We start from the raw sequence: 57671 nt of genomic DNA, 5'->3' as shown, positions 1-57671 counted from the left end.
TGGAATCAAACCGAATGTTGCAGAGGAAATTACCCCATATATTAACCCTTTCAACCGATACATCATACTTTCATTATTTGGATAACTCACCGATTTTCATGCAAATGTATACAAAATTACAGCACAAAATCCGATTTTAACAAAAACTAAGAATAATTTTTCTTCCCGAATATTTGGATTATAAAAAATAAACACTACCTTTGCACTCGCAATACAGAAAGTATTGACCAAGATTGCGGGGTGGAGCAGTGGTAGCTCGTTGGGCTCATAACCCAAAGGTCGTTCGTTCGAGTCGGGCCCCCGCTACTAAGAAGAGATTAGCAAATGCTAATCTCTTTTTTTTCGGATTCAGGGACGGACCTTTCGTCCGGAAATGGGACGAAAGGTCCGTCCCGGAGTTCTTCTTTTAAGGCTCGACAATTTCAACCGTAATTATTTCTCCCCGGCTTTGAGCCCGTCCCATCCGTTCGTCAACCGGATTTCATATACCGTAAAATGAATTACTTGTCCCCTCGTCTCATTCTCCCCCACCCAAATGCATCCTGCCGTATTTCCCCGATGAATCAACCCGGGACATCCAGCAAACGGGGAAGCTTCGGAGTTCCAAAATATATAGTGAAAAATTTGTATGAAAGAAATAAAGAGCTATCTTTGCTCCCGCAATACAGAAAGTATTGACCGAGATTGCGGGGTGGAGCAGTGGTAGCTCGTTGGGCTCATAACCCAAAGGTCGTTCGTTCGAGTCGGGCCCCCGCTACTAAAAAGAGATTAGCAAATGCTAATCTCTTTTTTTCGGATTCAGGGACGGAATTTCAAATGAAAAGATTGATATTGGCTTGCTCGGCTCTTTCGAGATAGGTAGCCACACCTCCGATTTTCACTCCGTCCAATAATTCTTCGGCTTTTATTCCCATAACCTCCATCGACATCCGGCAGGCGATAAACTCTACCCCATTCGCTTTCGCTTGCTCCATCAGAGTCTCCAGAGAATCTATCTTTTTATTTTTCATCATTCCCCGCATCATCCGTGAACCGATCCCTCCCAAGTTCAGTTTGGACAAAGCCAGCTTACGACTCCCCGAAGGCAACATCATACCGAACAGCTTTCCAGCCATATCTTTCTTTACCGGTACAGTAGCTTTCCGCTTGATCACATTCAATCCCCAAAAGGTAAAAAACAACGTCACTTTACGTCCGGCAGAAGCTGCCCCATCGGCTATCACGAACGAAGCCAACGCCCTATCCAAGTCATCACTAAAAACGACAATGGTCTTTCCGTCAGCGGAAACACCATCCTTCCCGCCTCCCTGTCCTCCTTCTCCTTTTTCCAGGGTAGCCGTAATGATTCCTTTTTCCTGTACCACCTGCACCAACCGATTGCCGGTCATTTTAGCCCATGACCCGACATCCCTGACAAAACCGGGATCGGTAGCTGTAATCTCGAGCCTCTCCCCGATCTTCAAACCCTCCATTTCACTTTTCAGTTTCATCACAGGTCCCGGACACTGCAATCCGCAAGCATCCACGGTCAGGTGTCGGCCTCCTCCACCCGACCGACTCTGTTCTTTCTGTAAAGTCTCCGGTAAAATCTCATTGCTCTGCCGGACGGTAACCGCTTTATACGTCTTTAAACCACCGCTCAGATTGTAAACTTCATACCCTCTTTGCATCAGGATTCGGGCAGCTATATATCCTCTTAATCCTACGGCACAGAACACGACCACAGGACGCCCTTTCGGAAGTTCTCCCAGACGTTCACGTAATTCATTCAAAGGAATATTGACGGCCCCTTCGATCGTATTCAGCTCACATTCCTCTTCCGAACATACATTCACTAAAGTCAGGGTATTCTTATCCCACGCTTCCAACTCTTTCCAACCGATCATTTTCACTTTACCCCGCATCCTGTTATCGGCTACAAATCCCAACATATTCACCGGGTCTTTCGCCGAGGAAAAAGGTGGTGCATAAGCCTGATCCAATTCCATCAAGTCCTGAACCGAACCACCGGTACGAATGACTGCAGCCAACATTTCCAGGCGTTTATCCGCTCCGTCTATCCCAACCACCTGAGCTCCCAGTAATTTTCCATCTTCCGGGGAAAAATTAATCTTCAAAGTCATCGGAATACTTCCCGGATAATAACCGGCATGCGAACCGGCATGAACGATAGCTTCCTGCCAGGTTATTCCCAACCGTTCAAGTACCCGCGCCGACAATCCGGTTGCCCCGACCGTCAGATCAAACACTTTAGCGATCGCTGTCCCGATAGCTCCCTTGTAAGGCCGTATATTTCCATCCACGATATTTTCGGCACATATCCGTCCTTGTTTATTTGCCGGACCAGCCAAAAAAGAAAGCGACGGACGCCCACTTACAGGATGGGGGAATTCGATCGCATCTCCTACGGCATAGATATCCGGATGGGAAGTCTGCAAATATTCATTCACCCAAATACCACCGGTTTCCCCGATCTTCAATCCGGCCTCTTTAGCCAAACGGTTATCGGGACGCACGCCGATAGACAATATGACCAAATCGGCCTGTAAGGCTTTACCACTTTTCAATTCTACTTGCAATCCGTTCTCTGTTTTGCAGAAAGCAGCCACCGCTTCCTGAAGCAATAACCCCACTTTTCGATCTTTAAACTGCTGATGAACTACTGCGGCAATCTCGAAATCGACAGGTGTCATCACCTGATCCGCCATCTCGACAACAGTCACTTGTATACCCAGCTCATGAAGATTTTCCGCCATCTCCAGTCCGATAAAACCAGCTCCGACGACAACGGCTTTCTTCACTTCCTGACGGCCGGCCCACGCTTTGATCCGATCTGTATCAGCCACATTCCGGAGGGTAAAAATACCTTCGGTCCGAATCCCTTCCCAAGGTGGAAGTACCGGCTCGGCGCCCGGTGACAATACCAATTTATCGAACGACTCCCGATATGTCTTTCCTGTAGCCCAATCTTTTATAACGACCTGTTTATTTTCAGGCTCGATCGCTTTTACTTCCGATTTTATCCGAACTTCGATATTAAAACGGGCTTTGAAACTTTCGGGAGTCTGTACAAATAAACGCTCTCTTTCTTCGATCACCCCACCGATATAATAAGGTAATCCACAGTTCGCATATGAAATGTATTCTCCTTTTTCAAACAGTATTATTTCAGCCTGTTCATCCAATCTTCTCAAACGAGCCGCCGTAGACGCACCACCGGCAACTCCGCCGATAATCATATACTTCATGTCCGGTAATTTAAGAGGCTAAATAGGGTTTGATTATTTCTTCCAATCGAGGGACTCTGACTACCCCACTCTGGCGCCACAACATCCGTCCTTTTTTGAAAAGCATCAAAGTCGGTACAGACTGGATCTGATAAGCGTAAACACTTTGACGATTGGCAGGAACGTCTACATCTATCTTCAAAATTCGGACTTTATCCCCCAAACGCTCTTTCAATTCATCCAATATCGGATGCATCATTTTACACGGACCACACCAGGTCGCAAAATAGTCCACCAATACCGGTGTCTCACTATTTATAAACTCTTCAAATTTTTCCATAAGAACCTCCTTTTTATAATTAAATATTCAAACATACATTTATATAATAAATAAAAAAATAGCTTCCGGTTTCTCAACCTCCAGCCTTCATCATACAACGCATCACGTTAGTCACCCGATCGTCGGCCAGACGGTAATAGGCGTTACGTCCTTCACGCCGGATTTGAAGAATACCTTTTGCATACATATCCGTCAAATGATGGGAAATCAACGCCTGGCTACAAGCCATCTGTTCACAGATTTCCGAAACATTCAATTCCTCGTTCCTGGACAACAGACAAATGATAGCCAACCGATTCGGATGTGCTACCGCTTTCAAGGCATAAGCGATATGTTCAAGCTCTTCTTTCGTAAAACATTGTGTTCCCATAAAGCCGTCTAAAGTTTATAAAGTGTCCTATTCTCTGTCATTTCACAGTACAAATATATAAACATATATTTATATATAAATAGAAAAACCGAATATTAGTATTTTTTAACATTCTATCCGTAATCTCAAAAAAAGAACTGCCTCATAAAATCCTTTCAAAGGCAGTTCAAAAATTCCACCTTGTCTTGCCCATCCCCTTATAAACATCATGTTTCCCGCATGAATACAAGCCTGCTAAAATAACACAGGCAACCATTCCTCTTGTAACTATCGGCCTACCTTATACATGAACGTTTATATAAACGTAAGGCAAATAAAAAAGCGCTTTTTGATAAAGCGCTTTTCTTTTATATAAAAGAAACATCTTATTTCTTCAATACTTCTTTTACCTGATCGGTGGTAACCATTTGTTCTTTGAACATATAGGCACCAGTTTTCGGAGATTTAACCATTTTGATTACTTTTGCATAACCACGACCATCTCCGGTTTTCAATGTTGCAACGGTTTTCTTTGCCATAGTTCAATTATTTTATTTCACGGTGTAACGTTACTCTTTTCAAATACGGATTGTACTTTTTCAGTTCCAATCTTTCAGGAGTATTCTTTCTATTCTTGGTAGTGATGTACCGGGACATTCCTGGCACGCCGGATTCTTTTTGTTCAGTACATTCAAGAATCACCTGCACTCTGTTTCCTTTGCTTTTCTTTGCCATCGTCAGTGATTTTAAATAGTTTTAATTAATCCAGCAGCAGTAGCATCTTTTAAACATGCATTTAAACCTCTTTTATTAATCAAACGAAGACCATCGGCTGAAACATTCAGGCGAATCCATCTGTCTTCTTCTGGCCAATAAAAATTTCTCTTGAACAGGTTGATCGAGAATGTTCTCTTTACTCTTCTTTTAGAGTGAGATACATGGTTTCCACCCATTGCTCTTTTTCCGGTTATTTGACAAACTCTTGACATCTCTCAGTATTTTTTATAAACGCTTTCCAAACAGGATGCAAAGGAAATACATTTTTTTCAGATAAGCAAATGTCTTACAAAAAAAGTTCGAATAATTTCCCCGTCATGGATTTATACCTGCCTCAAACTGGGAACAATAACTGTCCGCAGTCCCCGTTTTTACTATATTTATCCGTTTATTTGCACTTTAGCCTATTAAATAGCTATCTTTGTGTGTAAAGATCAAAAACAATTTTACCTCACTTTTATGAAAAAAATTATGTATGTCATTTGTTTTGCAGGAATAGTGGTGCAATCCTGCAATCATCCCCAACCGGTTACGGACAATCCGTTTTTAATCCCATTCGATACTCCTTTCGAAGTGCCTCCTTTCGACAAAATTCAGAATCGTCATTACCTTCCGGCTTTCCGGGAAGGGATAAAAGAACAGGAAGCAGAAATTCAGGCCATCCTGAAAAATCCGGAAGCTCCCACTTTTGCCAATACCGTCGAGGCCATGGAAAAATCGGGGCAGTTGTTAAACAAGGTATCTTATGTGTTTTTCAATCTCCGGGAAGCCAATACGAACGATTCGATCAATGCCATTGCAGAGGAGATTATGCCCGAAATCACGGCTCATACGGACGGTATAAATCTGAACGCCGAGCTATTTGCCCGGATCAAAACGGTATACGATAACCAGGACAAAGAAAATCTGACTACGGAACAAAAAATGGTATTGAAAAAATATTACAACAACTTTGTTCGTGGTGGTGCCAATCTTTCGGCAGAAGACAAGGAAAAATTCAAAAAAATCAATAGTGAACTGGCTTTACTGAGTTTGAAATTCGGAGCCAACCAATTGCATGAAACGAATACCTACCGGTTGGTGATCGATAATGAAAAAGACCTGAGCGGGCTCCCGCAAGGTGTCATCGCTGCTGCTGCCGAGACAGCGAAAGAAAACGGTTTGGAAGGGAAATGGGTATTCACTTTGCAGAATCCCAGTATTATGCCTTTCCTGCAATATGCAGACAACCGTAATCTGCGCGAACAGATCTACAAAGCCTATATCGACCGGGGCAGTCAGGACAATGCATACAACAATTGGGCCAACATCAGCAAAATGGTTTCTTTACGGGTACAAAAAGCCCGGCTGTTAGGCTTCCCCGACTATGCCAGCTATGTCCTCGACGATAATATGGCTAAAAATTCGGAGAACGTATATCAATTATGTAATCGAATTTGGGAAGCGGCATTACCGATCTCCAGGCAAGAAGCCCGGGAACTACAGAAAATGATCGATAAAACCGGAGGACGGTTCAAACTAGCTCCCTGGGACTGGCGCTATTATGCTGAAAAATTGAAAAAAGAGAAATACGGGTTGAACGAAACCGAAATCAGCCAATATTTTCCGCTGGAAGAAGTCCGTAAAGGTGCTTTTTATGTAGCCAACAAGTTATATGGCCTGACTTTCGAACAACTCGACAACCTTCCTCTTCCCCACCCCGAAGCCCTGGCATTCGAAGTCAAAGATGCCGACGGTAAACACATCGGAATATATTATGCCGATTATTTTCCACGGGCCGGTAAAAGCAGCGGCGCCTGGATGGACGCTTTCCGCCCGCAATCTAAATTATTGAATTCCAGTCCGGTCATTACCAATGTCTGCAATTTCACCAAACCGGCCGGAGATATGCCCGCCTTGCTTACTTTCGATGAAGCCTGTACCCTATTCCATGAGTTCGGGCATGCTTTACACGGACTACTATCCGAATGTACTTACCCCAGTGTGGCAGGCACCTCGGTTGCCCGCGATTTTGTCGAATTGCCTTCCCAGGTGATGGAAAACTGGGCCGGAGATCCCGAAGTTTTAAAAATCTATACCCACCATTGGCAAACCGGTGAACCGATGCCCCAGGAGTTAATCGATAAAATTCAAAACAGCAGTCATTTCAATCAGGGTTTCGTTGTGACGGAATTTATGTCGGCCGCCCTATTGGATATGGCGTACCACACTATTCAAAACAGCGATCCGATCGATGCGGAAAAATTCGAAAAAGAAGTACTGGATAAGATCGGTTTAATACCTGAAATCACCGTCCGCTACCGCAGTCCTTATTTCGGACATATTTTCAACGGAGGTTATTCGGCAGGCTACTATGCCTACACCTGGGCAGAAGTGTTGGATGCAGATGCTTTTGCTGCATTCAAGGAAACCGGAGATATTTTCAATCCGGAGAAAGCCAAAGCTTTCCGGGAAAATATACTCTCCCGGGGAGGTTCGGACGATCCGATGAAACTTTATAAACAATTCCGGGGCAAAGAACCCGGCATCGAACCGCTATTGGAAAGAAAAGGACTGAAAAAATAATGTTCTTTCGTGACCGGCACTTTACTGATCGGCGGAACTTCGTTCGGGATAAACACTGACTCCCGACCCGAGTTCCGCCGATTCATTTCTAAAGGATTCCGATCGAAACCAAGCCGATCTACCTTATTTCATTTCCTCTATCGCTTTCGTAATAGCATTGAACACTTCCTCTACCGGACAATTTCCTTCGACATCGATATGCACTCCCTTCTTCTTATAATGATTAGCCACGTGGACGGTTTTATCATTATATTCCCGGAACCGTTTAGCAATCGCCTCTTCGTTATCGTCAGCCCGTCCTTCGATTTTAGCCCGTTCGAGCATCCGGCGTTTTAATTCTTCGAAAGGGACATGGATACAGATCAATCCTTTCAAAGGAGTACCTTCCTTTTCCAACATCCGGTCGAGAATCTCAGCCTGAGCCACAGTACGGGGAAAACCATCGAACAGGAATCCGTTCACTCCCCGATGCTGAACCATACTATTTTCGATCAGTCTCACCACAAATTCATCAGACAACAATTCGCCCCTTGCGATAATCTCTTCCGCTATTTTACCTAACTCGGTTCCTTCCGCAATTTCCTTGCGGATCATATCTCCTGTCGAAAGATGGGCCAGATTATATTTCTCTACAATCTTTTTTGCCTGAGTACCTTTTCCTGCTCCCGGAGGACCAAATAATGCAATGTTTAACATGTTCGTCAATTTTTGTCTGTGGACGGGTCCACTTTTGTTTTATATGTATCTGATTAAAAATAAGCAATCATCCTCCTCCGACCATACTCCCCGGAAGAAATACGATCGGAGTTCAAAGATAAAAAAAATATGTAAAGCTTAAAAGTAAAAGGTTAAAAATCATAAAAACTCACATTTTATTGACCCTATTTTGAAACGTCCTCCCCCCAAACTACGTTATTCCGGTAAGTTTTGACATTAAAATACAAGTTCATTGACACCTCTATTATTTTAAATCAAAAGATAATAACAACAAACGAAATGTAATGTCAATATTATAAGTTACTTAATTATAAAAATGTTATGAAAAAAGGATTAATGTTAATTGTTTTGGTTGCTGGTCTATGTGGAATAACAAAGGCCCAGGCGCAAGTCGAGGAAGTCATTATAGAACAACGTCTTCCGGGATACAAAACCTCATTTGAAGCCAACCCATTCTGGCATAACTGGTTTGTTTCTGCAAATTTTGGAGCGAATGCTTTCTTTGCCGAACATTCCTCACAGGCAAAATTTAAAAACACGATTACTTTTATGCCTGAGTTGGCTGTAGGTAAAATGTTCAACCCCTGGTGGGGATTACGGTTACAAGGCGGTGGCGGAGCATTACACGGTTTCACCGATAATGCCGGAAGTATGTTACACATGCATTATATGCACATGAACATCGACTTTATGATGGGATTGATAAATTTCTTCGCGAAATACAACCCCGACCGTAAATTCGATATCGTTCCTTTCTTCGGTGTCGGAGGTATGACCCGGAAACATCAGCAATCTTTCACCATCCATGGCGGTATTCAAGCCAAATACAAGATTTCTGAAAGATTCGATGCCAACATCGAATTCCAGGGCATGATCTTCAACGATAAGATGGTAGAAACCGGTGGTTTCCCGAACGATGGGCTGGGTGGACTTACTGCAGGGGTTACCTATTATTTCAAAGGCAGAGGTTTCCGTACCGCACCGAAACAAGCTGTCATCGACGAAATGGCTGCCGCCAACCTGGTATTAGCTAATCAAGTGACTCAGTTACAGAACCGTCCGCCAGAGATCAAAGTTATCGAGAAAGAAGTGGTTAGACCGGTTGAAACGAAAAATGTAGAAATCGTAGAATCTATCCCCTCTACCATCCCGTTCAAATTCAATAGCGCCGTGGTTCAGGATATTTATGACCCGTTGATCTACAATATCGGAACTTTCATGAAAAACAACCCGGATGTCAAAATCCGCATCGTAGGTTATGCCGATAAATTCGGTCCGATCAATGTAAATCTCCGGATTTCACAAGAAAGAGCCGAGGCTGTCGCCAATATGTTGAAAAAAGATTACGGCATCAATTCTAACCGGATGGTTATCGAATATGTAGGTAAAGAAAAACCTTACTACAAAAACAACAACAAATGGAATCGTTGTGCCATGGTTGAAATCATCAAATAACCCTTCTGTTTCCTTAGGTATAAAGTCCGGACTTTACATCCGGACTTTTCTTTTAAATATTTTCTTCACTTTCCCCCAGCATTTCAGGTTTCACTTCATCCTCGTACCCTTCAAACTGCCAGCGGGCATGTCGGTACTAGCCGAAGTCCGACCGATAAAAGAAATTATTTTGTATTTTTGTCCGGCTAAGTCGAATTATATGCTTAGCTTTTCAGCATATGGCCCAAAAACAATATCAGAAAAAACATAAAAAAGCGGTTTCTTCTCACCGGCACCACCACAAGTTCAAGCTATTGAAATACGGGGTGCTATTTATCCTGTTTCTCGCAATCGGTATCACTCTATTTGTCTACTCGGTATATGCCGGTCTTTGGGGTAAGCTACCGGATTATGCCGAATTGCGGGATATCCGTAATGACGAAGCTTCGGAATTGTATAGCGAAGACAACTTGCTGATCGGTAAATATTATGTCGAAAACCGTACCAATGTCAATTTCAATCATATTTCCCCTTATGCCGTCAAAGCCCTGATCGCGACCGAAGATGTCCGTTTTTACGAACATGAAGGCGTAGACAAAATCAGTATGCTGAGGGTATTTTTCAAAACTGTTCTGCTGGGACACCGTAGTTCAGGCGGCGGAAGTACGCTCAGTCAGCAATTGGCTAAAAATCTGTATCCCCGGGACGAACAGCAGGTGACCTTTATACCGGTTGTGAAACTCAAAGAAATGTTTACAGCCCATCGTTTGGAAAACATTTACAGCAAAGACGATATCCTCACCCTTTACCTGAACACGGTATCTTTCGGGGAAAATACATTCGGTATCGAGAGTGCCGCTCAAAAATATTTTTCAACCTCTGCTTCCGATCTGACTATCCCTCAGGCAGCCACGTTGATCGGTATGCTCAAAGGACCTTCGCGTTACAATCCGCGTCTGCATCCGGAAAGGGCGCTCAACCGTCGCAACACGGTAATCGACCAAATGATGAAATACGATTATCTGGATGAAGAGACCGGTGAAAAAATAAAGCAGGAAGAACTACAGCTGCATTACATTCCGGTCAACCATTTTTCCGGTCTGGCTCCTTATTTACGCGAAAAAATACGCCGGGATGCCGACCGGATCCTCAAAGAATACAACGAAAAATACGGTACGAACTACAACCTATATAAGGACGGTCTTATCCTGAAAACAACTCTGGACGCAGAGATGCAGCAATATGCAGAAAATGCCGTTCAAGAGCACATGAAAAAATTACAGCAATCCTATTACATCCACCTGGGTAAACAAGAACCCTGGGACAAAAATCCCGCGATACTGAAAAATGCTATTCAGAACAGTACGGTCTATCAACGATTGAAACATCAGGGATTGGCTGAAAAAGACATACTGAAAATTCTGAATGAAAAAAAAGCGATGCTGGTATACAGCCCGGAAGAGGGAGAAATGCGGGTAGATTATTCTTCGATCGATTCGATCAAGCATTATCTGAAGATTTTGCATCCGGCAATGATTGCTGTGGAACCACAATCCGGGAAAGTAAAAGCCTGGGTCGGTGATCTGAACTATAAATATTTCCAATACGACCAGGTTGAAGCCCCGCGCCAGGTAGGATCGGTCTTTAAACCGGTCGTATACAGTGCAGCTATACATCAGGGGACCCGTCTGGACGCTTATTACAAAAATGAACAGAAAACCTATCCGGAATATGACGACTGGTCCCCACGCAATTCGGACAACAATTACGAGGGATATTACACCTTGAAAGGAGCCCTTAGTAAATCGATCAATACCATCGCTGTCGAAGTATTGCTTCAGACGGGCATAGACACCGTTATCGATCATGCCCGCCGTTTGGGTATCACCTCCGAGCTTCCTCCCTATCCTTCTTTAGCCTTGGGAGTAGCCGATATCCCCTTGCAGGAAATGGTTCGTCCTTTTATGACTTTTGCCAATAACGGAAACCTCCGTCCGATTTATTACCTGGAAGAAATCAAGGACCGCCAGGGTAATCTGATATTCAAAGCTCAGCCCGAAATTCCCCGGCAAGTACTGCCTGAAAACGAAGCCCATTTAATGAGCAATATGCTTTCGGCAGTCATCGACGAAGGAACAGGGCAAAGATTGCGTTCGGTATACGGTCTGCATAATGAAATGGCCGGGAAAACCGGTACGACCCAAAATCAGGTAGACGGCTGGTTTATCGGATATAATCCCCAGATAGTCGTCGGAATCAGAGTCGGAGCCAACGATGTAAACATCCATTTCAACACCATCCGTTTAGGACAAGGCGCCAATATGGCTATGCCTATTTTCGGCCGGTTTATGAAAGATTGCCTGGAGAGCCCGAATTATCAGGTTTGGAACAGACTCTCCTTCCCTTTTGCCTTACCACCTCAGCAAAAAGAAACGGAAATACCGACCTTCAAAGAACATTTGAACCTGCTCGAAAAGATCTCGAACCGTAAACTGGAAAAAGTGAAACATCCCGGAACTACCGAAGAAAAAACCAAAGAAAAGAAAGGATTTTTCCGACGGTTATTTAAGAAGAAAGAGGCGAAATAATACAAACTCCGGTTCCGTCCGGCCACACCCGCAGGTCCATAGACTTTATGAACTTATTCAAACCTACCATAAATTTGGAGAAACGGAGAATGAAAGTTTATTCTTCTTTTCTCCATTGTCCCCAAGAAAAGGTATCTTTATTCCGTCTATTCTTTCAGTCCATAAGCCTGTTGTGCCAAACGTTTCACAATGACCACAAAACCACCGGTCAAAAGCAGGTTGAGTACCAAACTCAATACAGAAATAATCAGAGCGGGACCGCCCAGATTATAGCCCATAGCGATGACAATAATTCCGGCCCCAACTTCCCCCCGGGTGAACATACCGACAGAAAGGGCGAGTCTCTCTTCCAATTGCCGATCCCGATAGAAAAACAACGGAAACATCTTTCCCAAATTCGAAAGTAAAGTAACAACGATCACATGCACAATCAATACCTCCCAGGAAGGCATAGGCTGTGCAGCAATAATCCCCACAGCTTCTGTAATCCGGTGTCCATGATCGATACCGATAAACTGAGGTGTACTCAACCCCACCAGAAACATAAACAGATAAGAAATCATTCCGGTTATCTTTTCGTCCCGGTTCCCGTGTTGATGGACAGTCTTCATCACCATTCCCAAGACAAAGGCAGGCAACAATACTTCGATATGAATCGCTCCGTCAGCTCCCATCATCCACTTGGTCAAAAGATAAATACTTTCCGTTACAGCTACGATACATACAGCATAAAATAAAATAGATTTCCAGGTTTGGGACAACCGGATCGTTCCCAGTTTTTTCCAACCGATCACTAATAAAAAAGTGATCACAATCACCACGGCAAATAATTGCCACTTAAAACCGATCATAAATATTTGCAAGGGAATCATCAGTAAGATCGTATCGAGATCGTCGAAGATCGCCAGCACCTGGGTCTTCTTATAGATCCACTCGCGCCGTAACCCGGCAGCAGCCAGCATGGTAAACAATATACCGGCAGAAGTAGGGGCCGCAAACCGGCTCAATAATAAATTCTCTTTCCAGGCATCCCAATTCCCGAATAAATCGGCAGGCAATAAGAACATATAATAAAAAGCGACCATAATCCAGGGCACGGCAGCAGTAGCCATAGCTATAAAATAATCGGCAGCATAAGATCTCCATTTCGTTTTATCCAATTCGAATTCCCGCCCGACATTAATCATAATAAATGCCAGACAAACGAACATCAAAGTCTTCGCTACCTTTTCAGCTGTCAGGAATGCCTCCCCCAACCAAACCGGTAAACACTGTGAAAGAACTAACCCTAAAACCAAAAATAAAGAAAACAAGAAGACTTTTTTCATTTACAACCAATTAATTATTTATGAATCAACAAAATACCCTATCTTTATATTTTCAGCAAAGATAAACCGCAGAGGCACATCCTCCAAACCTCAGACCGGAGAAACGTTAAAAAATTCTGAAAATAATTACAATTGTTGTAAAATTTTAAAAAATCGAAGCACTGACCAAGACGACACCCATAATAAACATGCCTAAAATAATACTCTGTACCGACACCTTCCGGTTCCCTTTCAGTTGGGAATTGGGAATCAGTTCATTCAGTGCAGTGGCTACCAATAGTCCGGAAAGAAAAGCTTTCAGTATTCCGGTTAAAACCGGATTAGAATATTTCAGAATAAAAATATAAGCCATCAGGGCTCCGATCGGTTCGAATAAGGAAGCGATCACACTGTAGAATATAGCCCGGCGGCGATTCATCGAATCACTGATTTTATTAAACAGGGCTCCGATCGTCATCCCTTCGGGAAAGTTGTGGACAATAATAGAAAGAACCAGAGGAATAGCCACCAAAGGAGTAGCCAAAAACGACAGAAAAGTCGCCAGCCCTTCGACGAAACTATGGGCGGTAATCGTCAGAAGCACCAATATCGCTACCCGCCGGTAATATTGAAGTGAAGCGTCGTAGCGTTCCACCTCTTTTTTCTTCCACAACTTCACCAGATATCCTAAAGGATACAACAAAACGATACCGACAAAAAACCAGACCGTACTGGTGATTTTCGTCTGAGCATAAGACAATTGGGAGGATAGGATGCTGATCGAATCGGGCATCAGCTTCATAAAAGCGGTATAAATCATTATTCCGGCTGCAAATCCCAAAATGACCGAGAGGGTAACCTGGTTGACTTTTCTGAAATATAACGACGTCATCGCTCCCATAAAAGTAGAAATCGCTGCAACCAGAGTCATAATAAAAGCTAACCAAATATCAGATGACGCAAAACTTGTCATGATCTATCCGTATTTCCTATTCATACTGAATCACCTGTGGTTTTGTTACGTGATAATCATAAAAACTGCCTCTGTTCCCACTGGAAAGTATCGCTTGAAAACTCCTGCCATCCTCAGGAATAGTAGGATAAACGGCAAAACGAAAAGAAATATTTTTAATGACGACATTATCGTTTCTCAGGTTGACTCCTACCCCGAATCCCCAATATGTTTTGCTGTGTACCAATTTTTTATTGTCGGCGGCAATCACACCGAAATCACAGAAAGAAGAAATGGAAACCCGGAATCCTTTTTTAATATAGGGCAAGAAAAAAGTAGTCGCCAAAGAAGACGACAGTTTTTGATTTCCTCTTAGTGTATCGGATGAAAATCCGCGAATATTCCGATCTTCCATATACAAAAAATCGCCCGGATAACGCCGGATTCCTTTCACATAATGTACGTCGTTATAGAAACGGAATTTAAAACTGCCCCAGCTACACAAATTACTGATATGACTGGCTCCCAATTTCAGCGTTCCCCGGGTGAAACCGTCTTCGTTGACATAAGACCCCAAGGCTGCTTCCAGGGCGTAATAACGCTCGTCGTATTTATTAAAATGGGAATAGTGACACTCTCCGGCGATATAGCCATAATTATCGAATTCACTCTTTTCATACCCCGTGGTCAGACTAAGCATCAATCCCGTAGGAATATCTTCCGTACGCCCGAAATCATAGATCAGATTGGCCTTATAATACTTCATTTTGATGTAAGTAAAAGCGGCAAAATAATCCCTCCGGTTATAATACAAATGGTTGGTATCGTCTGTAACCAAAGGACGATTGTTGAAAAGGGTCGTGAAAAAACGACCCGTCAGAAACATATTCTGGTTATAGCTATACCGGTAAGGCAACAAAAAAGATTTACCTAACCATACGTCCTGATAATGATAATTGAACAACTCTTCCAACCGGTTTACATTCCGGTCCGGTAAATCATCCGAATAAAAAACACGTCCTACTCCCATCCCTCCGGCCCATTTCATCCGGTTGGTCAGGAATTGCCTTTCGACATCTACGAAAACTTCTTTTTCACGGTAATCATTGCGGTAATATCCCCGGATGTTGATATGAGTCCCCCAAAGACTGTTTACCTTATATTCCAACTCATTTCCCCATTTTTTGTCTTTGGTTCCCCGGTAACTGAACTCATAATTCAGGACATGTCCCAATTTCATAAAGTTTTTATTTTCGAGTCCGATATCGAAAGAATTCAAGAAATTCGATTCGACCGTCGCTCCCCACGAAAGCTGATCTTTACAAATGAGGGTAACATTCACCTGGGCAGGGTTGTCCGGATCTTCCGTAACGATCATATTCGCATCATCGATATAATCCAATCTTCTCAACAAAATTTCATTTTGCACCAACTCAAAAGGTACCAATAACATGCCGGGTTTTATCGTCAACTGCCTGCGGATCACTTTTTCGGCCGTTTTCATATGGGTTTTGTTGGCTAAAGTTTTCAGCCATCCCATATCTTCCTCGAAATAAGTGGTATCGTAAACACTAGTCCCATAAGGAGGCAGAACAACAATAGAAATATCATGAATCACTTTCCCGGAATAAGCTTTAAACCTTTCCTCACTGTTCTGGGTACGCATAACATTCAGATAGCCGCGGCGGGGATTGACGAAGACCATTTTATAAAGTTCTTTCGTCCATTTCGCCTTATAGGCAAAGTCTTTAATCTTGGTATATTCATACCGCAGGGTATCCCGGATCAGACTATCCGGTAAATAGACCGGAGACATCTTCATCTGTGCCTCAGAAACCGGTAAGGTCATCAGTGGCAAGGAATCCCGCTCCAAAAGATGTTGTAAAGACTGTGCCTGTAAACTTTTCTTAACGGTATCCAGGCGCACAGAATCTTGTACTGCCGGAATCCTATGGTCTATAGCCAGTACCCTTCCAACCCAAAAACAAATGATGAGTGTAAATACGATTCTCTTCATCATTTTCCTTCACTCCTCTCTATTTTTCTACAATCAATTTTTCGAAGCCAGGTGAAATCCAGTTTTTCATTTTTCCCTCTTCCAGATAAATAAAAGCGCCTTCCAGTTCAGGATCGGCCAAAACAATCTGCCGGGCTTTTTGCAATCCCAATACCATAAAAGCAGTGGCATAAGCATCGGCTTCCATACAGGTAGGAGCATAAACCGATGCACTGAGCACTTCGGTCTGAACAGGATAACCTGTCTTGGGATTTATCGTATGGGCATACTTTTTACCGTCGTGCACATAAAAATTCCGGTAGTTGCCCGAAGTAGCCAAAGCCCCCTGACTCAGTCCGGCAATCATTTGTAACCGGCGGTTCCGAGCGGTCACATCTTCCTCGGGACGGTCGATTCCTATCCGCCAGGGCCGTTTTTTACTGCTTTGTCCTTTGGCCCTGACCTCTCCTCCGATCTCTACCATATAATCGTTCAAGCCTTTACGCTCGAAGTATTCGGCCACCAAATCTACTCCAAGTCCTTTAGCAATAGAACTGGCATCCAGCGTAATTTCCGGGTATTTTTTCTGCAATTTCCCCTCCGTCAAAGTCAGTAAATCCATACCTACAAATTGCCGTAATGTATCTATACGGGCAGAATCCGGGAAAGAATTTTGTTTAAAACCGAATCCCCAGGCATTGACCAAAGGTCCGACCGTAATATCGAAAGCTCCTTCGGTTTTCCGGTTTACTTGCAAAGCCATCGCATACATTTTCTGAAACAGAGCATCTGTACTATCCGTCTCGTTGCGGTTCAGACGGGCAATAACCGATTCGGGATTAAACATGGAAAGAGAAGCGTTTACCGACTCCATTTGCCGGAGGATTTCCTCTTTCAAATCCTCGTCAGAAGCATAAGATATATGATAAAATGTACCGTAAATCTTTCCTTCGGTATACCGATATTGCTGTACCGGTGTACAACCTCCGATCCCTAACCCCCAGGCCAAACAGATGCAAATCCAATATTTTCCCATTTATTTCCGTTTTTATTACAATTACTCCAATTTAAAAATAATAGCCGAGATTGAAATACACCCCTAATTTCTGGTCCCAATTGGACATATCGAAGGTGACACTGATCGGTCCGATAATGGAATTATAAGCATAACCGGCACCTCCACCCCAAACATCGTCTCCTTTCAGAATATCGAAAAAGCTTTCCGACTGTTTGGCATAATTCCCGGTTAAAGTGATGTAATGCCTCATTCCCAAGCGATATCTCAACTGTAAACGCCCCACGACCACCGAATTATCGAACACCTGCAGATTATGGATACCGTAAAAAGGCAATTGCTGATTCATATACCTTCCGGCTACTTCTCCACCGACATAATTCAGATAAGGAATGGCTATATCGCGTCCGATCAATACCCTTCCGTACAAAGCCGGCAAAAGATATACCCTACGGGTCAGCCGGACGGTCGGTTCGAAATCGGCCGATAAGGCCGAAAAAGGAGCATGCCCGTCATAATTGACCATATTATCGGTGTAAAGTGAATAATCAGCCCGGAAACTCATCCCCTTGTCCGGAAAATATTTCTTATCGTAAGTATCGAAATGAGCTAAAGCATAGTAGCTGGCAAATCCTTGTGACTTCAGATTTTCCGCTATATAATCGGTATTGTACAGGACGGATTTATAATTGAAATATTCATACCGTAACCCCAATTGAAATTTGAAATTCCGGAAATAAATATCCGATAAATTCAGGTCTCCGCGATGATAAGAGAAAGTAATATTATCGACTTTGTCTTTTTTATCGTACAGATTGATATCGTTGTATTTGAACATATAGGATACGCCCAATTTTCTCAGCATATTACTGCCGAAAGAATAATCCACCAATACGTAAGGGTTTTTATTCAAACGTCCGGTAATCGACAGTCTGGACCCCCTCAACGCCCTATGGCTAAGGGTTGTATTCAACAGGATCGAAGCCATTTCTTCCGAGTCGAAACGGAATCCCAGATTCAGTGAACTGGCCGGTTTTTCTTTCAGCCGTAGCGTCAGGTCATAAATCTGATCCCCGTTGAGGGCATAGTTTACATTGGCAAAAGCCCCGGTACCGTATAAAAAAGAAATCGCTTTGTGTAAATCATCCATGGTGATGACAGAAAATTCTTTGATCCCGATTTGCCGTTGTATCCATTTTTCATCTTTTTCCTTCACTCCTTCGATAGAAATTTTTCCTATAATAAGAGTGTCTGTTTCCAAAAACCTGTTTTCGAGATGGGGAGCAGCATCTTCGTCCGGTTCAAGACCGATCTGTTTCTTCAAAGCCATAATTTTATCCCAATTGGCCCGGGCTACCCGTTCTCCTCTTTGAATCATCGTATCGATAGCCTCCGCAGTAAAACTGGCCGCAGTAAATCCTTTCAGATCCGGATTCATATACAAATCCACCATCGCTTTATTATTCTCATAACTCTTCATGCCCATAAAAGCCGTCAGCTGATCGACGATCCCCATGATATTATCCAGTCCTTTCTCATCTTTCAACCCTGTGCTGAGATCCACCCCGATGGTAATTTCGGCTCCCATATTTTTAGCCACATCCACGGGAAAATTATTCGAGATACCTCCGTCTACCAATACCATACTATCGATAGTTACGGGAGCGAAGACTCCCGGGATAGCCATACTCGCCCGCATCGCCAAAGGCAGTATCCCCTTGTCCATCACCACTTCTTTCCCATCGATCATATTGGCCGACACACAAGCGAACGGAATCGGTAAATCCCGGAACGGAATCGAATCGTGAAAACCGATGGTCAATTCGGAAAACAGGTTATAAATATTCTGTCCGCTCACGAAACCTGCCGGTACCGAAAGACCTTTTTCCTGGGAAAAAGAAAGGGAAATGAGGTATTTCTCATTGGATTCTTTCTCGGTAAAAGGCTGGTTGAAACGATATACCTTATCGCTCAGCAAGAAAGGCCAGTTCTGCATCCTGACCAAACTATCCAGCGCCTTGGCATTATATCCGACAGCATACAACCCTCCGACAATAGCCCCCATACTCGTCCCGGAAATATAATCGATCGGAATCCCCGCTTCCTCGAGCACTTTCAGCACACCGATATGAGCAACTCCTTTCGCCCCCCCACCACTCAGCACGACTCCTACTTTTTTACGCTGTCCCAGCGTATCGGGACAAATCAAACAAAAAACAATCAGAACAGATAAAATATATCTCATAAGCGTATTCCAAATAATTTGACAATCATCCTAGCTACAAAGCTATGAAAACATTTGAAGATTCGGAAATTTGAGGATTTCGAAATTATTCCTAATTTTGCTATCCGTGTAAAAAAAATGACCATGGCAAAAATACTTGTAATCGACGACGAACGTAGCATCCGTAATTCGATGAAAGACATTCTCTCTTTCGAAGGACACGAAGTCGTATTAGCTGAAAACGGCATGGAGGGATTGGTGTCGGTGAAAACTGAAAAACCGGAGGTGGTGTTCTGTGATATCAAAATGCCTAAAATGGAAGGAATCGAGGTACTGGAACGAATCAAAGAATTTACTTCCGATGTGCCGGTCATCATGATATCGGGACACGGCACCATAGATACAGCTATCGAAGCCATCAAAAAAGGAGCTTACGATTTCATCGAGAAACCGCTGGACCTGAACCGGATTCTGATTACGATCAAAAACGCAACGGACAAAAACCAGCTTATCGAGGAGACCCAAAAGCTAAAAACCAAAGTCAGTAAGAAATACGAGATGATCGGCCATTCGGATGCATTGAATCATATCCGTATCATGATCGATAAAGTGGCGGTTTCCGATGCCCGGGTACTCATCACTGGACCGAACGGTTGTGGTAAAGAATTGGTAGCCCATCAGTTGCACGAAAAAAGTCACCGTAACGACAGAGCTTTTATAGAAGTCAACTGTGCAGCTATTCCTTCGGAGCTGATCGAAAGCGAACTGTTCGGACACGAAAAAGGATCGTTCACTTCGGCGATCAAACAGAAGAAAGGGAAATTCGAACTAGCCTCGGGAGGGACTTTATTCCTCGACGAAATCGGGGATATGAGCCTGGAAGCACAGGCTAAAGTACTCCGGGCCTTACAGGAAAATAAAATCAGCCGGATCGGAAGCGACACGGATATTCAGATAGATGTGCGGGTCATCGCAGCAACCAATAAAAATCTGAAAGAAGAGATTGCCAAAGGACGGTTTCGGGAAGATTTATACCACCGTCTGAGTGTTATAATTATCGAAGTTCCCGCTTTGAAAGACCGTCCGGAAGATATCGACGAGTTAGTGACCTATTTTCTGGAAACCATTTGCAACGAAATGGGGATAGCACAAAAAAATATTACACCGGAAGCTTTACAAGCGCTGAAAAGTTACGAATGGACCGGAAATATCCGTGAACTCCGCAACGTCGTCGAACGTTTGATTATTCTCGGAAGCCCGACAATCACAGCAGAAGAAGTCAGCATGTATAAATAACCCCGACTCATGGATAAATTTCATCTCGTCATCACCGGCCGGAGAAATACCGGAAAAAGTTCTATCGTCAACACGATTTTACAACAGGACAAAGCCGTTGTCTCCCCCATTGCCGGCACGACAACAGACCCGGTAAAGAAAAGTTATGAAATCCCGGGGGTTGCATCGGTCGTTTTAATCGACACCGCCGGAACGGATGACGAAGGTGAACTCGGGGAATTAAGGGTAAAAAAAACGTTCGAAACTATCCGGCAAGCCGATGCAGCCTTACTGGTGATCACCGGCAACCGATTCGGTCATTTCGAAGAAATACTGACCGAAGAATTTCAAAAGTTAAAACTTCCTTTTTTGATCGTACACAATAAATCGGACCTGGAACCTTTACAGGAGCAACTTCGGGAAAAACTCTTGCAAAAATACGGTACCCCGGTTATCGGTTTCTCCACTTGCCAGGCTAAAAGAGAAATGCTGATTCAAAAAATCGGCACTTTGGTAAACCGGCAAAATTCTTCCTCTCTGTTAGGGGATCTGGTTTGTCCCGGCCAAGTGGTTATGCTGGTCACCCCCATCGATTCGGAAGCTCCGACAGGCCGGATGATCTTGCCTCAGGTACAAATGTTAAGAGAGATATTGGACCGGCATGGTATCGGTATTGTCGTCCAACCCGAAGAAATCACGACTTATTTTCAGCGGAATTCGTTACGACCGGACCTGGTAATCACAGATAGTCAGGTATTCGGCAAAATAGCCCCCTGGATTCCCCAGGATATTCCTTTCACCAGTTTCAGCATTATTCTGGCACACCATAAAGGCAATTTCGACCGATATCTGGCCGGGACCTCCCGCATCCCAGAACTGAAAGACGGCGACCGGATTCTTCTGCTCGAATCCTGTTCCCATCATGTTTCCTGTGAAGATATCGGCCGGGTCAAAATCCCCGCCCTTCTTCGTAAGTATACCGGAAAGCAGCTGGAATTCGACCATATCGCCGGCTTAGACCGGATCGAACGTCCGATAACGGATTATGCCCTGATCATTCAATGCGGAGGCTGTATGATCACAGCCACCCAATTGCGCCACCGTCTGCAACCGGCCATCGATGCCCGGATTCCGGTCAGCAACTACGGCATGACTATCGCCTGGCTCCAGGGCATTTTCGACCGTGCAACTCAGGTATTTACTTGTTATCGTCCCAATCCATCCGTTTAAATCCTTGCCCCATAATCTCCTGAGCATTCAGGATCATGGTAAAAGCATGAGGATCGATATGCTGGATGGCCCGTTGCAAAGTAGTCACCTCTTTACGGTTGACGACCGTCATAATCATTTCTTTCTCCGAACGGTTCCACATCCCGTTGACCGGTACGATAGAGCCGCCCCGGTGTAATTCCGAAAGTATAAACCGACGTAATTCTTCTGTTTTTTCGGATATGATGAAAAAAGTTTTATCGCTGGAATACCCACCGATGACAATATCGATTACTTTCCCCATAATAAAAATAGTGATCAGGGAATAAAACGGAGTTTTCCAATCCGGGAAAGCCACAAAACCCAATACCACGATAATCAGGTCGACAGTCATCTGCATCATCCCCAAAGGCCTGCGGGTTAATTTATGTAATACGGCAGCCAAAACATCCGTACCGGCACTCGAAGAACGGGTCTTGAAAATCAATCCGGCTCCGACTCCGATAACCACACCTCCGAAGATACTGGCCAACAATACCCCTTCCTTCGTTGCATCGGGATTGTCGATACCTCCTTTGACCAATTGCAGGGGATCATGTGCAAATTCTGCCGTATAGCCACACCAATGTTCCAGAGCCCACGGAAAACCGTCGGCAAACAAAGCTACCAACCAAAAGCAGATAAAAGTCCTCAAACCGAAATCACGGCCTAATATTTTAAAACCGATCAAACTCAACGGCAGGTTAAAACACAATGCCGCCATACCGATCGGGAATCCCAGTTTCCAGTTCAAAATGGTAGAAATACCATAAATTCCTCCCGGAACGATCTGGTAGGGAGTCATGAAAAAAGTGTAACCGGTCGCTATCACCATAGATCCCAATAAAAGAGTTCCCCAAGTTTGAAACCACCGGGCCGAAAAAATTTTTTCCTTGTAGAAGGAAACTTTTGTAACATTCATAATCAGACAATTAAATTACACGCTGTAAAAAACGATCGCCACCTCCACCACCTCTCCCAATTCGCGCGCAAAGATACCACCCGCTTCAACAATAAAACATGACATTTGTCATCCTTTTACACGAATCGGAGAGGGATAAAACATAAAATACCGGGGTTATGCAATCGTTGGAACACTTAACAATCCTCAAAACCTCATTTTCTTCCGTTAAAAAAACTATCTTTGCCCATAAATGTCATAGAAAATAGCTATAATTGCACAAAATTTTGTGTTTTGTGCAATTTAAAGTCACAACCGCAAGATTTATGAGAACAAAATTAAGTAAGACAAAGAATAAAATCATACATGTTGCCAAGTCTCTTTTCTCAGAAATGAGCGTTTATAAAGCAACGATGAATGATATTGCTCAGGCAGCAAACATGAGTCGGCGGACTTTATATATGCATTTTAAGAGTAAAGAAGAGATTTATCACTATGTAGTCGAGGATCATGTCAAAGACATTAATGAGAAATTGCAGAAGGCCGCAGACTCTGCACTTCCTCCCGACCGCAAATTAAAATTATATATTTTAGCGCGGTTCAATGTGATCGACAATCTGGTCCGTCAGAACAAATACATCCGTTATGATTTTATTTTCAACAATTTGCGAGTTGAACAGTTGCGTAAGGGTATCGATATGAAAGAACGGCAATTGCTAACCCGTATCTTGCAGAACGGTAAAGAGCAAGGCCTCTTCAATATCAATAATCCTTCCTCATTCGCAAAAACGCTGCTGATTATGTTCAAAAGTCTGGAGCAACCCTTTATTATTATCGGGCACCGGAAAAGGAATTATCAGTCGCTGCGTGAATATGTCGACTTACTATTTAATGGAATATTAAACAAAGGCTGAGGATATGGCATACTTCTTGTTAGCACGAAGGTTTGATGTCAAAATCACAGCTAACAGAAACATAATGCTAAATCTATGGAATTGTTTATCAACAAAATTTCCCACTATTTACCGGACTCTGTGGTTCCTAATTCTTACTTCAAGGAAGTAAACGGTCTGGACGACGAATGGATTTATTCCCGGACCGGTATCAAAAACCGCAGTAAAGCAGCTGCAAATGAAAACACCAATACGATGGGGATAAAAGCAGTGGATCTTGCCACTACCGATTTGCCTTATCCCATGGAGGAAATCGATTTAATCATCGCAGCAACCTATTCCCCCTACGATACCGTTGCTACCCCGGCCCATATGGTGCAACGCCGTTATCACATCGAGCACGCCAAATGTGTGAGTGTTTCCTCAGCCTGTTCTTCTTTTATCAATGCGATGGAAATTGCACAAGGCTATTTTGCTCTGGGGAAAGCGACCAAAGCCCTGATCATCGGAGCAGAACACAACACAGCTTATGCCAACGAAAACGATCCGCAAAGCGGCCACCTATGGGGAGACGGTGCTGTAGCGTTTTTTGTCTCTGCCGGGAATTATAGCGGGCATGATCCCCGAATTATCGATATCTATACCCAAGGTCTGGGACACATCGGCAAAGCAGCCGAAGCGGTGTATCTCCGCCCACAGAACGGTGGCATCGGAATGCCTGAAGGACGCGATGTATTTATCAATGCTTGCCATTATATGGTAGAAGCTTTAGAAAAGGTAACCCAAAGTTATGGTAAGACTGTCCAGGATTTGAATTGGATTTCTTCGCATCAGGCCAACCAGCGCATTATCAAAACGATAGCCAGGCAAACCGATATCCCGGAGGAACGTTTTCTGATGAATATCGAACAACGCGGAAACACCGGCAGCCCGAGTTGTGCCATTTCCCTCTCCGAAAACCTGCATAAAGTGAAACCCGGAGATCTGGTCGGCCTTACCGTTTTCGGCGGTGGCTACTCCTGCGGAGCAATGCTGTTACAGTTCTAAAAGCTGAGTGTATAATTAAAATGTCCTATAATCTGAAAAAGGGAGAAAAGAAGAGTAACCTTCAATTCTCCCTTTCTTTAATTTTATGGTAGGTATATTTTTTCTTTCTATTTTAATTCCGGTTTTTGTGCTGTCAGACCGGTTCGCCTGGAACGGTCCGGTAAGGCTTTCCTTCACTGACCGGCGGAACTCCTCATTACGCAAAAAACTTTACGTTACGTTTCCGTCAGACACCACCGGTCGGCCGTTCGGAAAACCTAACCGGACCCTCGTTCCTGCTCCAATGGTCTTCCGCCATAAAACCCTGCATCTTCCGTCAGCACTACAGGGCAAAGAAGGAAAGTTTTATTGAATGAAAGGGCAGGTCACCCTGACCGGAGTACGGATACCTGGGTTACCTGACCGGATTATTCCTATAAAATACCGATTACTGAATTAATCCCGAAGGTAAGGGTTCAGAAAAACAGTTGTTTGATAGAAGTTTATACCTTTCAGGTCACAGTTCGTTTTCCATGCTGTGATAACGTGAGTCGGAGGTGTTCGTGTTCGGGGACCATTGGAGCTCTGGCGAGTGTCGTCTTGCCTTTTCTGAACGACCGACCGGTGGTGTCTGACGGAAACGTAACGTAAAGTTTTTTGCGGAGTGAGGAGTTCCGCCGGTCAGTGATAGAAAAAGCCAGACGACCGACAGAAGCAACCGGGTCCCCGAACACGAACACTGAAGACGAATAAGTAACGACAGAATAATTCTACTTTTAAATTAGTTTATTCGATCCTTACATTTAGCTCCACCTTTCCCGGTGGCATGCAGATATAATCATTGCAACATTGATACTCCACCGTGCAGTGAACCTCTCCTTTGCCTTTTCCTTTGATTTCCTGACGGAAAACAACTTCTCCTTCATAATACCTGGTTCCCGCCTCATTCAGCTTTTTACTGACAGGCCACAGCAATTTTTCTGCTTCTCCCCATCCTTCCGGAAAAGTAAACTGCAAAGCAGTCGGCATATACGGATCTGTAGACGCCACCCGGGCGTACGTATGATACCCCGGATGAATATTCATCTTTACCACGACCCACTTATTACCGTTTTCCGCCTCTTCGGTTTTCATTTCCATATATACCGGATTTTTATCACTGGTCAGGGCAGCTTCTGTTTCCGGAACTCTTCGTTTCTCTCCCCGGTAATCTTCACCCGGAATCTTTTGTCCCCTCATCCGATAATCATTTCCCGGCACACTCAAATCCCTCGTATTTACCATAAAAAACCAACCGCCGGATTCGGTAAAAAATATCCGGTCTTTATTGGTTTCGTACCAATCGCGCCATTCCTGCGGTGTAGCGAAACGACACAGCGTATAACGGGTAAGTACCCGTTTGGCCTTATCCACTTCCTCTCCCCGTTCCCAACAACCGATAGCCTTGTCCAACAAACGGATATCATTATTGGGAATCCCCCAGCTTTTCACATCTTCATCTACCATCCAATAAATCACTTTATCGCCACCGTAAAAATAATCCCGGTTGTCATCGAAATAATCCTTGTAAGCCTGTTCATTGTCCCCGAACTTTTCAAACAAAACAGGTTCACGGGATTTCAGCCATTCTGCATAACTCTGTAGTTTTACGGTACTCCTTAAAGCTGCTTTTTCTTCACTTGTCAGCTTCTCCCCTTTGGCCTGCTTCGCCAGAGCCACTTTTTTGATTTCTTCCGTTTTTTCTATATACTGTTTCTCCACGACCATTCTTTCCTGCCATCTTTTATAGGAAATAAAATCTTTCTGCTGTACGGCATATTCACGGGTGGCTATATCACTTTTATATCTCCGGGCGATAGGTGTCTGGCCCGCGAATTTTGAAATATATGCCACGGCATTGGCAAAAACAGTCTGTGCTTCATCCGTCATATTCTCCGGGGAGGCAGAAAATCCCCAAAAGAAGAAATTACCATGCCTTCCCATCGCTACAGCATCGATATCTTTAGCACTGACACCCCCTGAGATATATTCGGCATCCGGCGAATCCGCAAATCCCCAGGGTCTGGCGATCATTCCCGGGCGGAAACCTTCTTCAGTTTTATATCCTTTTGTCTGTACCCGCCACATTTCCAGCGAATCCGGCAAAGGTTGCCCATCGGTCCGTACAAAACGGAATGCCTCCGAAGGAGTCGGTTTTAGTTCCACTGAAATATTCACCTCAAAAGGTCCGTGAAAAATAGGATGTTCTTTATTAAAATGATGCGCATCTGCATCCAGACACAAACAATACCAATCTGTTTTTACACCGATCCGTGTCCCAACGATATCGCCTGCTTCAGCGATAAATACCATCGGACGGTCGAAATCCTCCGGCAAATAAGCAGGATTCCGCCTACTGATAATCATCCCTTCTTCATTCACTATTTCCTGAGCAGGTTGCAATTCACGTGGGGTACCATCCATGATAGTCACATCATAACGGTCCGACATTTCCGGGAGATAATCCCGGGCACTAACCACCTCTACATTTCTGAAATACCGTCTCAGTAATTTTTCGAATGCAGCCGTACGTTTGCGGACACTTTTTTCCAAAACAGCAGGTTCCGGGTTATGAATCATGGTTTCTATTTCGGGAGAACCTCCTACATACAATACACTCAAATCACTTTTTACCTGTTTACCGCATACCTCTGCCGTCAACAACAAGAAAGCGATACAATATCCTATTATTCTTTTCATTTTTTCAAATTATGATAAATTTTAGCTTCCGACTTTTTTCAATACTCATTCTGTACCAGTTTCTTATTCAAACTGATCTCTTCCGATGGGATCAGACACATCGTTCTCCGTGAAGTCTGCGGATCGATTTCGTTATACTGCCGGGCCGTGTAGGAACTATATGCCACAGAAACCTCTTTCCTTTCCATTTTTCTACCATTCCGTACATAATCATAATAGGTCTGAGCCTCAAAAGCCAGTTCTCTCCGGCGTTCATCAAAAATTTCATCGAATAGTTCCATCCCCGATATTCCGCTCAACGGCGACAATCCTGCACGCTGACGAATGTAGTTCAAATCCGCCAGGGCCTTACCGCTTTCCCCCAACTTCATATACGCTTCCGCCCGGTTTAAAATCACTTCCCCGGCCCGGATAAACACAACCGGACAGGCAAAGCTGTAGTAACCGGAAAATGCCTCATACTTTCCGCCATTATATTTTTTAGTGTTATACCGACCGTTAAAGCGACCGGAAGGTTCTGTAAAATACGTCCAGCGCAAATCTTTTTCCTGATCCATAATCTCCTCATAATCCCGCGAAATGACACAGTTGTAACCGGAAGTACTTGCAGAAGATTCATAACCGTACCACGAATAATAATTATGCACCAGATTGTGGATTCTGCTGGGAAAATTAGCCGGAGTAAAAGCGAACAAAATCTCTTTATTGGTTTTGGGATTATCGTACAAGTCTTTTAACTCCTCCCCTTGCAACACCTCTACGACATCATTTTTCATACTGAAGGTCGAATCGGCATAACGGACGGCCATACGGTTATAGTCCTCGACAGGACTCTCAGGCATTCCTCCCATATAGAGGTAGATTCTCGACAACATGCCGAAAGAAGCCGCCTTATTGGCAAACGTACGATCGGAACGCTCGTCGGGCAGACAAGCGGCAGCAGTTTTAAAATCTGCAATCGCCTGCTCGAAACATTCCCTGACACTACTCCGCTCCAAAGCCTGGGCAGTCGCTTCCACATCCAGCGGGATCCCTAAATTCTTGTCCGGTTGATCCCAAAAAGGACGACCGAATACATTGGTTGCATTAAAAATCAGCAATCCCCGTAAGAAAGCATTTTCTCCTTTCAACCGGACTAAATTCAATTTTTCATCCGGATTCACAGTATTCGCATACAGTTTATCGATAGCGACGATGTTACGGGAAGCCCCTAAAATCAATTGATGGCTCTTCGCCCACACCGACCAGGCATAGGACTGTGATTTCTGATCGCTATTCAGAAAGAAATGCGCATCCGGTCCCCGTAAGTAATCCGTAGACCAAGACAGAAAGGCATCGTTGAAAATCACATTATTGGCCCTGAACTCACCCAAAACATGATAGGCCACATGGTACAAAGAGACTTCGGTATACCCTCCGGCAGCACTCTGAAACTGACCGTATAATCCCGATGTGGCATTCACTATATTATTGAAACTACTCAGGTAGTTATCCGCCTCTGCCATATTATGGGGGCGCATTTCGTCCAAACGTCCGTTACAAGCGGACAGAAACAAAATTCCTATCAGTAAATATTTGACTTTCATAACTCTAATCCCTTATTTAAAATGTAACATTCAAACCAAAGATAAAACGTCTCGGAGCAGCCCAGCCCGCCACATTCTCGGGATCATTGCCTATAAACCGGCTGGAAGTAAAGGTGTGTACATTGTCACAACTGAAACTCAATGCAGCCGACTGTAAATGCAACATCTCCATCCAGGCCTGCGGGAAACGATAAGACAGCCGGATATTCGAAATCCGGAAATGACTGGCATCCGAATAACAGAAAGAAGTCTCGGTACCTAAATCCAACATATAAGCAGGATCTGCATTCATCATCGGGATATCGGCCTTATCTCCGGCTTTTTCCCAGATTTTCCATCCGGAAGGTAATTTATGCAGGTTATTTCTCATCCACCCCGTACCGGAAGTATACTCGGCCAAAACATCATTATACACCTTGTATTTCAGATTATAAGTAGTATGTACATACAGTTCCCAATTCTTATAAGTAAGTGTGTTCGTAAAACCACCCCAATAGGGTGCACGGCTCAAACCTATATTCACATAACTCAGTTCCCCGTTTCCATTCGTAGCCTCCTGCATCGTATTTACAATAGTCCTCGTTCCGTCTTCGTCTATCCGTTCATATTGTGCCGCCCCCGTCTGCGGATCGACACCGGTTATTCTTACTTTTTTCAACTCATCGATATTGTCCCCTTCATAAAAGGTCTTATAACCGTTTCTTGCCAACTTTCCCTGATCGAGTTTGGTCAATTTATTGTCGTTATAACTGAAAGTGAAGGTAGTAAACCAATTGAAGTCCTTGCTTTTCAATGTATGGGTATTCAAAACGAATTCAAGTCCCCTGTTTTCCATCTCCCCGACATTCTGATATTGCTGGCCTACCCCGGCATACGCTGGTAAGGTAACCCCCATAATCAAATCACTGTTCCTGCGTTTATACCAGTCCGCCGATAAAGTAATCCGGTTTTTCAGGAAGCCCATATCTACCCCGAGATTCAAATTATAAGCAGTCTCCCACGACAGCTGATCATTTCCCTGCTGGTTCAGCTGTGCTCCGTAGACCGACTGGTAACAGGGATGATTTCTGTAATAATCGAATGTCGTATTACCGGTGGAATATAAAGTATAATTCAGGTAATCCATGCCGGCTTCCTTTCCTGACGTACCGTAACTAAATCTGAACTTCAGGTTGGAAAACACAGGCTGTTCCCTCATAAACCTTTCGCGGGAAGCCAGCCAGGAGGCACTCACCGAATAAAACGTCCCGTAACGGTTATCTTTTCCAAAATTAGTCGAACCGTCGGTACGGAAGGATACGGAAGCCATATATTTTCCACTGTAATTGTAATTTATTTCCGAAAATACCGAAAAACTACCCGCATCACTCTCTGTCCCCGTCGGCACCACTCCGGCATCGTTCTTTCTCCCTTGTTTGGCAAATCCTCCGACATTCCGTTCCCCCGCAATCAGCTGGTCATACATTTCTACATGGGAGGTGCGGCTGTGGCGTTCATACCACTCCTGGCCCAGCAAACCACCCAGACTATGCTCTCCGAAACGATGTTGCAAACGCAATATATTGGAGGTCAAAAAACTCCAGCTTCGTCCGTCATCCACTTTCAGCGTACCGTTACTCACATTATTACTGCTATGATTACCGCTATAAGTCCGGCTATCCAGATATTCATTGGCATTCGTATTGATTAAAGTAAAGGTATTGGTGGAACTCAAAGTCAGCCATGAAAAAGGCTTCAATATCCCTGAAAAGGAACCGAACAAATTATTCCGTAATTCTGTCAGGTCATTGTATGCATTGTCCCGCAGAGGATTCACCAAAGCTTCGGCACTCATCACCATGTCACTCCATGCCTCCATATTGTATTTTAAAGTCCCGTCTTCATTATAAGGCGATATCCAGGGATGAATACTCTCCATAGTAACCAAACCGGTATAAGGGCTCACACTTTTCTGAAACGTACCGTTCATGTTTACCCCGAAGCTCAGAAATTCGGTGATATCGAAATCCATCCTTGCCTTAAACAGATGACGGGTCAAGTCGTAGCCCACCTGAGTCCCCTTCTCATCGTAATAATTGTAGGAAAAATAATATTGCATTTTATCTCCTCCGCCACGGATACTCATGGCCACATCTTTACTTAATCCGGTTCGGTAAGCCAAATCGCGCCAATCGGTTGTCTTCGTCAGATCGAAATTATTCCGTAGCACTCCCAGCGTATCCTGTACAAAAGTTTCCCGGTCTGCATACATCTCCCTCAAATTCTCGTTGGTATCCCACCAATTCCGTAATGTCATTTCCCCGAATTCCAACAATTCGGATGAATTCATATACTTCAGCCCGCCGAAAACAGGAGTACTGATTCCCATTTTCACATCCAGTGAAACGGTCATTTTATCCTTTATCCCTTTCCGGGTCGTCACCACGATCACGCCCGTCGCAGCCCTCGAACCGTAAATAGCCGTAGAAGCTGCATCTTTCAATACCGTAATATCCGCGATATCCGAAGGCGAAACGACCCCACTGATACTGGTATAATCCGTAATCACCCCATCGATCACAATCAAAGGAGTCGAACTGCTGCCACTACCGTCATCATTCCCGTAAAACGTTCCCAGGCCTCTCAGCAACAAAGCCCCGTCCTTTCCCGGCGTCCCGTCACTACCCGTAATCTGTAAACCGGTTGTATGGCCTTTCAAGGCATTCATCAGATTTCCGCCGGTCGCCGACTGTACGATATCCTTCCCCCGGAATTGCTGTACCGCCCCGGTCATTTCACTCACTTTACGGGTAGAATAACCGGTTACAATCACTTCTTCCATTTCGGCAATCTCTTCTTTTAATATCACATCCAACACTTTCTGATCCCGGACAACCCTTTCCTGCTCCTGCATGCCTACGAATGAAAAAAGGATGCGAATCTCTTTATCTGCAGGAAGTTCCAAACGATAACCACCGTTCTGGTCCGTCGCCACCCCCAGGGTCGTTCCTTTTATCCTGACCGTAACCCCGGGCAAGGGCCTTCCTCCGCTATCCTTCACCGTCCCTTGCAGCACCCGAACATGCCGAGGAATTTCAGGCGCATACACAGCCGCCCCTTTACGGATGACCACCACCTGGTCGACTATTTCATAATCGTATCCCCTGGATTTGAGCAAAGCATCCAAAACCTGCTCTGCCGTTGCTTCTTTCAATTCCAAAGTCACCTTTTCACCGGTATTTAAAACACCTTTACGATACACAAATTCATAACCGGTTTGAGTAGTCAGAAAATCCAATACCCTCGTTATTTCCTGACCGGAAAAATCGACGTTCAACTTTTTTAATTGTGAAAAACTATTGGCACTCACCGTATTCACAATACACACCAAAAACAGAATCTTCAAATTCATCACCAACAATTTTTGGGGTAATCTAATCCAACCGGAACTACCCAGATTTCGATTTTTTTTCATAGATTTGTAAGAGATTAAAATTAAACATAGACATCTGCTCCAACGGATGTCTGCATCTAAAAGGGGAATCTTGCCGGATTCTCCTTTTTATATCTATTCCTTGACAATGACCGTGCGATTCTGAATATGAAATTGCACTTCACCGGTCTTTTCTAAAATATTCAATACCTGCCGTAATTCAGCATACCGGGGTACACTTCCTTTAAAAACCTTGTTTTTCAATGCCGGATTCTGATAGAAAACTGTGATATCGTACCACCGGGCCAGCTTCTGCATAATTTGCTCCAGGGTCTGTTCTTCCAAAATAAATTTCCCCTTTTTCCAACTGATTATTTTATCGACATCGACCTGTTGCCTGATCATCGAGCCGTCACCGGTATCCAATACACACTGCTCACCGGGTAACAAAGTCATACCCTTGTCTGTAGCTGCCACTTTTACTTTCCCATTTACTAATGTCGTATAGACACATGCCTCGTCTTTGTACCCCGAAACGTTAAATTCCGTACCCAACACTTCGATGACCTGATTGCGGATTTCTACGCGAAAAGGAAGTGATGGATTTTTCTTTACTTGAAAATAAGCTTCCCCTTCCAATACGACTTTTCTCTCTTTTCCCGAAAATTCAACGGGATAACGCAAACGGCTTTCTGCATTCAACCATACCTGGGTCCCATCTGCCAAAACCAAATCGAATTCTCCGCCACGGGGAATTTCTATTTCATTATACACCACTTTTCCTGATTTCTCATTTTTTTCCTGCCGGCTATCATAGGATAATTTCCGGTCGTCGGTCTTAGAAATCCTGACCTCTCCTTGTGTAATCGTTTGTTGCAAGGTATCCAAATGGATGAGTTCGCCGTTTCCCAAATGTAAAACAGCACGAGGCCCTCCTGCCAGAATGGGCCGGTCGACCGGAGGTTGCCGAAGCGAAGACTGCCGGTGAACCAACCAGAAGCTCCCCAACAAAATAAGGAATAGAGCTGCCACTCCACCGATCTGCCGCAGACGAAGGATTTGCCTGCGACGGGTAAAGCCGGCAATTTGTCTCTGCATATGCAGTAAAGGCTGCCGGGTATCGATACCGGACAACCGGGCAACAGATTCCGATAAATAGCGGGTATCCTGCAATTTTTGGTACAGGGTCTCATGTTCAGCAGATTGCCGGCGCCACTCCTCCAACACTTCATTTTCTTCCTCCGAAAGCGTTCCAAACCTTTCTTTCCCGATCAATTCGGAGATCTGAAAGACAGTATGTTCCAATTTTTCCATTTTAGCTCCTTCCTTAAAACATCCCTATAACGCAATCGATCTAAAATGGGGTAAAAAAAGACAATTTTTTTTGAATTTTTTTTATAAGGTAGCTAAAAATATCCGAAAGTGACTGATTCAGGCTATCGGTATTTCTTTCTCCCTATTTCTTTTATTTTTTTCCAAAACGGTGAAAGGCTTCTCAAACAATCTTCCACCCGGATGCCATACGCTTCAACAATTTCTCCAAGTTCTTTCTGATGAATAAAAAGGGCTGTGACCCACTGACGCTGATCGGCAGGAAGCCGGCTTATTTCTTTAAGAATGGCACTCCCCACTTGTTCTATCTCCGCTCTGAGTGAACGGTTATCGATAGAATCTTTTCTGTTATACAGAGCTCCGGCAGTTTGGAGCCAGACGACAGTCATATATTGAGAGAGCAACGAATCCTGCTCATTTTCAGTACTCATCAGCTTGCCGAACCGGACAGGAGTATACCATTTGTATCGCATTTTCAATTCATTCTGGATGGCCCAATGAATCGAACTTGCAAGGTATACACTGCTATATTTTTCCAATTCTTCGGCAGTTTTTTTTCCTGTTAAAACTTGCACAGCGATTATTCCGACCGACAACAATTCTTCGTAATCGATAAAATTCTGTTTACGGTCGATAAGATTTTTTTGCTCGGCCTGTGCAATAATCCGAACGATATCGAGATATTTTTTAGGAGGCTCTGAAAAAAGCATACTGGAAGAATCAGAAAAATCCGGATCAAAAGTGATGTTCTTATTATATTCTATTTTCTGTCCAACTATACTGATTGCCTGGCGCAAAAAATTTACAACAGGCATAATATCTCTGTAACATGCTTCAAATGTTTTTCCCTGTTCTTTGGCTATTTCACTCACAAACTTCTGTTCATAAATGAGTTGTCGGGCAAGATCGCGGTGAGAAACAGGGATACTATCGATTGCCTGCAATAAAATACGGCTTGCATTCTCAATTTCAGACCGAAGATTATTCTCTTGAAACAAACCGATATGGTTATATAGTAAAACGATGGTCCGGTATATAGAAAGAAAAAGCATTTGATTTTGATTTAACCACTTATTTTCTTTTTTAATCTCCATTCTTTGATGAGGAATAACCTGTCCATACCATTTGTATCTTATCTGCAATTCATTTTGAATAGCCCATTGGATTGCAGTAGCCAAATAGAAAGCATTGTATTTTTCCAATTGTTCGGGGGTTTTATTTTTTATCATCACCTGAACGGCAATTATTCCGATAGCCAGCAGCTCTTCATATTCAGGCATTTCACAAGCATTAAAGAAACGGGCATGTTCTGTCCGGGCCACTGCCCGAACAATATCGATATAATTATTCAGTCTTTTACTGGAATCCGACAATTGGGTTTGCGGTATTCCATACAACTTTTTATATAAATCAGACCGGCTCCGGTCAAACGCCGGGTCCATTTTAACCACCTTATTCCAGGCTTCGGCAGCTTTATCCCGCTGTCCCATCATCAGGTAGATTTCCCCTTTGGAATCGATGTAATTCGGATCGGCAGAATCCCGGGCAATCGCTTTGTCGATATAAACCATAGCTTTTGTAAAATCCTGTTTTACATACTGACCTTTTGCATACATATAAGCCAGCTGGTTATCAGCCTCCAAAATTTCCGCATCGGCAGCCCGAACATAAAAATCATAAGCATTCCGATAATCCCCGGCCCAATAATACAGTAAACCGAGCCGATAAGCTGCAACAGCCCCCCCCTTTTCAAGCGCTTGTCTGAAACAAGCTGCCGCTTCTGCTAAATTACACTCGGCGTATACACTATCAGCTAAAATATGTCCTTTCAGATACCAATAAAAAGCTTTATTATCATCAGGTGTCACTTTATCTTTCAACAGGTCGTCGGCCAAATGATAAATGGCATATCCGGCAAGTCCGATGTTCTTCGAATCCTGAAGCATAAATTCGAAACGTTTATAAATGAAATCATAAAGCCATCCCTGTAATTTCCGGGTATTATCGGGAAGTATCAATAAAGTAGATTCAGGTACAGCCCCCTCAGCTACCATTTCCACATTTTCTCCCACCCGGATAGATTCCAAAGAAAAACAGCCGTAAAAAGCATTTTCACCGATCCCGGTGACACTTTTAGGTAGCGTAACCGACAACAACCGCTTATTATTTTTAAATGCATTAGCTCCGATCGATACAAGACGGTATTTCTCCCCTTTGTATTTTACAAACTCAGGTAAAACCAATTCTCCCTCAGGATCATTATAGCTAATTATACTTTTAGGCCAAATAGCGACTGTTTTTTCCTGAGCCGACAATATTTTATAATAAATAGGCTGTCCGGTCGTCGAGTCTGTAAAATCATAAAAAGAATTCAATCTTTTCTCTGCGTAGCGGCTACTGTCATCAGCAGAGATCAGCGATAAAGCTTGTTCATAACAGCTTCGCGCTTTCTCAAGATACTGAATCTCCTTGACCGAACGGTATTCATACAGATTTCCTAACATAATCAGTCCGGCATAGGATGGAAGTCGGGCAGCCTCGGTAACTTTAGCAAACAAGGTATCCGGATCATTCGAGTTATCCCCTTCCAGACAAAGCCATTGCCCTAATTGGGGTGCAAATTCGCCGGGAAAGGCTTTATTCAGCAGCCGGTAAACTTCTACCAGCTTATGAGTAGTTTCGATACGCTGATCGTTATAGTCCCAACCACCCATTTCATAAAGACCGACTTGCTGACGAAGTTTATCAGCCATCAATAATAAATCCTGCTGAGCCTCGTTTTTCATAGTCTGTCCGGCCTGAATCACCCTTTCACCGGTATTCCATTTATTCAACTGCTCGTTCGTCTGACCGATCAGTTCCAATTCCTCATATAAACGTATTCCCTCATCGATCTTGCCTTCTTCCACCAATTGCAAGGCCCGGCTTATTTTATCGTCCATTTCGTTCCGGTCGATACGGGCAAAGATTTCAACATAGGTATTTATATTACTGAGTTTTTCCTGATAAGATTTTTCCAGTTGTTTCAATTTTTCGGTTAGTTCCAATTCATTGGCAATACTGGTTTCAGCCAGCTTCTTCTGACGCAGATAATCGTCGCGGTATGATTTTTCAATAATCCCGTAAAACTTTTTCTTCAAAGCCCGGAACTCACCTTCCCGGCACATCACCACCACAAAGGGAGTCTTATTATCGGAAATCCTCCATATCTCCAACGCTTCTTTATTAAAAAGGATGTATCCCGGTTTATAAATCTCATTATACTTTACGGCCTGTCCTGGCTTTAACACGGCAAAATGAAGTTCGAAACGTCCTTGCTCGTCACTGACAGCCGAAGGAGAACCGACCACCTGAAGTTCTACTCCTGGCAAAGGTGTCTTTTCCTCAACCCCATTATATTCTTTGACATATCCGGTCTCTATACATTGCGATTGTGCTATCCGGAATAAAAAAAGCAGAACAAACAGTATGGTTATTGACTGATACTTCATCATAATCGTTCTTTTCATTTAATTTTAACCCGATCAGTACGCTGGAACAATTCTTTTAACTCAAGCCCACCCGCCGGTCCTACGTATTTTTCCGCATGGGATAAGGAGTAAGATTTTTGGCATCAGGACACTCGTCGACCCGTAAACGGGGAAGATAGCCTTCTTTCTCTATTCGGACAGACTTGGACAAAGTCTGTTCCTGTAAGGGAAAAACTATTTTAAAAATCCCACGGACATCGGTCCTGGTTGTCCGATTATCGACAGTAACAACGGCATCCTGGACAGGCACCCCCTCTTGTTCATCGTAAACTATTCCCTGATAGACACTGAACGTACTGTCACGTTTCAACTCCAATGTCACATAGGTCGTCATTCCCCAGGAAAAATGTCCCTGAAAACGTAAAGTATCGTAATAACCGGCATTAAATTCCAACATATACGGCCGTCCTTTATAATACGGCCGGATATTATCCAGGATTAAAACTGTATCCAAAGAACCGATATACTGTTCTGTACCGTTGAAAATAATTTTTGCATAGGAAGGCAACGGCAATCGGTGAGATAAATCTTTCACGGTGAGCTCTACCCTTGAAGGAATAGCAAAAAAATAAAAGATAATCAGCAAAAAAGCCAGCATCGTAGCGACATAACTACGACGTAACCTTTTCTCCCGCTGCCATCTCTGCCACAAACTATCGAAGCGAAGCGACAACATCCGGGCTATAACTTTAATAAAAGCCCGTTCTTTACCGATCTCCTGTACATTAATCCCCAGCAACTCCTTATCCTTGGGTATATTCTTCAATGCCTGGGGGAAACATTCCTCTACAGCAGAACCGGCATGAGGAAGTCCTTCAACAATAAACGGGATGATATTTCCCAAACGTCCTTCGTCGATAAATACCTGAATTTCTTTGTTCACCCATTCCGATCGTGAGGCATGAGGCGAACAGATAACAATAAGGAATTCAGAGCTCTGTAATTGTTTTTCAAGTTCATCGCTTAATATACCCCCCCCTAAATCTGTCTTGTCCCGGAAGATTGGACGTAAATGCCTGGGCAATGACGGATTTGTCTTCTTTAGTATTGTAGGTAATTTATACCCTTCCAGTTTACGCTGAAGCCATTCCGCCCATTTTTCATCTTCACGCTTATAGCTTATAAAAGCATAATTATCGTAAATTCGTTTATTATCCATCGGTCCTCTTTATTACCCCAGGAAGAAAAAAAGAAATAACCGGGGATCCAATTTTTCCCGTAAAATTTCGAGCGCTTTGGCTTTCGCCTTTTTAACCGTACTATCCGAAACGCCCAATTGTTCGGCAATTTCAATATTTTTCAAACCTTCAATAAAACTTAATTCAAAAATCTGACGTTCTCTATCCGGCAAGCTGTGAATAGCATTGAACAACAACAACTGTGTCTCCTGGTCGATAACCGTATTGGCAAAAAATGCTTCATTTTCCAGCTGGGAAGAATACCGTTCCTGTGCTTTTCCTTTCCGGTAAAGGCTGATGATCTCATTTTTTACAGAAGTGTATAAAAAAGATTTCAATGTATAGATAGAATCAAAAGAGTCTCTTCTTTTCCAGGCATTAAAAATAGCATTTTGTACGCAATCTTCTGCCAGAAAATCATGCCGGTCACCTGCATTTTTTACAGCATACAACAATAATCCCGGATAAATTCTACGGTAAAACAATTCCAATTGTCCTTTTTTAAAAGCCTGCAACACTTGTAAATCAGTAACTCCCATCCTACTTAATTACAATCTTCATTTTTCACACTTCACGACATATACCTGTCCTGCCTGATACTTTTTTATCATCACCCGATTTCCTTTTTCGATATAATCTCCCAACAAAGAGACGGCATCATACACTTCTCCGCCTACTTCTACTTTCCCGGCAGGCCGCAAATCTGTCACCGCGATCCCCTGTTTGCCGATTTCTTCCCGTACCGACAAATCTACTCCTACATAACCGTCTTCCGGTTTTTGTTCAGCATGCAAGGCAAAAGCCCAACGACGGCTCCCGAATAATTTAGCCCCCAACCACATGCTCATCAACAAGGATACCAAAGAAGCACTCACCACCAGAAACAGGGAACGCACCAACGGACGTACAAAATCACCCAGGAAACGGAAAGAGAAATGATCTATCCCTGCAAAAACCAAGGCCACTATAATCAATACAATTCCGGAAATACCTGCTACACCGAAGCCCGGAATCACAAAAATTTCCAGAAGCAACAAGACGACTCCCACGACAAAAGCAATGATCTCCCAATACCCGGCAAACCCTTCGAGATACAAGGGAGCGAAATAGAGCAGGCAAGCCGTCAGGGCGGCAGCCAAAGGAAAACCGATCCCCGGGGTCTGCAATTCGAAATAGATACCACCGACAATGACCATAATCAACAATCCCTGTATCACGGGATTGATCAGAAAACCGATAATCCGATCGGTGACGGTAGGATGATAGCTCCGGATCGTATAGTTTTCAACCTGTTCTTTTTTCAATACTTCATCCACACTTTCTGCCATTCCGTCACAAAAACCGTATTTCATGGCTTCCCGGGCAGTGAAAGTCACTACCCGTCCGCTATCGGTAATACCCTGGATATAAATAGACTGATCCACCATGGCTTCGGCGATATGCGGATTCCGCTTCCAACGATAAACCGTATCCCTGCCCTGAACCAACGTATCCCTGCCCTGAGCTTCTGCCGTAGAACGAATCATCGAGCGCATATAGGACTGATATTTATCGGGCATCGCCTCACCCGTTTGATTCACGACCGTAGCCGCCCCGATATTCGCCCCCTCGCGCATATAGATTTTGTCGCAGGCAATAGAAATCAATGCCCCGGCAGAGGCTGCATTATTATCGATAAATACCCATACCGGTTTCCGTGAGTTCAGAATCATACTACGCAAAGAATCGGCATACACGACCATCCCACCGTAAGTATTCATATGAATTAAAATATAATCCGCCTTTTCCTGCCCGGCCAGGTCGAAAGATTTTCGGGCCAGACGCCACACTTCCGGACCGATCTCGTCTTTAATATCCACTTTATAAACGACTTTTTCGGGTTCGGCAGCCCCAAGCGTGTTCAACCAACAAATCCCCAGCACGAGCAAAACAAGCTTCCTGAACGTATATATCCCTGACATAAGCATCATCGATATTTTGTAATAGGTAAACAAATATAAGCTTTTTTATCTTATCCAACTCCTTCCATCAAATTTTCTTTTATAAATATAAGATGCAGCCCGGCAAAATCAATCAAACAAATTTGTTGTTTTTGCTCCCGCCTTTGCATATATTTGTAACGTTTCATTATTTCAATCCCGGTTATGAGCAAATTTGTAATCACCTTAGTCGTTTTTTCACTCTATTCGATGAGTTTTGCCTCTACCCCTCCCATACGGCAAGAGCTAGGAAATAACTGGCAATTCAGGCAATACCATATCGGTAAATGGTTACCGGCCGAAGTACCCGGGACAGTACATACCGATCTGATAAACAATGGAATCATCGAAGATCCGTTCTATCGCGACAATGAAAAACACATCCAATGGATCGATAAAGCCGACTGGGAATATGAACTTCGTTTTCAGGTGGACGAACAATTGGCCGGGCAAAAACACAAACAACTCGTATTTCAGGGATTAGACACCTGGTGCGACATCACCCTGAACGGTCAGCCTCTTCTATCTACCAACAATATGTTCAGGACCTGGAAAGCAGATGTCTCCGGCCTGCTTTCCGATAAAGAAAATATACTGCATCTTCGCTTTCGTTCTCCCATCCGGCAAGGTATGAAAGAAATGGAAAAATACGGATTACCCTTGCCGGCTTCCAACGACCAAAGCGAAAACGGAGGAATGGGCCCTAACCGGGTGAGCGTTTTCAGCCGGAAAGCCCCTTATCATTTCGGTTGGGACTGGGGCCCGCGATTAGTCACTTCGGGTATCTGGCGGCCGATTTTCCTGGAAGGCTGGGATGACCTGAATATCGAACAGGTTTTTATTGAACAGCCGCAAGTCACTCCCGTACAAGCCGATTTGAAAGCATCTGTCCGTTTGACGACAGAACATCACGAAAAACTGATCGCAGAAGTAAAATGTGATTCCCGGATATTGGCGAAAAGCGAGGTTGAAACCCAACCGGGAGAAAACCGGTTAACCCTCCCGTTTACCATTAAAAAACCCAGGTTATGGTGGAGTAACGGTTTAGGAAAAGCCAACCTTTATACATTCCGGATCAATTTGAAAAAAGACGGAAAAGTAGTTGCCAGCCGCGAAGTAACCACCGGTCTGCGTTCTCTGAAATTAGTACGCCGGCAAGATACCCAGGGAGAAACTTTCTACTTTGAATTGAACGGAATCCCTGTTTTTGCCAAAGGAGTCAATGCCATTCCCAACGATGTTTTTCTCCCCAGAATCAGTCGTTCGGATTACGAAAAAATGGTGACGGATGCCGCAAATGCCAATATGAATATGATCCGGATCTGGGGTGGAGGTATTTACGAAGACGATTATTTCTATGAACTCTGTGATCGCCACGGCATCATGGTCTGGCAGGATTTTATGTTTGCCTGTGCCATGTATCCCGGCGATCCTGAATTTCTGGAAAATGTAAAACAAGAAGCCGTCGATAACGTTATCCGGCTAAGAAATCATCCCTGTATAGCCCTGTGGTGTGGAAACAACGAAATAGATGCAGCCTGGAGAGGTTGGGGATGGAAAAGAGAGTATACCCAGCAACAACAAGAACGGATTTTCAAGGCCTACACTGATGTCTTCCATCGGCTCCTGCCCGAAGTGATTGAAAAATATACCGATGGAGACGATTACTGGCCTTCTTCACCGATGTCGGGACCGGAAATCGGAGACCATGAAATCCGCCCTGCCAACCGGGGGGATAACCACTACTGGGGGGTATGGCACGAAAAGCACAAGTTTGAAGAATACGAAAAAAATATCGGCCGTTTCATCAGTGAACACGGTTTCCAATCCTTCCCTGAATTTGAAACCGTCCGGCAATACACTTTACCGGAAGATTACGACATCGAATCGGAGATCATGTCGGCTCATCAACGCAGTGGAATCGGCAACCTGCGCATCCGGGAATACATGGGCTGGTATTATCAGGTACCGGAAGATTTCGGGCAAATGCTATACATGAGCCAGGTATTGCAAGCCCGGGCCATGCGAATAGCCATGGAAACACATCGGCGGCATATGCCCTATTGTATGGGATCGCTGGTTTGGCAGCTGAACGATTGCTGGCCGGTAGCCAGCTGGTCGACAACCGATTATTACCACAACTGGAAAGCGGCCCAGTATGCGCTACGGGAAGCCTGCAAGCCGGTGATATTAGCACCCCAGGTAACGGCAGACAGTCTGAAACTCTGGGTGGTAAACGATCTGCCAACACCTCTCGCAGGAACCTATACCTTAGAGATAAAAGGATTCGACGGAAAACTGCATCAAACCCGGCAAGGCAAATATAAAATCAAAGCCAACGAAGCCGCCCCAATCGCAGCATCGTCAATCGCCGGTTTGCTGCAAGACAATTCACACCGGGAAACCATGGCCGTCATCACCATCCGGCAAGGCAAAAAAATCGTAGACCGCCAAAATGTATATTTTGCTCTACCGAAAGAGTTACTGCTCAGACAACCCGATATTCAGATTCAAATATCCGAAGAGCAAGGCAAAAAATACCTGACAGCCACCACCGACCGTCTGGCCTGTGATGTCATGTTTTACCTCCCCGGAGTAAAAGCGGTTTTTACAGACAACTATAAAGATCTGCTCCCGGGTCACCCCTTCCGTACAGAAATCCGCACAACCCTCTCCAAAGAAGAAATCGAACAGCAAATCCGATGCAGATGGGTTGGAAAATAGCTATTGCTTTATTTAACAGATTTATCGTTCATCCTTTCTACTGCAATAGTACCGGCAATTACCGACAATAATGACACAAAACAACAAGCGGCCAGGCTTAGGGCCGGAATCATAAGAGCCAAAGCGAATACAGTACCTATTCCTGTCACCAAACCGATATTTTTATTCACATAACGGACGCTCTGTCTGACATTAAAACGCTTTCTCTCGATAGCATAATCGATAAAGGCAAAACCGTAAAAATAAGCCGAGGTAAAGAAGATGGCAAAAGGAGCGATTACCCCCACAAGCGGAATAAATGAGCAAAGAAATAATACAAAAGAAATAAACAACTGAAAAATCATATTTCTCAGGGCGATCAGAATTCCCCGAAAAATCTCCCAGGCAAACTGCCTGAAACTAAAGGGAAATTCCCTTCCGGTAAGATGAGCTTCCGTCCGTTCGGACAGCCAGGAATATACCGGCGACATAACGACAAGCACAATATATCCGCCGAAAGCAACGAAAAGGAAGAAATACAGAATCCGCAATACAATCTTAATCAGCACGCTTGTCGTGGTCGTCACCCATTGCAGCCAGGAGATGCCCCCCACCCAGGCAGTAAGCTTAGCCTCGATCAAGCCGTACAGGCTATCTCCCGCTAAAGAAATCAGGATATTTCCCCCAATGAACAATAGCAATAAAATAATGACCGGAAAAAGTAAAAACCACCAGAATTTCCGGCTGAACAAAATTCCGAATGCTTTTCCATAAAGCTGTATCCCTGTAAAGAATCCCATTTTATCAAACTCAATTTAAATTGAAGACAAATGTAAGGAGGAAAAAGCAGATTTTCCGGCTATTTTTTCTATTTTTGTGAGCAAAAATAGTGCAGATTGTCTGATTGAACCAAATTCGTAGAACATAAATCTAATATTCACTTGTTATATACTATGCAACCATTAACAGCAATATCCCCGATCGACGGGAGATACAGAGATAAAGTCGAAAATTTGTCCAATTATTTTTCTGAAAGTGCTTTAATCCGTTACCGGGTAACGGTGGAGGTGGAATATTTTATTGCCTTATGCGAAATACCTCTTCCCCAATTGGCCGGTTTCAATCACCAGACTTTCGAGCAATTACGGGAAATATACCTCAATTTCACCGTCGAAGATGCCCAGCGGATCAAAGACATCGAGAAAGTCACCAATCACGACGTGAAAGCTGTCGAATACTTTATCAAAGAAAAATTCGATGCTTTAAATCTGCAACCATACAAAGAATTCATCCATTTCGGCCTGACTTCACAGGATATCAACAATACAGCGGTTCCCTGTTCGTTCCGGGATGCCGTTCACGATGTCTATTATCCTGTCATCGACGAACTGATCGCCAAACTCGAAGAGCTGGCCGAAGAATGGAAAGAAGTGCCGATGCTGGCCAAAACTCATGGACAACCGGCTTCTCCTACCCGTTTAGGGAAAGAGCTCAAAGTATTCACTTACCGGTTGAGCCGTCAGTTGGAGTTATTGAAAAAAGTAGCCATTTCCGGAAAATTCGGTGGAGCTACCGGTAACTTCAATGCACACAACATTGCTTTCCCGGAAATCGACTGGGCTGAATTCGGAAACCGCTTTTTAACTCAAAAATTAAAAATCGAACGGGAAACATACACTACCCAGATTTCCAATTACGATAATTTTGCAGCTCTGTTCGATAACCTTCGAAGGATCAATAATATTATTATCGACCTCGACCGGGATTTCTGGACTTACATCTCGATGACTTATTTCAAACAGAAAATCAAAGCCGGTGAAGTCGGTTCGTCCGCTATGCCCCATAAAGTAAATCCGATCGATTTCGAAAATTCAGAAGGTAACCTGGGCATCGCCAATGCCATATTCGATCACCTGAGTAATAAGTTGCCGATTTCACGTCTTCAACGAGATCTCACCGACTCAACCGTACTGCGGAACATCGGTGTCCCTTTAGCCCATACGATTATTGCTGTCAAATCGACTTTGAAAGGGTTGAACAAGCTTATTATCAATAAAGAAGCGATCGAAAAAGATCTCGAAAAAAACTGGGCGGTCGTGGCCGAAGCCATTCAAACCGTTCTGCGCCGTGAAGGATATCCCAACCCCTACGAAGCACTGAAAGCCTTGACACGTACCAACAATAAAATTACACAGGAATCTATCGCAGAATTTATCGACACACTCGATATTTCAGCTGAACTGAAAAAAACTCTGAAACAGATTACTCCCTCGAATTATACAGGAATTTAGTTAAAGAGTTGCTGAGTTATAGAGTTACTGAGTTATAGAGTTATAGAGTTATAGAGTTAAAGAGTTATGAAGTTTTGGAATTTAAGAGTGCAACAACTCAGTAACTCAACAACTCAGCAACTCAACAACTCAGCAACTCAGCAACTTAGCAACTCAGTAACTCAACAACTCAGCAACTCAGTAACTCAGCAACTCAGCAACTTTACCTATGCACGATTTAATCCTTATTCTCAAGCGTTTTATTCCACCTTATAAACTCCGGGTTACCAAAAGTATCATCTTCAATTTCCTCCATGCGATTTTCGGAAGTCTTTCCATCGCGATGCTGGGACCTATCCTGAAGATTATATTCAACAACGAACAGGATGTAACTGAACTTGTTCCTTTCGAATTTAACAGTGAATCTATCGGACAAATTTTTAATTACTACATCACAACGATCAAATACACTTACGGTCCATCGACAACCTTAATTCTGATCGGGGTGGTAGCCATCGTAACTACTGCTTTAAAAACCGGTTTCGCCTATTTGGGAGCTTATGAATTGATTTATATCCGGAATGGAGTCGTCAGGGACATCCGTCGTAAAATCTATGCCAAAATATTATCCTTACCTCTTCCCTTCTTTTCCGAAGAGCGCAAAGGGGATATTATCGCCCGTATGACCGGAGATGTACAAGAAGTAGAAGCCTCCGTGATGAGTTCTTTGGATATGCTCTTCCAAAGTCCGATTTTGATTATTGTCTATCTGACTTCCATGTTGTTTATGAGCTGGCAGCTCACCTTATTTGTTTTCATTCTTCTCCCCATTATGGGTTTATTGATCGGCCGGGTAGGTAAAAACCTGAAGCGCCGTTCTTGGGAAGGACAAACGAAAATGGGAGAAATTCTGGCTTTAATGGAAGAAACTTTATCCGGTTTGCGAATCATCAAGGCTTTCAATGCAGAGCCCAAAATGACTGAAAAATTCTCAACGGAAAACGAAAGCTACCGGAAAATACAAAACCGTCTGATGCGGCGGCGTTCATTGGCCCATCCGATGAGTGAATTTCTCGGTACGATCGTCGTAGTCATCATCCTGTGGTTCGGAGGAACGCTGATTTTGAATAATACCGGCAACTTATCGGGTCCAAGTTTTATTATCTATATCGGTTTGTTTTATTCTATCATCAATCCGGCGAAAAACCTGACTAACGCCTATTACAGCGTCCAAAAAGGATTGGCGGCGATGGAGCGTATAGACGTTATTCTGGCTGCAGAATCTTCTATACAGGAACCTGAAAATCCGCGAAAACTGGAACAATTCCAACAAGCTGTCGAATACAAAGACGTCAACTTTTCATATAACGAAAGTAAACAGGTACTCAAAAACATCAATCTGGTCATTCCGAAAGGAAAAACGGTAGCCCTTGTCGGCCAATCGGGTTCCGGAAAAAGTACCTTTGTCGATTTGTTACCCCGTTTTTACGATGTGAATAGTGGAAAAATTTGTATCGACGGTATTGATATCCGGGAACTTTCTTTTTATAATTTGCGGGAATTTATGGGGAATGTAAACCAGGATCCTATTCTATTCAACGATACGATCTATAACAACATCGCTTTCGGTATCGAAAATGCCACTTTGGAACAGGTTGAACAAGCTGCCCGTATCGCTAATGCACACGAATTTATCTTACAAACCGAACACGGTTACCAAACCATAATCGGTGACCGGGGAGGCAAATTGAGTGGGGGCCAGCGCCAGCGCCTGAGTATAGCCCGTGCCGTATTGAAAAATCCTCCGATCATGATCCTGGACGAAGCCACTTCTGCCCTGGATACCGAATCGGAAAAACTAGTACAGGAAGCTCTGGATAATCTGATGAAAAACCGTACCTCTATCGTGATCGCCCACCGCCTGTCTACCATCAAAAATGCCGACCTGATTTGTGTCTTCCATGAAGGAGAAATCGTCGAACGGGGAACTCATGAAGAACTCCTGAGTCTGAATGGTATTTATACCAAATTGTATAGTATGCAGAGTTTTTAGAGGGGATAGAGTTGCTGAGTTACTGAGTTGCTGAGTTGCTGAGTTACTGAGTTATTGAGTTATTGAGTTATTGAGTTATAGAGTTATAGAGTTTATATATGAATTTAAATAAATAAATTATGGGAGGAGTAGTTAAGTTTGAAGAATTGAATATTTGGCAGGAAGCCCGAAGGATTGTGAAGGAAATATACCAGAACACTGCATCCATTAAAGATATGGGTTTTAATGAGCAGATACAAAGGGCAGCTATTTCGATAATGAATAATATCGCAGAAGGGTTTGAATCCGGGAGCAATCCGATGTTCAAACGCTTTCTCTGTATATCTAAAGGAAGCTGTGGAGAAGTTAAAAGTATGCTTTATATTGCTAAAGATTTAAACTACATATCCGAAGAAAAAAGTGAATTGCTCCTCCAGGATTGCCAGGGCCTATCTGTAGCAATTAACAAATTTATCCATTATCTGCAACAACACCCCACCCATTAACTCAGCCCCCCAACAACTCTATAACTCTATAACTCTATAACTCAGTAACTCAGCAACTCATTATGACAACCGAAGATAAACTTTTAGGAAAACAAGTCGAATATCCCCAACACTATTGTCCGGCTATTCTTGTAGCGGTCCCCCGGCGGCTGAACAGGGAAATCTATGGCATAGACCACCCGGACCGTCTGTTTTGTGGTTATGACAGCTGGCATGCCTACGAAGCCAGTTTTATCCTGGATAATGGTATACCGGTAGCCGGGATGTTGAAAATTACTTATCCGGCTTCCAGTCCCTCGATTGTAGAAAGTAAATCTTTGAAATTGTATTTAGGTTCCTTTCATATGGAAGCTTTAGGCAAGACACTCGGGCAGGCTGTCGACCGATTCGTTGCCACAGTAGCTGCCGATCTTAGTGCGTTGTTGTGTACCGAAGTAAAAGTCCATTTTTATGAAGATGTCCCTTCTTTTCTGCCTTTTGATTTCAATGATTACACCCTGCTGGAAAAAGAGCCCGACACCTATGCACTCCAGTTTTCCGTCTATCAGGAAAACCCCGCCTTACTGACCGAAAACATCCAGGAAGCAGGGGAATTAAAAGTATGTAGCCATCTACTGAAAAGTAACTGTAAGATCACCCGTCAACCCGATTGGGGAAGTTTGTACATTCATCTGAAAGGCCGGACACAACCGGCCTATGCCTCTCTGTTGAAATACATCGTTTCGCTGCGTAATGAAAATCATTTTCACGAAGAAATTTGTGAGATGACTTTCAAACGCCTCAGTGATCTTTTCCAACCCGAAATTCTCATGGTAAGTTGCTTATACACCCGTCGTGGCGGGATAGATATTTGTCCTTGCCGGGCCAACAAACCGGATTATCTGCCGCATTATCTGCCCCAAGCCGATATACTGACCCAGCGGAATTTCCGGCAATAACCGCCTGCTTTCTTTCTGTTAAACCCCCGTTCCTGTTTTAGCTGTCATCACCGTTTTCACTGTATTTATAAATCTATTTGCCGAGTATCTTTTCGTACGTACCGTCCTTCAACACTTCCAATCCTTTCTTCAGCATATCGTTCTCCTCATTCATAATCTGATACATCTCGTTCATATTCCAAAGATCCCGGGCTATCAATGCTTTCAGCTGCAATTTAATGGTAGGCAAAAGAGGTTTCAGTGCTTTATCGTCTCTGGGGATATCCGCTTTTTCCCCTGCTTTTACAATTTCATCGATCATGGCATCGGTCACCTGAAAATTCTTCACAAAAGAATCGAAATCAGGATATTTCTTTTTCAGCTGATCCCTGTTTTTATCGATATAATTGGCAATAAACTCACCGATTACATTTTTAGCGATCAGCCGGTTAAAGTACAAATAGCTGATCGTCGTATCGAGAGGCACGAACACGTCCGGGATAATACCTCCTCCACCGTATACAGGGCGTTGTTTTACTTTCGTAAAATATTTCAGGGAATCATTCACTACAATACTGTCAGCACTGACCATTTCTCCGCTCCGATACCGGTTATACAACTCGGCTTCATAATCTTCTTCGCCTTTCGAATAAGGTTTTTGTATACATCTCCCCGAAGGCGTATAATAGTGGGCTATCGTCAGCCGGACCATAGATCCGTCGGTCAGAGGAAACTGTCTTTGCACCAAGCCTTTCCCGAAAGACCTCCGGCCCACCAATACGCCCCTATCCCAATCCTGAACAGCTCCGGAGACAATCTCACTGGCAGAAGCCGAATTGCCGTCGATCAATACGACCACCCGTCCACCCTGCAAGAGTCCTATAGGCGTTGAATATTCTTCGCGCCGACCGGAATTGACCCCGTCGGTATAAACGATCATCTTCCGTCCATCCAACAAGTGATCGGCGATACCGATAGCGGCTCCCATATATCCCCCTCCATTCGTCTGCAAGTCCAGTATCAAATCTTTCATCCCCTGAGCCTGCAATTTTTTGACAGCTTCCTCGAATTCATCGATCGTGGTCGCTGCAAAGCGGGATAACTTGATATATCCGGTCGTCTTATCCAGCATATAAGTAGCATCGATACTATAAATCGGAATTTTTCCCCGGATAATACGGAAATCCATATTTTCATGTCCTCTCAGCACGCCGACCTTGACAATCGTACCTTCCTCTCCTTTCAAGCGCTTCCGGACCTCTGTATTCGATAATTTTTTCCCGGCGATATTCTCTCCGTCCACGGAAACGATCCGGTCTCCTGCCATCAATCCGGCCTTCTCGGAAGGGCCGCCAGGCACGATAGCCACAACAGCCAACGTATCCCGGAGAATAGTAAACTGAATACCTATACCGAAAAATCCACCTTCCAAAGGCTCGTTCATCTCATCCACTTCTTCCTTCGTGATATAAACCGAATGAGGATCGAGATCGGACAAAGCTTTTATAATCGCATCTTCCGTCAGCTTCTGCAAATTTACGGTATCGACATAAAAGGCATCGATATAGGCCATCAGCCGCTGATATTTTATGCTTTGTTCTCTCACCTGATTCTCCCGGTTTTGTGCTATCGTCCGGTTGAATAGTGCTCCTGTCAGCAGCAAGAGCCCTGTCAAAATAAAAAGTCTTTTCATCTTATTTAAAGTTACTTCGTTATCCAGGAATAGTTATATCTCTACTTCTTCTCAAGTTCCAATACTTCCAAATCTTTCATTTTCCCCTTTTCTATGACAAAACGGATGGCTGTCCTGACTTTATGGAAACCATACTTCCCGGCAGCCCCGGGATTGATGTGTAAACATCCCAGCGTCTTATCGAACATAACTTTCAGGATATGAGAATGGCCGCAGACAAACAGCTGCGGGCGTTCGTCGTACAATAGCGTCCGTATTCCGGCGTCATAATGTCCGGGATATCCTCCGATGTGGGTCATCACTGTTTTTACTCCTTCACAATCGAATATTAAAGTAGGGGCAAACATCGTCCTTATCTCTCCTCCATCGATATTACCGTATACAGCGCGTAAATTAAAGTTGGCGGCCAAACGATCGGTAACCGCTAAATCACCGATATCCCCGCAATGCCAAACCTCATCGCAATCTTTGAAAAAATCCAATATCTTGCTATCCAACCAGCCATGTGTATCCGATAATAATCCTATTTTCATAAGCTCTTATGCTCTTCTAATTTATAAAGCATCTTTATTTCTTCCGCCCAGTTTTCTTCATCGGGGGTTTCCAGAATCAGCGGCATACGATCGAAACGGGGATCTCTCATAATCCGGCGGAAAGTCTCTATACCCAATTCGCCTTTCCCGAGCACCTCGTGCCGATCGACATGAGAACCTTGCCCTTTTTTAGAATCGTTCAGATGCATACCTTTCAGATACTTCAATCCGATCACTTCATCGAAATGCTCAAAAGTTTCCTGAAAGCCGTTTTCACTCTTGAGGTCATATCCGGCAGCGAAAGCATGACAGGTATCGATACATACTCCAATCCGGTCTTTATCTTCAACTTTGTCGATAATATAGGCCAACTGTTCAAAAGTATATCCCAGATTAGACCCTTGTCCGGCCGTATTCTCAAGCACGGCACAGACACTCTTGGTCTTATCCAGCGTGATATTGATCGATTCGGCAATTATCGTCAGGCACTCCTCCTCACTCACTTTCTTCAACGAACTTCCCGGATGAAAATTGAGTAGTTTCAGTCCCAGTTGTTCACAACGCAACATTTCATCCAGAAAAGCACTCCTGGATTTTTCCAAAGCCTCTTTATCGGGATTTCCCAAATTGATCAGGTAACTATCATGAGGCAGAATCTGATCGGCCGTATAACCGAATTCCTGACAACGCTGCTGAAAGCGTTCCACATTTTCAGCCGAATAGGGTGCTGCCACCCATTGGCGTTGATTCTTCGTAAATAAAGCGAAACCTTTCGCTCCGATCCGATAAGCATTTACAGGAGCATTCTCCACTCCACCCGATATACTGACATGTGCTCCGACATATTTCATATTCCGATGTCTTTTAATAATAATCTTCTGTTTAACTTCAGTCTCAAGAGGTATAACGCCCGATCAACACAAAAGTTCAATAATTTGCAAAGTTAATTTTTTATACTAAATATCTCATATCCCTCTCCCACAAGATCGTAATCTATCCTTAAAATCTATCCTCCGGGATTTACAAACCTACAAAAAGTTAGCCGAAATCTTACTTAACGTCTACAAAATTGGAAATAGTTTTATTAAAATAAAAGCGGGCATCTTCAACAATGCCCGCTTTCACATCTTCCGTCTTTCGGTTATTTAATCAACTCTACGCTTCTCTTCACAAATTTATTCAGTGCTTCTCCTTTCAACAGACCGTTAGCGAGTAAGGCAAGGTCGATCAACTGGCCGACCACCTGATTACCTTTACCATATTCCTGCAACAGCTCTTGTTTTTGTTTTCTCAAGCCATTGATCTTATCGTCATATTCTTTCTTCCGGTCTTTGTCGACTTGTGGAATTTCATCTTCTTTCTTCCCTTTGTTCAGTTCGTCGATCTCTGTTTTCTTCCCTTCATTTTCTTTAATTTCGAAATCGATCGGTTCGAGTTTAGCCGCCATTTCTTTCTGTACATCAGCCAGGATATTCTTTACCAGCTTATGATCGGTATTCACTACCAACGTAAACTGGTCATCCATAGCTCCATAGAATCCCATCCCCGGATTCATGGCAGCCATCTCTTTCATCCGCCGCATAAACTCAGAACGGGTGATTAAAACAGGATCGGCCGTTTCGCCCAATGCTTCGAAATTGACCACATACATGCCTCCTTCTTTAGGGAGTTGTGCATTGAAAACATCCTTCATCTCCTCCTGTTCAGCTTCGCTCCAATCGGTTTCCTTCGTTTCATTTTTAGGAATCAGTTTATCAATCACATCCGAGTCGACACGTAAAAATTTATGATCGGCATTTTTCTGCTCGATATGATTGATAAAATGCGTGTCCAACTGCCCATCCATCACCAAAACGTCATAGCCTTTATCCTTCGCAGCCTGGATGTAAGTATATTGTTCCTGTACGTCGGTAGCGTACAGATAAACGATATGATTGTCCTTATCCGTTTGGTTAACTTTCACCAGATTTTCATACTCTTCCAGGGTAAAATATTTCCCATCGGTATCTTTGAGCAGCACGATAGGATTGGCCCGTTCGGCAAATTTCTCGTCTGTCAGCATGCCGTATTGAATAAATACCTTCAGGTCATCCCATTTTTTCTCGTACTCTTCCCGGTTGTTTTTGAAGATATCGGTCAGACTGTCGGCCACTTTCTTCGTAATGTGGTTGGAAATCTTCTTCACATTCCGGTCACTTTGCAAATAGGAACGGGATACATTCAACGGAATATCCGGCGAATCAATCACCCCATGCAGTAAAGTCAGGTATTCGGGTACGATCCCTTCGACAGAATCAGAAACATATACCTGATTGCTGTATAATTGAATTTTATTTTTTTGTATTTCAAACTTATTATCGATTTTCGGGAAATAAAGAATACCGGTCAGATTAAACGGATAATCTACATTCAAATGGATATGGAACAAAGGATCTTGTGCCATGGGATACAATTCCCGGTAGAATTTCTGATAATCTTCTTCCTTCAGTTCGGATGGTTTACGTGTCCACAGCGGATTGGTGTCATTGATGATATTATCTTCTTCGGTATCGACATATTTTCCATCTTTCCATTCTTTCTTCTTTCCGAAAACAATCTCTATCGGGAGGAATTTACAATACTTCGTTAATAAATCCTGTAGCTTATTCTCTTCCAGGAAATCCTTTTCCTCGGCATTGATATACATAATGATATCCGTTCCCCGTTCGGCTTTTTCGGTATTTTCCAGGGTGTATTCGGTATCTCCTTCACCGGTCCATTTTACAGCCTGCGCTCCTTCTTTGTACGATTTGGTCACGATTTCCACCTTATCGCTCACCATAAAGGCAGAGTAAAATCCCAATCCGAAATGACCGATGATCGTAGCGGCATCATCTTTATGTTTTTCCAAAAATTCTTCTGCTCCCGAAAAAGCAATCTGGTTGATGTATTTTTCCACCTCTTCCCGGGTCATTCCGATACCGCTGTCGGATACCGTCAAAGTACCTGCCTCTTTGTCAGCTTTCACCCGTACCCTTAAATTAGAAGCCTCCCCTTTAAATTCTCCCGAAGATGCCAATACTTTCAATTTTTGTGTAGCATCTACTGCATTCGACACTATTTCACGAAGAAAAATTTCATGATCCGAATAGAGAAACTTCTTAATAATCGGAAATAAATTCTGCGTTGATACTCCTATTTTTCCAGTTGCCATAGTATATCTGTTTTTTAGTTTTAAATTCAAGTTTACGCAGGTAAATACACAATTGTTATGCCAAAAAAATGAAAGTGACAAAAAGACAGCCAAAGCTTCAAATCCATAGCAATCCCAATAAGAATAAAATAAAGCAGTTATATACATATTTACACTTATAAATGTAGGTTTATTTCGTTAGTAATTCGTCTTCGGTGATCGGAATTGTCGACCCGGTCGCTTCTGTCGGTCGTCTAACTTTTTCTATCACTGACCGGCGGAACTCCTCGCAAGCTCGTCAGACACCACCGGTCGGGCGTTCAGAAAAAGCAAGACGACACTCGCCAGAGCTCCAATGGTCGCCAATCCCGATCACCTCCGACTTACGTTATCACTGAATTGCAAACCAGTCTTGATTTAAGAAAGATTATTCTCACTGGAAATAATCCGGACGGTCCGGCTTCCTGCTGTTGCAAATTTTTGGTTGTATTTTCTTTGCCGGTTAGCTCTGCCGTGAGATGAAGGGTTTTATGCCGGAAGACCATTGGAGCAGGAACGAGGGTCCGGTTAGGTTTTCCGAACGCCCGACCGGTGGTGTCTGACGAACGCAGTGAGGAGTTCCGCCGGTCAGTGAAGGAAAGCCTTAACGGACCGGTCCAGGCGAACCGGTCTGACGGGATAAAACCCGGAATCGGAATAGAAAGAAAAAAATTAAACCTACGTTTATTGGTGTAAATATGTATATAACTGCCATAAATTATTACGTGAATGGTCGTTTACTCAGAAAAATGACAAAACAGGTCATCTGGGAATACCGGTCTATTTATGGAACGATACGACAATATTATTTTTAAAAAATACACAAGGTTGGGGAGCCACCAATAGCCTGAACAAGGGAATAAAGAAATCACTGGAAGGGGCCGATACACTCAATGTTTACTCGATTCATGACAACCAAAAAATACATTCTTTCTTCTCTTGCGAAGATATTTTCGGATATTGGCTTCATAATCAATTGTATGTTTTTCAGGATTCCCTGTGTTTTTATCACGAGAAGAACGGGTATGTCTATGATGTTTTCCAGGATCGGGTTACCCCCCGGTATAAAATCGATAAAGGAAATTACAGCGCCGACCCCCCAAAGGAAGAATTTATGCATCTCAAAAAATATCGTGGAATAGCTATGCATTTTCTGAATGAAACCGATAAATATGTAATCGGAGTTTACAATTTTGGCAATCGGTATTATTATTTTGGATACGATAAAAAAAGCCATGTGACCAAAAACTTCAAATTAGTAGATGATGACCTGTTGAAAACAGGAATAACAAAATCTACCTCTTTCCCCTCCAAGTATTTTAGTCCATGGCACAATAAAATGCAATTTCCTACTGATTATCTATACTTTTTTTTCACCCCGGCAAGATATGCAAAATTAATCGAACACATCCGATCCCGGTTATCGGAAAAAGAATGGGAAGCATATAAAGAAGAACATGTCGATCTGATGAAAATATACGACGGACTGGATGAGAATAGCAATACAATTATTTTGGGACTAAAATTCAAATGATCCAGGAACCGAAGCATTTCTCTCTGACATGACGAAGGAATTCTCTTCATAAACCGGAAATGATTTTCAATCCAGCAGGCGCTTTCGGATCAATAGCTAAGAGATGAGAAATTTCCAGTGAATTATCTCATCTCTCAGCTTTATTTATCCCAGCATCGGTTTAACGATGCCGAACAACAGGCAGGCAATAATAAAAGTAACCAGAATATTAAAAGTCTGTGCAGTAAGAAAAGACCACATGACATTGCGGTTTTCACGGGAGACAATATCTTTTATCTGGGTTTCCAGTCCTACACAGACAAATGCCAAACTGAAAAAAACAGTACTGAACATTTTAGCGATTCCCGGTTCGATGAGTTTCCCTTTTTCATTTACCAGGAAAAGGTCATTTGCCTGAAAGATACTGAATACGAGTGAAGCTGCAACAAAACCGATAATAAACTTCGGGAATTTTTCCCAGACAATCCCCAGAGAAGGAGAATTACTACCTTTCTCTCCCCGGGTAGAAAGGTATAAGGCTATAAAAAAAGCTACAAAACCGATTAAAACATTTTGGGCCCCTTTGATAATAACAGCATGCTGGTTCGATAATTCGCTGACGATAGCACTGGAAGCGGCAACACCACTTGTCGTATCGATGGTTCCGCCAATCCAGGCTCCGGCCACTTCCTGTATTACCTGAGGGTCGTCGAATAGGACAGGAAGAAGCAGATGGGCCAGCCAGGGCATCATATAGATCATAGGAACGACAATGATTAACACCAAAGAAACAATATAAGATAATTTTTTGTCATCGCCTCCTGCAACACGTGCAGCTGTAATACAAGCAGAAACTCCGCAAATAGAGACCCCGCTGGACAGGATCATGGCAGAACGCTGGTCAACTCCCAACCGCCGGGAGATAAAATAGGCGAAAAACCATACGATACTCACAACCAGGACAGCCTGTACAAGACCAACTGCACCGGATTTCATGACATCACTGAAAAGAATAGTCGCTCCTAAACAAACCACCCCGATTTTAATGAAAAACTCACTTTGAATAGCAGGTTTCATCCAGGCAGGTACGCGAAAAACATTGCGAATAATCAAACCGAAGATAACAGAGAAAAAGACAGATTCGAATCCATAATAGCTTACTTGAGGCAGAGCTGCCGTAATCTGTGCCAATAAAGAGACAGAAAATACAGCGATCAGGGAAAGGAATAAACCTTTTAAGGGTCTGCCGAGTAAAAGCCAGCCGATATAAAGTATGACTAATACAATGACGAAAAGAAATATTGCATTTCCCCAGGATTCCGTATCGGCCAGATGTTTGGGTATACGGGGAAGATAATTGGGAGTAATGATGGCAAAAGCCAGTAAAAGAATACTGACAGCCACAACCACCCAATCTTCTGTCTTAAATTGTTCAAACCATTTTTTCATATATATTTTAATTAAATTTTAAAATTTTGAGATGCGAAGAAAGCTATTTTTTACGATAATACTTTAAGTCTAAATGCTTAATTTTAAGAAAAGTCTTATAGAAGGAATAAGGTCAGACAAAGATGTCCATCTTTGGGGACGAACGAGTAGCTAAATAGTTCTATCATAAATTTGGGGAAGAAGGTGTCTGAAAAGGATGCCTTCTTTTTTTGTTATGCTGCCCGTTTATTATCCATTTTTATTTTTAAAACATC

General features: G+C 43.4%; 41 protein-coding genes and 2 tRNA genes (1 of these 43 running past the window's edge). 15 read left to right on the top strand and 28 right to left on the bottom strand.

The window, feature by feature from the left end; translation table 11 throughout:
- Nucleotides 1–66, bottom strand: the 5' portion of a protein-coding gene (locus WS42_RS04710) for an EamA family transporter (protein WP_286728272.1). Its footprint begins 891 nt before the window's first position; 66 of the gene's 957 nt are visible here — the first part of the coding sequence; it begins with the start codon at nucleotides 64–66; its stop codon lies off the left edge, out of view.
- A 168-nt stretch (nucleotides 67–234) separates the two neighbouring features.
- Here WS42_RS04710 and WS42_RS04705 point away from each other — a divergent pair.
- Together WS42_RS04705 and WS42_RS04700 are read left to right on the top strand one after the other, a co-directional pair.
- Nucleotides 235–306: transfer RNA gene (locus tag WS42_RS04705), tRNA-Met, on the top strand.
- 379 nt (nucleotides 307–685) lie between these two features.
- Nucleotides 686–757: transfer RNA gene (locus WS42_RS04700), tRNA-Met, on the top strand.
- A 55-nt stretch (nucleotides 758–812) separates the two neighbouring features.
- Here WS42_RS04700 and WS42_RS04695 read toward each other — a convergent pair.
- The 6 genes from WS42_RS04695 to rpmB form a co-directional block, all read right to left on the bottom strand.
- On the bottom strand, nucleotides 813–3248 hold the full coding sequence (locus WS42_RS04695; protein ID WP_022161294.1) for an FAD-dependent oxidoreductase: 2436 nt from the start codon (nucleotides 3246–3248) through the stop codon (nucleotides 813–815).
- Nucleotides 3249–3258: 10 nt separating this feature from the next.
- On the bottom strand, nucleotides 3259–3567 hold the full coding sequence (gene trxA, locus WS42_RS04690) for a thioredoxin (protein ID WP_046402496.1): 309 nt from the start codon (nucleotides 3565–3567) through the stop codon (nucleotides 3259–3261).
- 73 nt (nucleotides 3568–3640) lie between these two features.
- A complete protein-coding gene (locus WS42_RS04685; RefSeq protein ID WP_013611171.1) occupies nucleotides 3641–3937 on the bottom strand; it encodes an ArsR/SmtB family transcription factor in 297 nt (98 codons plus the stop codon).
- 365 nt (nucleotides 3938–4302) lie between these two features.
- Nucleotides 4303–4455 (bottom strand): DUF4295 domain-containing protein, encoded by a 153-nt coding sequence (locus tag WS42_RS15325; protein WP_013611172.1) that lies wholly within the window; start codon nucleotides 4453–4455, stop codon nucleotides 4303–4305.
- Nucleotides 4456–4462: 7 nt separating this feature from the next.
- Nucleotides 4463–4651 (bottom strand): 50S ribosomal protein L33, encoded by a 189-nt coding sequence (rpmG, locus tag WS42_RS04680; protein WP_013611173.1) that lies wholly within the window; start codon nucleotides 4649–4651, stop codon nucleotides 4463–4465.
- 11 nt (nucleotides 4652–4662) lie between these two features.
- On the bottom strand, nucleotides 4663–4905 hold the full coding sequence (rpmB, locus tag WS42_RS04675) for a 50S ribosomal protein L28 (protein ID WP_013611174.1): 243 nt from the start codon (nucleotides 4903–4905) through the stop codon (nucleotides 4663–4665).
- Between the two features lie 247 nt (nucleotides 4906–5152).
- Between rpmB and WS42_RS04670 the strand changes: the two genes are divergently transcribed.
- On the top strand, nucleotides 5153–7258 hold the full coding sequence (locus WS42_RS04670) for a M3 family metallopeptidase (protein WP_022161296.1): 2106 nt from the start codon (nucleotides 5153–5155) through the stop codon (nucleotides 7256–7258).
- A gap of 123 nt (nucleotides 7259–7381) precedes the next feature.
- Here the strand turns inward: WS42_RS04670 and WS42_RS04665 are convergent, their stop codons facing one another.
- Nucleotides 7382–7954, bottom strand: coding sequence for an adenylate kinase (locus WS42_RS04665; RefSeq protein WP_022161297.1), 573 nt, complete (start codon nucleotides 7952–7954; stop codon nucleotides 7382–7384).
- A gap of 342 nt (nucleotides 7955–8296) precedes the next feature.
- On the opposite strand from WS42_RS04665, the gene WS42_RS04660 reads away from it, so the two are divergent.
- Complete coding sequence (locus tag WS42_RS04660) at nucleotides 8297–9430, top strand: OmpA family protein (protein WP_022161298.1); 1134 nt, start codon at nucleotides 8297–8299, stop codon at nucleotides 9428–9430.
- 218 nt (nucleotides 9431–9648) lie between these two features.
- The gene (locus WS42_RS04655; RefSeq protein ID WP_022161299.1) at nucleotides 9649–11997 is read left to right on the top strand and encodes a penicillin-binding protein 1A; all 2349 of its coding nucleotides are present in this window, start codon (nucleotides 9649–9651) and stop codon (nucleotides 11995–11997) included.
- 146 nt (nucleotides 11998–12143) lie between these two features.
- Here WS42_RS04655 and WS42_RS04650 read toward each other — a convergent pair whose 3' ends face one another.
- The 5 genes from WS42_RS04650 to WS42_RS04630 all read right to left on the bottom strand — a co-directional run bounded on the left by WS42_RS04650 (nucleotide 12144) and on the right by WS42_RS04630 (nucleotide 19512).
- Nucleotides 12144–13325: a cation:proton antiporter family protein gene (locus WS42_RS04650; protein ID WP_022161300.1), complete on the bottom strand. Its 1182-nt coding sequence runs from the start codon at nucleotides 13323–13325 to the stop codon at nucleotides 12144–12146.
- A 145-nt stretch (nucleotides 13326–13470) separates the two neighbouring features.
- Entirely contained in the window at nucleotides 13471–14277 is an 807-nt protein-coding gene (locus WS42_RS04645) for a ZIP family metal transporter (RefSeq protein ID WP_013611180.1), read from the bottom strand.
- Between the two features lie 16 nt (nucleotides 14278–14293).
- Nucleotides 14294–16276, bottom strand: a complete 1983-nt coding sequence (locus tag WS42_RS04640) for a BamA/TamA family outer membrane protein (protein WP_229032319.1) — start codon at nucleotides 16274–16276, stop codon at nucleotides 14294–14296.
- 16 nt (nucleotides 16277–16292) lie between these two features.
- Nucleotides 16293–17288: an FAD:protein FMN transferase gene (locus tag WS42_RS04635; protein WP_013611182.1), complete on the bottom strand. Its 996-nt coding sequence runs from the start codon at nucleotides 17286–17288 to the stop codon at nucleotides 16293–16295.
- A gap of 31 nt (nucleotides 17289–17319) precedes the next feature.
- Nucleotides 17320–19512 (bottom strand): patatin-like phospholipase family protein, encoded by a 2193-nt coding sequence (locus WS42_RS04630; RefSeq protein ID WP_013611183.1) that lies wholly within the window; start codon nucleotides 19510–19512, stop codon nucleotides 17320–17322.
- Between the two features lie 123 nt (nucleotides 19513–19635).
- Between WS42_RS04630 and WS42_RS04625 the strand changes: the two genes are divergently transcribed.
- Nucleotides 19636–20787 carry a sigma-54-dependent transcriptional regulator gene (locus tag WS42_RS04625; RefSeq protein ID WP_022161303.1) on the top strand — a complete coding sequence of 384 codons (1152 nt, stop codon included), beginning with the start codon at nucleotides 19636–19638 and terminating at the stop codon, nucleotides 20785–20787.
- Nucleotides 20788–20796: 9 nt separating this feature from the next.
- Nucleotides 20797–21996 carry a [FeFe] hydrogenase H-cluster maturation GTPase HydF gene (gene hydF / locus WS42_RS04620; RefSeq protein ID WP_013611185.1) on the top strand — a complete coding sequence of 400 codons (1200 nt, stop codon included), beginning with the start codon at nucleotides 20797–20799 and terminating at the stop codon, nucleotides 21994–21996.
- Here the strand turns inward: hydF and WS42_RS04615 are convergent.
- Nucleotides 21965–22936 (bottom strand): YitT family protein, encoded by a 972-nt coding sequence (locus WS42_RS04615; protein ID WP_013611186.1) that lies wholly within the window; start codon nucleotides 22934–22936, stop codon nucleotides 21965–21967. The two genes, hydF and WS42_RS04615, sit on opposite strands and share 32 nt — an antisense overlap.
- Before the next feature lie 305 nt (nucleotides 22937–23241).
- On the opposite strand from WS42_RS04615, the gene WS42_RS04610 reads away from it, so the two are divergent.
- The gene (locus WS42_RS04610; protein ID WP_013611187.1) at nucleotides 23242–23829 is read left to right on the top strand and encodes a TetR/AcrR family transcriptional regulator; all 588 of its coding nucleotides are present in this window, start codon (nucleotides 23242–23244) and stop codon (nucleotides 23827–23829) included.
- Nucleotides 23830–23904: 75 nt separating this feature from the next.
- Nucleotides 23905–24855, top strand: a complete 951-nt coding sequence (locus WS42_RS04605; RefSeq protein ID WP_013611188.1) for a 3-oxoacyl-ACP synthase III family protein — start codon at nucleotides 23905–23907, stop codon at nucleotides 24853–24855.
- Between the two features lie 765 nt (nucleotides 24856–25620).
- Here WS42_RS04605 and WS42_RS04595 read toward each other — a convergent pair.
- The 8 genes from WS42_RS04595 to WS42_RS04560 form a co-directional block, all read right to left on the bottom strand.
- A complete protein-coding gene (locus WS42_RS04595; protein ID WP_022160825.1) occupies nucleotides 25621–27573 on the bottom strand; it encodes a protein-disulfide reductase DsbD N-terminal domain-containing protein in 1953 nt (650 codons plus the stop codon).
- A gap of 38 nt (nucleotides 27574–27611) precedes the next feature.
- Entirely contained in the window at nucleotides 27612–29159 is a 1548-nt protein-coding gene (locus WS42_RS04590; RefSeq protein WP_022160826.1) for a RagB/SusD family nutrient uptake outer membrane protein, read from the bottom strand.
- A 16-nt stretch (nucleotides 29160–29175) separates the two neighbouring features.
- Nucleotides 29176–32613 (bottom strand): SusC/RagA family TonB-linked outer membrane protein, encoded by a 3438-nt coding sequence (locus WS42_RS04585; protein WP_046403654.1) that lies wholly within the window; start codon nucleotides 32611–32613, stop codon nucleotides 29176–29178.
- Between the two features lie 93 nt (nucleotides 32614–32706).
- The gene (locus WS42_RS15320; RefSeq protein WP_022160828.1) at nucleotides 32707–33885 is read right to left on the bottom strand and encodes a FecR family protein; all 1179 of its coding nucleotides are present in this window, start codon (nucleotides 33883–33885) and stop codon (nucleotides 32707–32709) included.
- Between the two features lie 122 nt (nucleotides 33886–34007).
- Nucleotides 34008–37412, bottom strand: coding sequence for a leucine-rich repeat protein (locus tag WS42_RS04575; RefSeq protein WP_087394217.1), 3405 nt, complete (start codon nucleotides 37410–37412; stop codon nucleotides 34008–34010).
- 61 nt (nucleotides 37413–37473) lie between these two features.
- On the bottom strand, nucleotides 37474–38592 hold the full coding sequence (locus WS42_RS04570) for a toll/interleukin-1 receptor domain-containing protein (protein ID WP_022160830.1): 1119 nt from the start codon (nucleotides 38590–38592) through the stop codon (nucleotides 37474–37476).
- Between the two features lie 12 nt (nucleotides 38593–38604).
- Nucleotides 38605–39150, bottom strand: a complete 546-nt coding sequence (locus WS42_RS04565; protein ID WP_013611204.1) for an RNA polymerase sigma factor — start codon at nucleotides 39148–39150, stop codon at nucleotides 38605–38607.
- 18 nt (nucleotides 39151–39168) lie between these two features.
- Nucleotides 39169–40572 (bottom strand): NfeD family protein, encoded by a 1404-nt coding sequence (locus WS42_RS04560; RefSeq protein ID WP_046450795.1) that lies wholly within the window; start codon nucleotides 40570–40572, stop codon nucleotides 39169–39171.
- Nucleotides 40573–40755: 183 nt separating this feature from the next.
- Here WS42_RS04560 and WS42_RS04555 point away from each other — a divergent pair, with 183 nt between their 5' ends.
- A complete protein-coding gene (locus WS42_RS04555; RefSeq protein WP_195426862.1) occupies nucleotides 40756–43314 on the top strand; it encodes a beta-mannosidase in 2559 nt (852 codons plus the stop codon).
- Between the two features lie 8 nt (nucleotides 43315–43322).
- On the opposite strand, the gene WS42_RS04550 is transcribed toward WS42_RS04555, so the two are convergent.
- Complete coding sequence (locus WS42_RS04550; protein ID WP_013611208.1) at nucleotides 43323–44093, bottom strand: EI24 domain-containing protein; 771 nt, start codon at nucleotides 44091–44093, stop codon at nucleotides 43323–43325.
- Nucleotides 44094–44246: 153 nt separating this feature from the next.
- Between WS42_RS04550 and purB the strand changes: the two genes are divergently transcribed.
- The 4 genes from purB (at nucleotide 44247) to WS42_RS04530 (ending at nucleotide 49039) form a co-directional block, all read left to right on the top strand.
- Nucleotides 44247–45584 carry an adenylosuccinate lyase gene (gene purB, locus WS42_RS04545; protein WP_013611209.1) on the top strand — a complete coding sequence of 446 codons (1338 nt, stop codon included), beginning with the start codon at nucleotides 44247–44249 and terminating at the stop codon, nucleotides 45582–45584.
- Nucleotides 45585–45792: 208 nt separating this feature from the next.
- Nucleotides 45793–47616 (top strand): ABC transporter ATP-binding protein, encoded by a 1824-nt coding sequence (locus tag WS42_RS04540; RefSeq protein ID WP_013611210.1) that lies wholly within the window; start codon nucleotides 45793–45795, stop codon nucleotides 47614–47616.
- A gap of 119 nt (nucleotides 47617–47735) precedes the next feature.
- Complete coding sequence (locus WS42_RS04535; RefSeq protein WP_022160835.1) at nucleotides 47736–48101, top strand: four helix bundle protein; 366 nt, start codon at nucleotides 47736–47738, stop codon at nucleotides 48099–48101.
- A 62-nt stretch (nucleotides 48102–48163) separates the two neighbouring features.
- Nucleotides 48164–49039 carry a 7-cyano-7-deazaguanine reductase gene (locus tag WS42_RS04530; protein WP_022160836.1) on the top strand — a complete coding sequence of 292 codons (876 nt, stop codon included), beginning with the start codon at nucleotides 48164–48166 and terminating at the stop codon, nucleotides 49037–49039.
- A gap of 73 nt (nucleotides 49040–49112) precedes the next feature.
- Here WS42_RS04530 and WS42_RS04525 read toward each other — a convergent pair whose 3' ends face one another.
- From WS42_RS04525 to htpG, 4 genes are all read right to left on the bottom strand, one after another.
- Nucleotides 49113–50711: a S41 family peptidase gene (locus WS42_RS04525; protein ID WP_013611213.1), complete on the bottom strand. Its 1599-nt coding sequence runs from the start codon at nucleotides 50709–50711 to the stop codon at nucleotides 49113–49115.
- Nucleotides 50712–50752: 41 nt separating this feature from the next.
- The gene (locus WS42_RS04520; protein ID WP_013611214.1) at nucleotides 50753–51244 is read right to left on the bottom strand and encodes a metallophosphoesterase family protein; all 492 of its coding nucleotides are present in this window, start codon (nucleotides 51242–51244) and stop codon (nucleotides 50753–50755) included.
- Entirely contained in the window at nucleotides 51241–52095 is an 855-nt protein-coding gene (gene nfo / locus WS42_RS04515) for a deoxyribonuclease IV (protein WP_046403648.1), read from the bottom strand. Before nfo ends, WS42_RS04520 begins: the two co-directional genes overlap by 4 nt.
- A gap of 290 nt (nucleotides 52096–52385) precedes the next feature.
- Complete coding sequence (gene htpG / locus WS42_RS04510; RefSeq protein ID WP_046450794.1) at nucleotides 52386–54437, bottom strand: molecular chaperone HtpG; 2052 nt, start codon at nucleotides 54435–54437, stop codon at nucleotides 52386–52388.
- A gap of 1132 nt (nucleotides 54438–55569) precedes the next feature.
- On the opposite strand from htpG, the gene WS42_RS04500 reads away from it, so the two are divergent.
- Nucleotides 55570–55989, top strand: a complete 420-nt coding sequence (locus WS42_RS04500; protein ID WP_046450784.1) for a hypothetical protein — start codon at nucleotides 55570–55572, stop codon at nucleotides 55987–55989.
- Between the two features lie 144 nt (nucleotides 55990–56133).
- Here WS42_RS04500 and WS42_RS04495 read toward each other — a convergent pair whose 3' ends face one another.
- A complete protein-coding gene (locus tag WS42_RS04495; protein WP_013611217.1) occupies nucleotides 56134–57417 on the bottom strand; it encodes a YeiH family protein in 1284 nt (427 codons plus the stop codon).
- Between the last annotated feature and the right edge of the window lie 254 nt (nucleotides 57418–57671).

The organism is Odoribacter sp. N54.MGS-14 (assembly GCF_000980295.1).
GTDB classification, from domain to species: Bacteria; Bacteroidota; Bacteroidia; order Bacteroidales; family Marinifilaceae; genus Odoribacter; species Odoribacter splanchnicus.
Note: the sequence above shows the minus strand (reverse complement) of the source record. Positions and strands in the feature narration are given on the sequence as shown.

Excerpts from the sequence above, each read along its gene's own strand:
- WS42_RS04695 (WP_022161294.1), bottom strand. The coding sequence starts at position 3,248 with ATGAAGTATATGATTATCGGCGGAGTTGCCGGTGGTGCGTCTACGGCG.
- trxA (WP_046402496.1), bottom strand. The coding sequence starts at position 3,567 with ATGGAAAAATTTGAAGAGTTTATAAATAGTGAGACACCGGTATTGGTG.
- WS42_RS04685 (WP_013611171.1), bottom strand. The coding sequence starts at position 3,937 with ATGGGAACACAATGTTTTACGAAAGAAGAGCTTGAACATATCGCTTAT.
- WS42_RS15325 (WP_013611172.1), bottom strand. The coding sequence starts at position 4,455 with ATGGCAAAGAAAACCGTTGCAACATTGAAAACCGGAGATGGTCGTGGT.
- rpmG (WP_013611173.1), bottom strand. The coding sequence starts at position 4,651 with ATGGCAAAGAAAAGCAAAGGAAACAGAGTGCAGGTGATTCTTGAATGT.
- rpmB (WP_013611174.1), bottom strand. The coding sequence starts at position 4,905 with ATGTCAAGAGTTTGTCAAATAACCGGAAAAAGAGCAATGGGTGGAAAC.
- WS42_RS04670 (WP_022161296.1), top strand. The coding sequence starts at position 5,153 with ATGAAAAAAATTATGTATGTCATTTGTTTTGCAGGAATAGTGGTGCAA.
- WS42_RS04665 (WP_022161297.1), bottom strand. The coding sequence starts at position 7,954 with ATGTTAAACATTGCATTATTTGGTCCTCCGGGAGCAGGAAAAGGTACT.
- WS42_RS04660 (WP_022161298.1), top strand. The coding sequence starts at position 8,297 with ATGAAAAAAGGATTAATGTTAATTGTTTTGGTTGCTGGTCTATGTGGA.
- WS42_RS04655 (WP_022161299.1), top strand. The coding sequence starts at position 9,649 with ATGGCCCAAAAACAATATCAGAAAAAACATAAAAAAGCGGTTTCTTCT.
- WS42_RS04650 (WP_022161300.1), bottom strand. The coding sequence starts at position 13,325 with ATGAAAAAAGTCTTCTTGTTTTCTTTATTTTTGGTTTTAGGGTTAGTT.
- WS42_RS04645 (WP_013611180.1), bottom strand. The coding sequence starts at position 14,277 with ATGACAAGTTTTGCGTCATCTGATATTTGGTTAGCTTTTATTATGACT.
- WS42_RS04640 (WP_229032319.1), bottom strand. The coding sequence starts at position 16,276 with ATGATGAAGAGAATCGTATTTACACTCATCATTTGTTTTTGGGTTGGA.
- WS42_RS04635 (WP_013611182.1), bottom strand. The coding sequence starts at position 17,288 with ATGGGAAAATATTGGATTTGCATCTGTTTGGCCTGGGGGTTAGGGATC.
- WS42_RS04630 (WP_013611183.1), bottom strand. The coding sequence starts at position 19,512 with ATGAGATATATTTTATCTGTTCTGATTGTTTTTTGTTTGATTTGTCCC.
- WS42_RS04625 (WP_022161303.1), top strand. The coding sequence starts at position 19,636 with ATGGCAAAAATACTTGTAATCGACGACGAACGTAGCATCCGTAATTCG.
- hydF (WP_013611185.1), top strand. The coding sequence starts at position 20,797 with ATGGATAAATTTCATCTCGTCATCACCGGCCGGAGAAATACCGGAAAA.
- WS42_RS04615 (WP_013611186.1), bottom strand. The coding sequence starts at position 22,936 with ATGAATGTTACAAAAGTTTCCTTCTACAAGGAAAAAATTTTTTCGGCC.
- WS42_RS04610 (WP_013611187.1), top strand. The coding sequence starts at position 23,242 with ATGAGAACAAAATTAAGTAAGACAAAGAATAAAATCATACATGTTGCC.
- WS42_RS04605 (WP_013611188.1), top strand. The coding sequence starts at position 23,905 with ATGGAATTGTTTATCAACAAAATTTCCCACTATTTACCGGACTCTGTG.
- WS42_RS04595 (WP_022160825.1), bottom strand. The coding sequence starts at position 27,573 with ATGAAAAGAATAATAGGATATTGTATCGCTTTCTTGTTGTTGACGGCA.
- WS42_RS04590 (WP_022160826.1), bottom strand. The coding sequence starts at position 29,159 with ATGAAAGTCAAATATTTACTGATAGGAATTTTGTTTCTGTCCGCTTGT.
- WS42_RS04585 (WP_046403654.1), bottom strand. The coding sequence starts at position 32,613 with ATGAAAAAAAATCGAAATCTGGGTAGTTCCGGTTGGATTAGATTACCC.
- WS42_RS15320 (WP_022160828.1), bottom strand. The coding sequence starts at position 33,885 with ATGGAAAAATTGGAACATACTGTCTTTCAGATCTCCGAATTGATCGGG.
- WS42_RS04575 (WP_087394217.1), bottom strand. The coding sequence starts at position 37,412 with ATGAAAAGAACGATTATGATGAAGTATCAGTCAATAACCATACTGTTT.
- WS42_RS04570 (WP_022160830.1), bottom strand. The coding sequence starts at position 38,592 with ATGGATAATAAACGAATTTACGATAATTATGCTTTTATAAGCTATAAG.
- WS42_RS04565 (WP_013611204.1), bottom strand. The coding sequence starts at position 39,150 with ATGGGAGTTACTGATTTACAAGTGTTGCAGGCTTTTAAAAAAGGACAA.
- WS42_RS04560 (WP_046450795.1), bottom strand. The coding sequence starts at position 40,572 with ATGTCAGGGATATATACGTTCAGGAAGCTTGTTTTGCTCGTGCTGGGG.
- WS42_RS04555 (WP_195426862.1), top strand. The coding sequence starts at position 40,756 with ATGAGCAAATTTGTAATCACCTTAGTCGTTTTTTCACTCTATTCGATG.
- WS42_RS04550 (WP_013611208.1), bottom strand. The coding sequence starts at position 44,093 with ATGGGATTCTTTACAGGGATACAGCTTTATGGAAAAGCATTCGGAATT.
- purB (WP_013611209.1), top strand. The coding sequence starts at position 44,247 with ATGCAACCATTAACAGCAATATCCCCGATCGACGGGAGATACAGAGAT.
- WS42_RS04540 (WP_013611210.1), top strand. The coding sequence starts at position 45,793 with ATGCACGATTTAATCCTTATTCTCAAGCGTTTTATTCCACCTTATAAA.
- WS42_RS04535 (WP_022160835.1), top strand. The coding sequence starts at position 47,736 with ATGGGAGGAGTAGTTAAGTTTGAAGAATTGAATATTTGGCAGGAAGCC.
- WS42_RS04530 (WP_022160836.1), top strand. The coding sequence starts at position 48,164 with ATGACAACCGAAGATAAACTTTTAGGAAAACAAGTCGAATATCCCCAA.
- WS42_RS04525 (WP_013611213.1), bottom strand. The coding sequence starts at position 50,711 with ATGAAAAGACTTTTTATTTTGACAGGGCTCTTGCTGCTGACAGGAGCA.
- WS42_RS04520 (WP_013611214.1), bottom strand. The coding sequence starts at position 51,244 with ATGAAAATAGGATTATTATCGGATACACATGGCTGGTTGGATAGCAAG.
- nfo (WP_046403648.1), bottom strand. The coding sequence starts at position 52,095 with ATGAAATATGTCGGAGCACATGTCAGTATATCGGGTGGAGTGGAGAAT.
- htpG (WP_046450794.1), bottom strand. The coding sequence starts at position 54,437 with ATGGCAACTGGAAAAATAGGAGTATCAACGCAGAATTTATTTCCGATT.
- WS42_RS04500 (WP_046450784.1), top strand. The coding sequence starts at position 55,570 with ATGCATCTCAAAAAATATCGTGGAATAGCTATGCATTTTCTGAATGAA.
- WS42_RS04495 (WP_013611217.1), bottom strand. The coding sequence starts at position 57,417 with ATGAAAAAATGGTTTGAACAATTTAAGACAGAAGATTGGGTGGTTGTG.